The sequence below is a fragment of the Allorhizobium pseudoryzae genome, from assembly GCF_011046245.1.
GTDB classification, from domain to species: Bacteria; Pseudomonadota; Alphaproteobacteria; order Rhizobiales; family Rhizobiaceae; genus Neorhizobium; species Neorhizobium pseudoryzae.
Map to the genome: position 1 here is coordinate 114753 of NZ_CP049244.1, position 57671 is coordinate 172423.

Consider the following 57671-nt stretch of genomic DNA (forward strand, 5'->3'; position numbering starts at 1 on the left):
GAGACCTTCGGCGGTGAGCGGCTTCCCGACCAAGGCCTGCTCCACCGCCCTTGCCCGCCACGGCTTGGTGGCGACACCGCCGACCGCCACGCGAACATCCTTCATCGTGCGGCCGTCCGGTTCGAATTCCAGGCCGACGGCGGCACTCGCCGCCGCAAATTCATAGGACTGGCGGTCACGGACCTTGAGATAGAGCGAGTTCTTTGCGGCAGGAGAAGCCGGGACGGCGATGCCCGTAATCATCTCGCCTTGCTCCAGAACCGTCTCCCGGTCCGGTCGGTCCTCCGGCAGGAGGAAGAACGTGTCGATCGGGATGGTACGCCGATCCGTCTCGACCACCGCGTCGAAGGCGACGAGGGCAACGGCCAGATCGCCGTGATAGGTTGCGATGCAGTGCTCGCTCGTTCCGAGAACCGCATGGTTGCGCGTCACGCCGCCGATCGCGGCACAGCCTGATCCCGGATTGCGCTTGTTGCAGTTCGGGAAGGTCACGGGATCACGGAAATACGGACAGCGCGTCCGCTGCAGAAGGTTTCCGCCAATGGTTGCCATATTGCGCAACTGGGCGGAGGCGGCGAGCGCCAATGACTGCGATAGTGCCGGACAGAGCGCCGAGAGGCCGGCATGATCCGCAACCGCGCTCATTTTTGCAAGCGTCCCGATGCGGGCGCCCGAAGCATCAACGCTGATGGTGTCCAGGCCTTGCAGACTGAGGATATCGACGACGGTCTGCGGCGTTTCCACGCCGCATTTTGCCAGGTCGAGCAGCGTCGTGCCGCCTGCCAGGATGCGTCCACCCTCGGCAGCGGCCTGCTGGCTGGCGTCGGCCAGGGAGGTGGCGCGTGAATAGGAGAAATCAAGCATCGGCCATCTCCGCGGCTTGCCGCACGGCGGCGACGATGTTGTTGTAGGCCCCGCAGCGACAGAGGTTGCCGGACATGTATTCGCGGATCTCTTCGTCTGAGCCTGCATGTCCTTCGCGAATGCAGGCCACCGCGGACATGATCTGGCCCGGCGTGCAGTAACCGCACTGGAAGGCATCGTTTTCCATGAAGGCAGCCTGAACCGGATGCAGCTCGCCGGCCTCCGGCGCAAGCCCTTCGATCGTGGTGATGACGTGGCCTTCCGCCTGAGCCGCCAGCATCAGGCAGGACAGCACACGTTTGCCATCGACATGGCAGGTGCAGGCCCCGCATTGGCCCTGATCGCACCCCTTCTTGGTGCCCGTCAGGCCGACATGGTCGCGTAGCGCATCCAGCAGTGTGACGCGAGGCTCGACCTCGACGTCATATCGTCGATCGTTGATGTCCAGCGACAGTGTTATGGTCCGTGTCATGATAAGCTCCTGCTTGTCGTCACGAATGCAATAATCTTTGGGGCGGGTGGGCTGGCCGGAACGCGGCCAGCGCCTAGGTGAAGATGAGCAAGGGCAACCGTCCAATTCGGCATGACATCCGGCCCCCTCATGGCTTAAGGAGTGTGAGGTGCCCCACATAAGCGGAGGCGCCTCCGTTTAACCTAATGGCTTGTGCATGTTCGTCAAGCCCTTGTGTGCTGGAGCGTTGGAATTGGCCTCACCCGAGCCGGAAAAAGCACCGCGTCTGCGGGCCGATGCGCGGCGCAACCGCGACCGGCTGATCCAGGCGGCGGCGGAGGCCTTCGCAGAACGCGGCGCCGGAGCATCTCTGGAAGACATTGCCAAACGTGCCGGCGTCGGCATCGGCACGCTCTACCGGCATTTTCCGACACGCGAACATTTGGTCGAGGTGGTCTATCGGCGCGAACTGGAACTGCTTGCCGAAGCAGCCGAGCACTTGGCCGCGGAAAAGGCACCGGACGAGGCCCTGGAAGACTGGATGTACCGTTTCGTCAATTACATGGCGACGAAACGCGGCATGGCGAACAGCCTGAAATTGCTGATCGTCTCCAATGCGGCACTCTTTTCGGATGGGTCCGCGCTGCTGCGAGGCGCCTTCGCCGCCCTGATCGCCAAGGCGATCAAGGCCGGCACGATCCGTTCCGACGTCGAGACGGAAGATGTTCTGCACGCGCTCTCCAGCATCTATTCCATTCCGGACACACCACAATGGCGCGAACGCGCCAACCGGCTGATCGGGCTTCTCATGGACGGTCTGCGTCACCGACGCCCACCATCGGCCTAATCCTCCACCCTCTACAGGATCTGCTCGAAGGCGATCACGTTCAGCATGGCCTCCTGCGCCTCGTCCTCGTGCGCCCGTTCGATGGCTACGACCAGATCGCGGTGCAGGGACAGGAAGGGCAGAAGGTCGGCATCCTGCGGCTGGTTGACCGGTTTCAGGTAGGCAAAGGCATGCGACAGTTCGATCACGCCGTTCAAGCCGCGGATGAACGGGTTTCGCGACGCCTCGGCAATGATGCGGTGAAGCTCGAAATCCGCAACGCAGAAATTGCTCGCCTGATCGAGCGACATCTCCATCTGCTGGATCCAGTAGCGCATCAGGCGCACCTGCTCGGGGCTGCGGCGGCTCGCGGCATGGGCGGCACCCAGCGGTTCCAATGAGCGGCGCACCTCGCCGAGCCCCGTCAGGAATTCCCGGTCCGGCGGCGCCGTTAGATGCCAGGCAAGCACCTGCGGATCATAAAGGTTCCAGCGGCTTTTCTTGGCCACCTTGGTGCCAACCTTCGGGCGTGCTTCCAGAAGCCCCTTGGCCTCCAGCGTCTTCAGCGCCTCCCTCAAAACGGTCCGCGAAACTCCGAACTCATCCATCAGCGCGGCATCGTTGGGAAGCGTACTGCCAATCGGAAAATGGCCGGAGATAACCCCGGCCCCGATTTCATGGATGACACGCGACTGGAAATTGCGTGCCACCGTTCGCTCGGTCAGGGAGCGAAGAAGGCTCCCCGGCTCGATCATGCAGGGGCTCGCTTCATCCGTTTCCCGCGTCCTTGGGCAGAAAACACGAGCTTCTGCAGCAGGATGAACATGAACAGCAGGAGGCCGATCGCAATCTTGGTCCACCAGCTCGACAGGGTTCCGTCAAACACGATGTAGGTCTGGACCAATCCTTGCAACATCACGCCGATGAGTGTCCCGAAAATAAAGCCATAACCGCCGGTCAGCAGCGTCCCGCCGATCACCACCGCGGCGATCGCATCAAGCTCCATGCCGACCGCCGCCAGCGGATAACCGGAGGAGGTGTAGAGCGAATAAACGATGCCTGCAAGGCCGCCCAGGAAGGACGCGAGCGCATAGATGCCGATCGTTGTCCGCGCCACGGGAACCCCCATGAGAGCCGCCGACGTGGGGTTGCCGCCGAGTGCATACACGTAGGATCCGAAGCGGGTCTTGTGGGCGATGATGCCGCCGATAAGGAAGACGAAGAGCATCAGAAGCCCGATCGCGCTCAGTCGCCCGCCGCCCGGAAGCCGGTAATAGAGCCCGGAGATGGCGCGGTAGACATCATGGTCGATCGGGATCGAATCCTGCGTCAGGATCGAGGCGAGGCCACGCGCCATGAACATGCCGGCCAGCGTCACGATGAAGGGCGGCACGCGCAGGAAGTGGATCGCCGCCCCCATGCAGGCCCCGAAGGCGGCCGAGATGGTGAGCACAATCACGAAGGCCGCCATCGGGTGGATGCCCAGTTTGGAGACAAGCACTGCCACCAGAACGCCTGCCAGGCCGACAACCGCGCCGACCGAGAGATCGATGCCGCCCGAGATGATGACGAAGGTGGCGCCCACGGCGGCAATGCCGAGAAAGGCATTGTCTGTCAGGAAATTGCCGAGCACACGGGTGGACCACATGCTGGGATACTGGCTGATGCAGATGGCGTAGGCGATGATGAAGATGATCGTGGTGGCGGCGAGAGGTCTGTAGCGCGGGTTCATCTTACTTGCCCCTCGATGTCATGCGGCCAAAGCGGCGCGATACCACCTCGGCAACCCTGTCGGACTGCATGACGAGGATCAGGATGATGACGCTGGCCTTGACGATCAGGTTGAATTCCGGGGGAAGCCCCGAGACGAGGATGCCGGTGTTCATGGCCTGGATGATGACGGCTCCCAGCACCGACATGGGGATCGAGAAGCGTCCGCCCATCAGCGAAGTGCCACCGATGACGACGGCCAGGATCGCGTCCAGCTCCAGCCACAGGCCGGCATTGTTGGCATCCGCGCCACGAATATCGGCAGCCGCAATGACACCGGCGACCGCAGCACAGCAGCCGCCGAAGGCATAGAGGCCCAGAATGACCGTGCGGGAGCGAAGGCCGGTATAGTTGGCGGCGGACAGATTGGTGCCGATCGCCTCGACGAAGAGGCCGATGGCGGTGCGCCGCATCACCAGATGGGCGGCGATCATCAGGACCAGCGCAATCACGGCGGGCATCGGCAGGCCGAGCACCGAACCCGTACCGACGAAGATGAGGGCGGGATCGGAAAAGGTGACGATCGAGCCTTCGGTGATCAACTGCGCCACGCCACGCCCGGCCACCATGAGCACCAGAGTCGCGACGAAGGGCTGAATGCCGAGGAAGGCGACGAGCGAACCGTTCCACAGGCCGCAGGCGAGCCCGACCAGAAGCGCCGCGACCAGCGTGACGATCAGCGGCTGACCGGCGACGGCAGACGTGGCGGCGACCGCACCGGCAACCGCCATGACGGCGCCGACGGAGAGATCAACGCCGCGCGTGGCGATGATGGCCGTCATGCCGATCGCAAGGATCGCGACCGGCGCGCCGCGATTGATGACATCGATCAGGCTGCCGAACAGCCGCCCGTCCTGCCAGGTAACATTGAAGAAGCCCGGAAAAACCATCCAGTTCAGTGCCAGGATGAAGGCCAGCGCCAAAAGCTGTGGCTTGGCGAAGTCGCTGAGGTTCAGGCGTTTCATGCGTGCACCTCCGCCACCGGCTCGCCCGCCTGTCCGGCGATGCTCTGGACAATCTTCGACGGCGTGATATCGGCGCCCTCCAATTCGGCGACCAGCGCCCGGTCGCGCATCACCACGACGCGCGAGGAATAGCTGACGATCTCGTCCAGTTCAGAGGAAATGACGACGAGGGCAAGCCCGTCCTCGCGCAGGCGGCTGATCATGCGGACGATTTCCGCATGGGCGCCGACATCGATACCGCGTGTCGGCTCGTCGAGGATGAGGAAGCGCGGATCGGTCGCCAGCCAGCGGGCGAGGATCACCTTCTGCTGGTTACCGCCTGACAGAAGCTTGACGGGCAGATCGGCCGAGGCTGTGCGGATGTCGAGCGCCTCGATGAAGTTGCCGGCAATTTCCATCTGTTCGTCGCGGTTGAGCGCCTTGAACCAGCCGAGCCGTGCCTGCATGGCAATGACGATGTTTTCGCGCACGGAAAGCTCGCCAAAAATGCCGTCGGCCTTGCGATCCTCGGGGCAGAAGCCGAAACCGAGATCCACCGCCTCGCGGGCGGAGCGCACCACCCGCTCTTCGCCATCGATATGCAGCGCGCCGCTATCGGCGATGTCGATGCCGAACATCAGGCGCGCCATCTCCGTGCGGCCCGATCCGAGGAGGCCGGCGACGCCGACGACTTCGCCCTTTCGGATTTCGAGGTCGATCGGCTGCACCTTGCCGGTCAGCCCCAGTTGGCGCACCGTCATCAGGGTCTCGCCGCCTTCGGCCTGCCCTTCCACCGGTGTATGGTGATGCTGAACCAGATCCTTGCCCAGCATCATGCGCACAAGGCTCGTCCGATCCAGGCTGTCGATGGTTTCCGTGCCAATCAGGGAGCCGTTGCGCAGGACCGTGACGCGATCCGAAAGCTCGAAGACCTGATCGAGGAAATGGGTGATGAAGACGATGGCAAGGCCGCGCGCCTTCAGGGATCGTATGATCTGAAAGAGTTTGTCCACCTCGTGGCGGTCGAGGCTGGCGGTCGGCTCGTCGAGGATCAGCACCTTGCCGGACAGTTCGACGGCACGAGCAATGGCAACGATCTGCTGAACGGCGACGGAATAGGTCGAAAGCTCGGCGTGGACATCGATATCGAGGCCGTAGCGGGACAGAACCTCGCGTGCCATCTCGGCGGTCGCCCGGCTATTGACAAGGCCGGCGGTCGTCGGCTGGCGCCCGATGAACAGATTGTCGCTCACCGTCATGTTCGGCAGGAGGTTGACCTCCTGATACACCGTCCCGATGCCAAGCGACTGGGCCTGCTGCGGCGTTGTGAAGGAAACAGGCTGCCCCTCGAGGTGTATCGTGCCACCATCCGGGATATAGGCACCGGTGACGATCTTGATGAGGGTTGATTTGCCGGCGCCGTTCTCGCCCAGAAGCGCATGCACTTCCCCGCGCCGGAAACTGATGTCGACACCCTTCAGCGCCGCATGATTGCCGAACGTCTTGATGATGCCCCTGGCTTCGAGCACCACCTCATTGTCTGTTGTCATTGTTTTTCACGCCCACCCGTCATGCATCTTCAGGTTTGCCAAAGGCCAACCGAAATTGGAAGACGGGACCGCCCGAGCGGTCCCGTCCGATGCCGTGGCTCAGTAGCCGAGGCCCTTGCGGCGCTCGTATTCACCCTTCGGATCGTCCTTGGGGGTGTAGAGCTTCGACTCGGTGACGATGAACTTTTCCGGCTGCTTGCCGCTCTTCAGGTAGGCGTCCAGCGCGTCGAAGGCCGGGCCTGCCATGTTGGGGGTCAGCTCGACGGTGGCGTTGGCCTCACCCTTCATCATCGCGGCAAAGATATCCGGAACCGCGTCGATGGAGACGACGAGGATATCCGTGCCCGGCTTCAGGCCGGCATCCTTGATCGCCTGGATGGCGCCGACAGCCATGTCATCATTGTGGGCATACATGGCGCAGATGTTCTTGCCGCCATTTTCCGCCTTCAGGAAGCCTTCCATGACTTCCTTGCCCTTCGAGCGGGTGAAGTCACCGGTCTGGCTGCGCACGATGCTGATGTTCTTGCTGGAGGCGATCGCTTCCTCAAAGCCCTTCTTGCGGTTGATCGCCGGCGTGGAGCCAACGGTCCCCTGAAGTTCGACCACGCGGCAATCCTTGGAGCCGACGGTCTTGGCCAGCCATTCGCCGGCAACGCGGCCTTCCTTCACCTGATCGGATGCAACCGATGTGAGGTAAAGGTCCTGGGGCGCGTCAACACCGCGGTCGAGCAGCACGACCGGGATCTTGGCTTCCTTGGCTTCCTTCAGCACCTCTTCCCAGCCGGTCGCAACCACCGGAGCGACGAGGATGGCATCAACGCCCTGGGCGATGAAACCGCGCAGTGCCTTGATCTGGTTTTCCTGCTTCTGCTGCGCATCGGCAAACTTCAGCGTCACGCCGCGCTTTTCAGCTTCCTGCTTGGTGACCGAGGTTTCGGCGGCGCGCCAACCGGATTCCGAGCCGATCTGCGAAAAGCCGACCGTCAGATTGGCAGCGGATGCTGCAGTGCAGCACAATGCGATCATGCTTGCGCTCAGCGCAAGCTTGCGTACGATATTCATGATGTCCTCCCTGAAAAGACGCCGCCTCCACGGCGTCTGCGAATAGTACTACTATTGCGTCAGGCGGTTGTAAAGTCAAAAAGTACGATTATATTTTGTGCATTGCAGCATAAAGGAATGACACAAATGGAGGACGCAGGCGCCCGGAACGGCCCGCGCCCTTCCGCAAAAGCTTAGCGGATAACGCCGCAGGCCAGACGCTGTCCGGCATCTCCCGACGGCTGGCTCTTGTAGTCATCCCGCTTCGCATGCACCATCAGCGCGCGACCGATGACACCCGTCTCGTTCTTGTCCAGCGAGATCATCGGATTGTGGATTTCCGTCCGCAGGACGCCATCCGTCCCGACATACTGATTCGGCATATCGCCCGCATGCGGACCATCGGCCGACTGATAGCCATGTGCCTTCGAACCAGGGTTGAAATGACCACCCGCCGATTCATGCTGGGTCGAGGCATCGCATTCGCCGGTTTCATGCACGTGGACAGCCACCCATTGCTCGGCCGGCAAGCCGCTGATCTCCATCCGGATGAGCACGCCGCCAGCCGCAGCCGCGGTCAGTTCCGCCGTGCCGGCCTGCTCGCCCTTCGCATCGACGAACTTCGCCGAGGACGGAGCGGTGTCCTGTCCCAAGGCAGTACCTCCCGACATCAGAGCGAACATGGCCGCCGCCGTTATGATTTTGCTTTTCATCGATCGTCTCCTCTCTTGACGAGAGGGGAACTTCAGCCGGCAGGCACTGTTCCAGGCACACGCAGAAGGATCGATCACAACATGTCGCGATCGATTGAAGACGCGGCTCGCGAAAAGAGCCCCGGCGAAGCCGGAGCCCTATTCCATCCTCAATCTGTCGTCCGAGCATATCGCTTCAGTTTGCCTGATCCTTCGGCTCCGCCATGCGGCGGTGGGCCGCCGCCAGGACGCCGGATGGCGTGACATTGGCGAGCGTCGATTGCAGCTTGTTTTTCCAGCCGGTCACCACGTCGCCTTCGCCATCCATCATCGCCTCATAGCCGAGACGTGCCACCATGGCCGGATCATCCTTCTTCATCTGGCCGATCGAGGTGTTTTCCAGGTCCGCCCGATCGAAGAACTCAGTATCGGTCGGACCGGGCATGAGACAGGTGACCGTCACACCGGTCCCCTTGAGCTCGTCCCGAATGGCCAGCGAGAAGCTGTTGATGAACGCCTTGGTGGCGTTGTAGACCGCCTGGAAGCTTCCCGGCATAAAACCTGCGATGGAGCCGGTCAGCAGGATCTTCCCCTCACCGCGGTTGCGCATCTGGTTGCCGATCGCATGAACCAGCATGATCGTGCCAGAGACATTGGTATCCACCACACGCTGCGCCCGTTGCAGATCCTCGTCCAGAAATGCCTCGCCCAGACCCCGACCGGTATTGGCCATCAGCAGATCGACCGGCCTCTGGAGGGATTGTATGGCCGCTACGAGACGCCGCACGCCCTCCGGCGTCGCGAGATCGACTTCGATCGGGTGCACCGCGCAACCGAACTCCTTCAACTGTGCGGCTGCCCGTTGAATGTCGTTTTCGTCGGCGGCGATGACGAGGTCATAACCATCCTGTGCGGCACGTTTGGCGAGTTCGTAACCGATTCCTGTCGAGGCCCCCGTCACGACAGCAAGCCCCTTGCCTGTCTGCGTGTCCATTGGTGTTTCTCCTGATCAGGGTTTCAGCACGACCTTGATGCAACCGTCCTGTTTGTCCCGAAAGGTCTTGTAGAGGGCCGGACCATCTTCCAGCGTACCGCGATGGGTGATGACGAAGGACGGGTCGATATCCCCGTTGACGATGCGATCCATCAGGAGCGGCAGGTATCGCTGCACCGGCGTCTGGGCCATCCGGAAGGTCAGCCCGCGATTGACGGCGGAACCCATCGGCATCTTGTCGAGGAAACCACCATAGACGCCGACGATCGAGACGGTTCCGAAATTGCGGCAGCAGTGGATCGCTTGGCGCAGCACGTGCGGCCGGTCAGTGCCGAGATAGGCGGCGACCTTGATGCGGTCCCAGCGCGAATCCCAGCTGGCGGATGCATCCGCTTCGGTGCCGACCGCGTCGATGCAGGCATCGGCGCCGCGCCCGCCGGTCAGCTCCATGATCTCCTCGTAGATATCGTCTTCGAGGAAATCGAGCGTCAGCGCGCCGGAGGCCTCCGCCAGGCGCAGACGCTCCGGAACCGCATCGATTGCAATCACCCGTTCCGCGCCAAGCATGAATGCGGATTTGATCGCCATCTGGCCGACCGGACCGCATCCCCAGATCGCGATCGTATCGCCCGGCTGGATGTTGCAGAAGTCAGCGGCCATATAGCCGGTCGGAAAGATGTCCGAGAGGAACAGGACCTGTTCGTCCGTCAGACCTTCCGGAACCTTGATCGGCCCCACATTCGCATAGGGAACGCGCAGATATTCAGCTTGGCCGCCGGCATAGCCGCCCAGCAGGTGCGAATAACCGAACAGGCCGGCGGGCGAGTTGCCCCACATCTTCGATACCTTGGCCGCATCGGGATTGGAGCGCTCGCAGCCGGAGAAGAAACCGCGCTGGCAGAAGAAACACTCGCCGCAGGAGATGGTGAAGGGCACAACGACGCGGTCCCCCACTTTGAGCTTGGAGTTCTCCCGTCCGACCTCCACCACTTCGCCCATGGTTTCATGGCCCATCACGTCGCACTTGTGCATGTCCGGCATTACGCCGTCATACAGGTGGAGATCGGAGCCACAGATGGCGCAGGCGGTGACACGAATGATGGCGTCACGGCCGTCTTCTATCTTCGGCTCGGGCACGCTTTCACAGCGGATATCGTGCTTTCCATGCCAGGTCAGTGCTTTCACGCGCTCTCTCCATCGTTTCAAGACTGGAGACAGCCGAACAGGTCACGCCCCGTAATGTTCCGGTGGGGCGTTGAATGCTAAGAGCCTGTCACAAAGCGAAGCCCGAGTTCCGTCAAGGTCCGGCGTGCGACCTCGCAGTCGAACCGCGCGCCGTCATCCAGCACCAGGACCAAGGCATCCGGAACGGAATGCGCGTTCTCGATCGTGACGCGGGCGCCTGTCTTGGACATGTCGCGGACGACGACATTGATCGTGCTGTGGCCATTGTTGAAGACGATCCTGGCCCCCTTCAGCATGCGCCGCCGCGGAGCGGGTGAAGAGATTTCGTCCATGGTAATCCTCATGCGTACACTTCCGCAGCGAGCACTTGATGCTGCACCGCACTGCAGCCTAGGTATTCACAGCTTCGTGATCTATGGATCAGAGGCTGCATCGGGAGATGCCCTCCCTTCTCGCGCGATATTTCGGCCTATTCGCAGCGGTTGGCTCTTGAAACCTGAAGCATCTGCTGCACATAGCCCGAAAATCTAAAGATCTAAGGTGAGCAGAGAGACCGTTTCGCGTGGATTTGCAGAGCATATCGAGGAAGCCCGCGGTTCTCGTCCTGGAAGACGACATGCTGCTGGCGATGGACATGGAAGACCATCTCACCGACCTTGGATACCATGTCGAAGGACCGTTTAGCCGCGTGGACCAGACCCTCCACGCCATTCCCTCTCTCAACATCATTGGCGCCGTGGTCGATCTCAACCTCAACGGGGAGTTCTCGTTCCCCGTGATCGAGGCGCTGCACCTTCGCCAGATCCCGGTGATCGTGTGCAGCGGCTATGCTGAACTGCCCGGCCTCAAGGCAAGGCTATCGGGCATCCCGCTGATCGCCAAGCCATGGAACCCCGACAAACTGGCACAGCTAGTGTCGGACGTTTTCGAGCCGGTCCGGCGCAAAGTTGGCTGAGTGATTTTGGTCGTCAGCATCATCGGCCACGTGAAGTGGAAAGACGATCTCGCACGTCAGCCCATCCCGCCCGTAGGCGAGCTTTGCTTCGCCTAAAAGCTCATAGCCGATCATGCGCTGAATGAGCGTCGTACCGAAACCGGTGGTTTCAGGCTCATGAACCGGTGGGCCACCGGCCTCTCTCCAGATCAGCCTCACGGTCTCGTTCTCACCGGTCGACTTGCTCCATGACACGCAAACCTTGCCGTCGTCGCAACTGAGCGAACCATACTTGATCGCGTTGGTCGCCAACTCGTTGATGACCATGCTGATGGCGAGCGCCGCCTTCGGGTCGAGATCGATGCGGGGACCTGGCTTGATCTCAATACGCTCGACGCGCCGGACATAGGCCGCGACCGTGCGCTGGATGACATCCTCGAGCCTCGCTTCCCGCCAGTTGGTCTCAAACAGCAGGGCATGCGCATCGGCCATGGCCCGAAGACGCCCCATCAGGTTTTCGACATACTCGTCCACGGTGGCGCTGTTCTTTGCCGTGCGGCGCACGATCGACATCACCATCGCCATCGTGTTCTTCACCCGGTGGCTGAGTTCGCGCACCAGAAGTTCTCTGTGCTGATCTGACCGGCGTCGTTCTGCCTTTTCAAAGGCTTCCGCCAAAGCCCGCTCCACGGCAGCCGGCAGGCGGATGAGCCGCTGCTTCAGAATGTAATCGGTCGCACCACGGCGGAAGCTTTCGATGGCCGCCTCCTCACCCAGCACGCCGGAGACGAAGATGAAGGGCGTCTGGGGCAGCTTTTCCCGCGCCATGTCGAGCGCGGTCATGCCGTCGAAATCGGGCAAGGAGAAATCCGCCAGGATGACGTCGAACTCGCCGTCCGACAGCGCGGTCACGTAATCGGCTTTGTTGACGGCGCGCCGGATATCCGGCTGAGGCTGCAACTGCTCGAGATGTTCGCGGATCAGTTCAGCGTCGAGGCTGCTATCTTCCAGAAGGAGGATACGCGGCGAGACTGGGCGGCGTTGATTAGTTTTTGGCATTGCTGGAAATTCCCGGAGGCGGCTCGTTCAACAGGGCCCAGAACACGCCCAGATCTTGTATCGCCTGAAAAAAGGCGCTGAATTCGACCGGCTTCACGACAAACGCGTTGACACCCAGCTCATAGCTGCGAACGAGATCCTGCTCCTCTCGCGACGAGGTCAACATCACGATCGGGATATGCTTGAGCGAGTCGTCCTTTTTCACCCGTTCCAGCACTTCCAGCCCGTCCACCTTCGGCAGCTTCAGGTCAAGGAGTACGACGGCCGGATCGCGCTGCGGCCTGTTGTGGAAGGCCCCGGAACTGGTGAGATAATCCAGTGCTTCCGCCCCATCCCGCGCCACCACGATCTCGTTGGCGAGTTGACATTTCTCTAGGGCAGCAAGCGTGAGTTCCAGATCGCGAGGGCTGTCCTCCACGAGCAGGATTGGTCTCAAGTCAGGCAAGCGCGCGCTCCTTTCTCTCCGGTCCCGGCAAGGCAAAGGTGAACGATGCGCCGCTATCGATCTCGCCCACCGCCTTGATGCTCCCATTGTGACGCTCAATGATGCGCCGTGCCAGTGCCAGTCCGATGCCGGTTCCATCGAAGTCCTCCGCCCTTTGCAGGCGCTGGAAAACCCCGAACAATTTTCCGACATAGGCCATATCGAAGCCGACGCCGTTGTCACGCACGTTATAGATGAAGATGTCGTCCATGACATGGCCATCAATGGTGATCTTTGCCGGATTGCGGGGCCGGGTATATTTCACCGCATTGTCGATCAGGTTGAACCAGACCTGGCGGATGAGCGTCGCATCGCCCCAGGCGTCCGGCAGCTTGGCAATCGACCATTCGATATTCCGGTCCAGCGCGGACAGGCGGACCGACTTGACCACCTCCGCCACCAGCTTGTTCATATCGACCGGCTTTTTGGTCACCGATGCCCGGCCAAGCTGGGAGAAGTTCAACAGATCATCGACCAGCTTGCCCGCCGAGAGCGCGGCCTCGGAGATCGTCTGCAGATAGTGCTGTGATTTCGGATCAAGCTCCGTTTCCCTTTCCCGCAGCAACTGGGCAAAGCCGACGATATGACGGAAGGGGGCCCGCAGGTCGTGCGAGACGGAATAGGAAAAGGCTTCGAGCTCCTTGTTGGAGCGCTGCAGTTCGGTGGAAAGCTGCGCCAGCTCTTCCGCCTTGCGCAGGACGATGCCGACGATTGCCGCCCGGAGATCCTGTGCTGCGACCTCTTCGGTTGCAAGCCAGGGCGCCGCCTGCCGGCGAACCAGTTCCTTCCAGGCGTCGAACGACTGTCGGGGATGAATGCGCCCGCTTTCCCGGATCACCTTGTGCGGGTTGCCGCCCCAGGTGACGGTCCTGACCAGTTCGGGTCGGAACCAGATCAGCCAGCTGTTGTGAACCTTCGAGATGCTGACCGCGAGAACACCGCTGGCAACGCCTGCAATGTCGTCCACCCCATCCATCTCGCTGCTGAGCGATTCCGTCGCGAAATGGCTTTCACCCTCCCGTTTTGACAGCCACTCAACGATGTTCATGACGGAATGCTCATCGGGCACCGACCCGATGCAGCGAACCCGCCCATCGATCACCACGGCAGCACCCGCCGCATGCACCTGAGCCAGAAGCGCCTCCGATGCGCCGAGCAGCCCGTCCACCCAGTCGGGCGTCGACGTCATCGCCGCCAGAAGATGGCTTGTGTTCACGGCCAACGCCGCACGGGTTGCAGCGTCTTCGGCTCGCACAAGCGCGGAAATCCGCATCGCCAGCGACTGGGCGACAAAATCGCAGATTTCGCGCGTCGCATGCGAGATCAGATGCGGCTCGGCGCTATGGCAGGCGATCAGGCCCCAAAACGCTCCATCGACGATGATGGAGACCGACATGGACGCGAACGTCCCCATATTGCGCATGTATTCGAGATGCACCGGTGACACGCTGCGCAATTGCGACAGGCTGAGATCGAGCGGCGCCGAATCCGGTTCGTCCACGGACAGGATCGGGACCGGCACATAGGTCGCATTCGGGATGATCCGCAGTCGGTTGACGGAATAAAGCGCCCTGGCCTGAGCCGGGATGTCGCCGCTCGGAAAGCGAAGATCGAGATAGACAGGCAGACGTCCGCCATTCGATTCCGCCACCACATGGCCGTTCCAATCGGGATCGAAGCGATAGACGAGAACGCGGTCGAACTGAGTCAACTGCCGGACGAACTCGGCTGCCGCAGCCAGCGACTTTGGAATATCGGCCTGTGTACCCAGACGATGCGTGAAGCTCCGAAGCGTGCCAAACACTTCATCGACCGGACGGATCTCGGTCCGCTCGACCTCCACGACGACCCGCTCTCCACGCCGATGGGCGACCAGGCTGAGCTGCTCGGACGTGAGGACGGCCTGGTAGAACGGTTCATCGGTGACGAACCATTGGGACATCGGCTCCAGATGGGCGGCGACCTCACCTGAAGGGACCCGACCAAGTTCGACGGTCTCTCCGAGGTAGTCCGCCACATTCTGGCTTGCCTGAACGACCACGCCATCCGTTGACCTGATCACAAAGAGCGCCCCATGCGGCTGGATCGCACCGGGAATGTGAATGGGTTCCCGAGCGCAGAGGTCAAGATCCTGATTGTTCGGCTGCAATAATCGTCTCCGCTGGCAAGACGAGCGCTTCTTACGAAAAAAAACTCTTGGAAAACCGTGCCTTAGTCGTCCAAGCGTTGATAGTCGGAGGGGAAAATAGGTGCGAGAGCCAAAATGTAAACCGGCGCGCACAAAATCCTGGTCACAAAAGCGCGAAACCGGGACGAAGCCCGGTTTCGGGTGCGCAGGATCAAAAGTCGTCCCACCTCGCGGACTGGGCGGCAAGGGCGGCGTTGCCGCGGATAGGCAGCGGGGCATGCCGTCTCGTGCCGGCGGCTATGCCTGTTGGCCCGGCCCGGCCTGACCTTCCGACGTTTCGTGGAGCAGTGCCCGCCGCCGTCGCACCCAAGTTGAACGCAGAGACAAGCGCGATCAACTGCGAGGCTTCCTGAGCCAGCGAATGGCTCGCCGCATTGCTCTCCTCGACCATGGCCGCGTTGCGCTGGGTGCCTTGGTCTATCGTGTTGACCGCCTGGTTGATCTCGTTGATGCTCATGGATTGCTCACGCGAGGCTTCGACGATTGCCGCCACGTTGTTGCTGATGTCCTGAACCTGGGCAACGATCTCCTGCAGCGATCCGCCCGTCTCGCCGACCAGGCTTACACCCTGCTTCACCTGTGTAGCAGAGGTCGTGATCAGACTTTCGATTTCCTTGGCAGCTTTTGCCGAGCGCTGGGCAAGCTCACGCACCTCCTGCGCAACCACGGCAAAGCCCTTGCCAGCCTCTCCGGCGCGCGCAGCCTCGACACCGGCATTCAGCGCCAGAAGATTGGTTTGGAAGGCAATTTCGTCGATCACGCCGATGATCGATGAAATCTCGTTGGACGACGGATCAATTGCGCTCATGGCAATGATGGCCTCGCGCACAATCTCGCCGGAGCGTTCAGCATTGGCGCGAGTTCGCCGGACGAGGTCGCCCGCATCGGTAGCTCGGCGGCTGGAATCGGACACCGTCGTCGTAATCTGCTCAAGAGCCGCCGCCGTTTCTTCAACGGAAGCCGCCTGTTGCTCCGTCCTCTTCGACAGGTCGTCGGCTGCCGCCCTCACTTGGCTCGCCTCCGCAGCAATCAGATCCGCACTGCTGGCGACCGATCCGAGCGCCGATCTCAACTTTTCGGCCGCGTGATTGAAGTCATCTCGCAGCGTATCCAGTGCAGGGATGAACTTCTCCTTGATTTCGCCCGTCAGATCGCCCGCCGCCATCTTCTTCAGGTTATCGCCAAGTGTGTTGACGTTCCGGACACGATCGGTCACGTCCGTTGCGAATTTGACGATCTTGAACACATTGCCGTTCAGGTCGAGGATCGGATTATAGGAGGCCTGTATGAAGATGGGCCTTCCGCCCTGCCCAAACCGCTGAAATTCGCCTGCGGCAAACTCGCCGGACCGAAGCCTGTCCCAGAGATCCTTATAATCGGCGGTTTGCACATACGCCGGGTCACAAAAGATGGAATGGTGGCGTCCGACAATGTCCTCCAGCCGATACCCCATGGCATCCAGAAAGTTTGCGTTTGCTGTCAGAATCTCGCCGCTCGGCTTGAACTCGATGATGGCCTGGGCACGAGAGAGCGCGTGGATCTTGCCCGCATAATCCGCTGCTTCCAGACGGATGGCGGTGATATCGGTTGCTAACTTGACAACCTTATAGACGCGTCCGTTCCTGATGATGGGATTATATGAGGCCTCGATCCAGATCTCGCGGCCGCCCTTGGCGATGCGTTTATATTGCCGCCTGTCGAATTCGCCACGCATAAGCTTCGCCCAGAAAAGCTTGTAATCCTCGCTCATCGCCTCTTCCGGCGGAACGAACATACGGTGATGCTGCCCAATGATTTCTTCGCGGCGGTAGCCGAGCGTCGAACAGAAATTTTCATTGGCCGTCAGGACGCGCCCGGAGGGGTCGAACTCGATGGTCGCAAAGGAGCGGTTCATCGCGTCGAGAATGCGATCTGCATCCGATGTGAAGAGAAACGAACGTGATATGAGGCTATCCCATTTGCTGATCACTCCACGCGCCTACTGCGATCGACCATTGACGCGCTGACACAGATGGAAAGACCCGATCTGCTTGCCACTGCGCTCACTCTCATGGTGAGCGACATGCGGCATGCTCCTATACGAGTTTTAGGACTGCTTCATTAGCAATTCGTGAATTGCATTTCCCGCCTTTTAAGGAGCTGCATAATTTTTGTTCGAATGCGCACAGATTGGCCATTCCTCAACGAATCGTGGCTTCCTTTCATCCGAATTCGCCTCAAGCCCGATCTGTAGCCGAGACGGCGTACAGATCTAGCATCAATCGATCAACTGACGGCGGATGGCTTCGGCAATGGCCTGCGTGCGATTGGCTGCCCCCACCTTGCGGGTGGCATTCTTGATATAGGTGTTGACGGTATCGACCTGATATCCGCTCTCCTGCGCGATCTGCTCGCTGGTGAGGCCTTTGGAGGCCAGTTTCAGACACACCATTTCACCGGATGACAGGCGCAGCGCCGAAGCCGCGAAACGCTCCATCAGCGGTCGTGTCACGGCCGTGTGTGTCGATTGCGCGATGGCACCGAGAAAATCGATCTCATCTCTCTCAAATGGCACGGATCGGGTAAAGCCGACGCAGCCATACATGTCCTCACCCCGACGAATCGGAAACAGGAGACGGTTCTTGACGTTAAACGTATCGAGCAGGTAGGCGAGTCGCGGGGCAAGCTTGACACCCTGCAACACCTCGCTTTCGATCACGACACCTTCGGACAGTTTGGCACGCTCGATGAAGGGATCGGTGAGATGGAACTTCTCGTCGTAGTACGATTCGATGAAGGCTGGCGGGAAATCGGTGTCGATGGAATGCCCGGTTCCAAAGCGGAAATTGTCGATGTCCAGGCCGCTCACCATCACGTAATCGAACGCAACCGCCTTGCGCAGCCTTGCGGTGAAGGGGTGATTGTGTATGAACCGATGCCGGGGCACGGATGCTAGATCGACATACTGATCCAGATCGTCTGCACGACGGAAAATCGGGCTGGTCACCATGATACACCTAATCAAATCAAGGATGTCTGTCCTGGGCACGTCTTAAAGGGCGCAAGAGGGACAAATGGTTACGGAATCAAGCGGCTCCAAACCTGAACCACAATCGCATCGGATATAGCGCGCAGGCAACGTCTCAACAATAAGTTAGCGTTAATGAATCCCTTCTAATGTATCTCAACTGCGCGCTGCCGCCTCATCCTGGAGTTGACGATGACTACCCCCGAGACGTTGAAGGACCTGAACGAACGCCTGGATTTTGCCGGCCTGAATGAACCGGCGCGTCGTGTGCTTTCGGAGATGCAGCCACTGATCCGCCAGGCGATCGGACCTGCGCTGGATGACTTCTACGACAAGGCCAAGAAGCATCCGCACACAGCCTCCTTCTTCTCCTCTGCGGGGCACATTGCGCATGCAAAGGCACGACAGGAGCAGCATTGGGCAGCAATCGCGTCCGGGAAATACGACGCGAGCTATGTCGATGCCGTCTCAACGGTCGGCCGCACCCATGCGAGGCTCGGATTGGAGCCTCGCTGGTATATCGGCGGCTATACGCTGATCCTCGAAGGGATCATCAAAGCTGTTGTCGCGTCGGAACTCAAAGGCTTCCTGCACGCCAAAAAGGCAAAGACGGTTGAAGAGAAGATCTCCGCCGTCGTCAAGGCCGCCCTGATCGACATGGATTATGCCATTTCCGTCTATCTCGACGAACTGGCCGCCGCCCGCAAGAAGATAGAGGATGAACGTCAGAAAGCGGCCCTTGAACAGGAAACGGCGCTTGCTGCCCTCGACAGGGCTCTGCGCAATCTGTCCGACCGCAATCTCAATTTCCGTATGACGGAGCAACTCTCGGACGGCTTCTCCCGGATCAAGTCGAACTACAATGAATCGATCACCGAGTTGAACGGTGCGATGCTGGAAATTCGCGGCGCCGTGGCCCAGGTGCTGGCGGAAATCGGAAGCATCTCTGGTGCCACCGACGACATGGCCAAACGCACGGAGCAGCAGGCCTCCGCGCTGGAGCAGACCGCAGCCGCGATCGAGGAGATCACGACGATTTCCGCGTCCGCCGCTCAGCGCACGGCCGAAGTTCAGACGGTTGTGCGCGAATCCGCCGAGGAAGCGGTGCGTTCCGGCAAGGTCGTTGAAGAAGCGATCAGCGCCATGGGACAGATCGAAGGGTCGTCACAGAAGATGACCCAGATCATCGGCGCGATCGACGAAATTGCGTTCCAGACGAACCTCCTGGCCTTGAATGCCGGCGTCGAGGCGGCGCGTGCCGGCGAGCAGGGCAAGGGCTTTGCCGTCGTTGCTCAGGAGGTTCGCGAACTTGCCCAGCGTTCGGCTGCCGCGGCGAAGGAAATCAAGGAGCTGATCGATCAGTCCGCCGCAGACGTCAATCGCGGCGTCGACCTCGTCAACCGCACAGGCAAGGCCCTGGTGACGATCGGCGACCGGGTCAACACCATCAGCGAACACATCAGCTGGATCGCCCAGTCGGCGCGGGAACAGTCCTCCGGTATCGACGAGATCAATGCGGCGATCCGCAGCATCGACCAGATCACGCAGCGCAATGCCGCCCTGACGGAAGAAACCAACGCCTCGACGCAGAACCTTGCGGGGATCAGTTCCGGCCTCTCCGAACTGCTGTCCCGCTTCAAGACGTCGTCGTCACACGAGCAGGCCCGCCACGAGGATCGCGAGCGGCGGAGTGCCTGACGGCGCTTGCCAGCGTTTTAGATAGGCGCGCCCTCGGGCGCGCTGGCATTTGCGAGGTCCGAAAAAGCCCTTAATTCTTTCGGTCAGCGGTTGTCATAGTAGATCTTGGCCATAGTTACCGGGTGAGAAGACCGGTTCCCAACACGCCAAATCGAAAGGATCCTTCCGATGAAGAGGCTGTTTCGCAACGCGATCGCCGCTGCCGCCCTGACGCTGACCGCACCGTTGGCTCAGGCTCAAACGCCCCCGAACGTGCTGATCGTCGGGCAGATTGCCGAGCCGCAATCGCTCGATCCGCATGTCGCAACCGCGACCAATGACTTTCGTATTCTCGTCAACATCTATGACGGGCTGGTGCGCTTCAAAAGCGGCACCCTGCAGGTGGAACCGGCGCTTGCCGAAAGCTGGACCGTGTCCGACGATGGCAAGACCTACACCTTCAAGCTTCGGCAGGGCGTCAAGTTCCATGATGGAAGCAATTTTGACGCCGAAGCGGTGAAGTTCAACTTCGACCGCATGCTGGACGAGAACCATCCATTCTACAACACAGGGCCCTTCCCGCTCTCGTTCAACTTCGCAGCGGTGGATCAGGTCAATGTCGTTGATCCGCAGACCGTCGAGTTCAAGCTGAAGGAAGCGTTCGCGCCCTTCCTGTCCAACCTCGCCTATCCGACCGGTCTCATCGTCTCGCCCGCCGCCGTGCAGCAATACGGTAAGGATTTTGGCCGCCATCCGTCCGGAACGGGTCCGTTCAAATTCGTGGAATGGCAGTCGAACCAGCGCGTCGTGGCGGAGCGGAATGGCGACTACTGGAATGAGGCGCCGGCACTTGAGGCCGTTGTTTTCCGACCGATCACCGATTCCAACACCCGCGTCGCCGAAATGATGGCCGGTGGCATCGACGTGATGGTGGAGGTTCCGCCGGACAATATTGCGACTTTCCAGAACGATCCGAATTTTGCCGTCAGCGAACAGGTCGGGCCGCATGTCTGGTTCAGCATTCTCAACACCAAGGAAGGCCCGTTCAAGGACAAGGCCGTCCGCCAGGCGGCAAACTATGCCGTCAACAAGAAGGGCCTCGTCGATAACGTGCTTCAGGGAACGGCGACGGTGTCCGCCGGGCCGATCGCACCGGCTTTCGACTGGGTGAAGTCTTCGGTCGAACCCTATCCGTATGATCCGGAGAAGGCAAAACAGCTGCTGGCGGATGCCAAGGTCGAGGATCCCAGCCTGACTTTCTACATCACCGAAGGCGGCTCCGGCATGCTGGATCCGGTGACCATGGGCGCCGCCATCCAGGCGGATCTCGAAGCGGTGGGCTTCAAGGTCAAGATCGAGACCTATGAGTGGAACAGCTTTCTCTCCCGCGTCAATACGGGTCTGGAAGGCAAGGCCGACATGGCCGAAATGGCCTGGATGACCAATGATCCGGACACCCTGCCCTATCTGGCGCTGCGCACCGCCGCCATGCCGGACAAGGGCGGCTTCAATTCGGGCTACTATTCCAACCCGGAGCTCGACACGATCCTGGAGAAGGCACGCACCTCGACCGATCAGGCAGAACGCGCCGCGTTGTACGGGCAAGTGCAGCAGATCGTCCATGACGATGCACCCTGGCTCTTCGTTGCCAACTGGAAGCAGAACGCGGTGACGCGCGCCAATGTGCAAGGCTTCACGCTAGAATCCTCCTTCCTGCTGAATCTCCGACAGGTCAGCAAGTAAGTGAAGATTGTCCGGAGGTAGTTCATCGCAGAGCCACCTCCGGCAGATCCCGCTGGAGTGCCATGACACGTTATATCGCCAAGCGCCTGCTCTCGGTCATCCCGGTCCTGTTCGGTCTGTCCATCATTGTTTTCCTGGTGATGGCGCTGATCCCGGGCGATCCCGCCACCGCCATTCTTGGCTCCTATGCGACGCCGGAAAATGTCGAGCGGATCAACCGTGATCTCGGTCTCGACAAGCCGCTGGTGCAGCAATACCTGATCTGGATCGGCAATGTGCTGCAGGGCGATCTCGGACGGTCCTACATTCTCAACCGACCGGTGCTTGCGGAGGTGAGTGAACGGTTCGGCGCAACACTGATTCTGGCGGGCACCTCGCTTGTGCTGTGCTCCATCATCGGGCTTCTCGCTGGCGTCGTCTCCGCTGTGCGCCAGTATGGCTGGGCCGATCGGATCATCACCTTTGTCGTGCTGGCCGGCATTTCGATGCCCTCCTTCTGGCTTGGCCTTCTGCTGATCCTCGGTTTTGCCGTGAACTGGCGGCTTCTGCCACCCAGCGGCATGTATGCCGTCTATGGCGGCGGCGACCTGCCGGATCTGCTGCGTCATCTCATTCTTCCGGCGCTGACCCTTTCCGTCGTTGCCGCCGGTGTCATTGCACGTCTCACCCGCGGCGCCATGCTGGAAGTGCTGCGGCAGGATTTCATCCGCACGGCGCGCGCCAAGGGCCTTTCCGAACGCAAGGTGGTCTACGGCCATGCCTTCCGGGCGGCCATCGTCGGCGTCATTCCGGTGATCGGCATCCAGGCCGGCTTCGTGCTGGGCGGCGCGGTCTATATCGAGACGGTTTTCCAGTGGCCGGGCATCGGCGCCATGCTGGTCAAGGCGATTTCGACCCGCGATATCCTGCTGGTCCAGGGCGGCGTTCTGGTGGTTGCCGCAAGCTATGTCCTCTTCAATCTCGCCGCCGATGTGGTGCAGACCCTGCTCGACCCGAGGATCCGCGCATGACGGACAGCTTTGTCGACCTTTCCACGCCCCCACAAGCAAGCCGCATGTCGCCGCTCAGGCTTCTCGTTCAGAGCCGGCTTGCCGCAGCGGGTCTTGTTCTGCTGATCCTGATCGGCCTCGTCATTCTCTTCGCGCCTCTCCTGCCGCTTGCAGATCCCAATGCCACGGCGCCTGCTCAACGTCTGCTCAGACCCTTCAGCGAGGGCCACCTTCTCGGCACAGACCAGCTGGGCCGCGACATCCTGAGCCGGCTGATCTGGGGCAGCCGCGTCTCGATTGCCGTCGGCTTTGCGGCGACACTGTTTGCCGCCATCATCGGATCGGCGATCGGCCTCGTCTCCGGCTATGCGGGCGGGCGTACCGACAATGTCCTGATGCGCGGCATCGACATGCTGATGGCCTTTCCCTACATCCTGCTGGCGCTTGCCATCGTGGCAGCCCTCGGCCCTGGCCTGATGAACGCGCTCTATGCCATCGCGATCGTCAACATCCCCTTCTTTGCGAGAAACGTACGGGGTGTGACCCTTGGTCTTGCCCATCGTGAATTCGTCGATGCCGCCCGTCTCTCCGGCAAGAGCCCTCTCTCAATCCTCGCGACAGAAATCCTGCCAAACGTTCTGCCGGTCATCGTCATCACCATGTCCACCACCGCGGGATGGATGATCCTGGAAACTGCGGGCCTCAGCTTCCTCGGCCTTGGCGCGCAGCCGCCGCAGGCGGATCTCGGCTCCATGCTGGGAGAGGGTCGCGCGCAGCTCTTCACCGCGCCGCATGTCTCGATCGTGCCGGGCGTGATGATCTTCCTCATCGTGATCAGCCTGAACCTCGTTGGCGACGGCGTGCGCGATGCGCTCGATCCGCGGCTGAAATCCGGCGCGCTCGGCCGCCCCGGTCCGGTCACGGCCATTGCCAGGCACCGCAAGACGCATGAAAGGCGTGAACAAGGTTCCGTCCTGTCGATCGACGGCCTGGATACCGGTTTCCAGAGGGGGGCGCACTATGTGCCGGCCGTACGCAATGTCTCCCTGTCCGTCTTGCCGGGCGAGTGCCTCGGCCTGATCGGCGAAAGCGGTTCGGGAAAAAGCGTGACGGCGCTGTCGGTGATGGGGCTCGTCGCCTCGCCGCCCGGCCTGATCCGCAACGGCTCCATTCATCTGGGTGATGAGGATGTGCTCTCCATGCCGGAGAACCGGCTGATTGCCTGCCGCGGCGCAAGGGTTGCCTATATCTTCCAGGACCCGCTGACGACACTGCACCCCACCTACACCATCGGCCAGCAGGTGGCCGAAGCCATTGCCGCGCATCAGTCGCTCGGACGCACCGAGCTGAGGGAGCGCGCCATTGCGCTTCTGGAAAAGGTGCAGATCCCCGATGCCCGTGCACGAGCCGACCACTATCCGCACCAGCTCTCCGGCGGCCAGCGCCAGCGGGTCGGCATCGCCATGGCGCTCGCCAATGACCCGGACGTGATCATCGCCGACGAACCGACAACGGCGCTCGATGTCACCGTGCAGGCCGATATCCTGAAACTTCTCAAGGACCTGCAGCGCGAGCGGCAGATGGCTCTTCTCTTCATCACCCATGATTTCGGCGTGGTCTCCGAGATCTGCGACCGGGTGGCGGTAATGAAGGATGGTGAGATCGTCGAGACGGGCGAAACAAAAACCGTTCTGAACCGGCCGCAGCACGCCTACACGAAACGGCTGATCGCCTGCGTGCCGGAAATCGGCGAGGGCCGCCGGTTTCTGCGCCGCGTCGCAAGCCTGTTCGACGGATCTTCGGCAAAGGATGGCGCAGCATGAGCGAAACTGCCATTCAGGTCCGCGACCTGACAAAGACATTCGGTGGAAAATCGCGGCTGTTTGGCGGCGCCTCGCATGAGGTGAAGGCGCTGACCAAGATCTCGATCGATCTGAAGAAGGGCGAAACGCTCGCCGTCGTCGGCGAAAGCGGTTCGGGAAAAAGCACGCTCGCCCGCATTCTCGTCGGGCTGGACACACCGACCTCCGGCATGATCGAGATCGCTGGCCAGACGGCGGAGGCGTTGCGCAAGGAAGGGCCGAAAGCCTTTGGCAAAACCGTGCAATACGTGTTTCAGGATCCGGTTGCTTCGCTCAATCCGCGCAAGACGATCGCGCAGATCCTCGACACACCGCTTGCCCTGCTTGCCGGTTACGCGAGCGCGGAGCGGAAACGGCGCATGCGCGAACTGATGCACGCCGTGGACATGCCCGAGGAGGCGCTCGAGCGCTATCCGCATGAAATGTCCGGCGGTCAGGCGCAGCGCATGGCGATTGCCAGAGCGCTCGCGGCAGAGCCGGAGATTCTCGTGCTGGACGAACCGGTGAGCGCGCTCGACGTGTCGGTCCAGGCGCAGGTCCTGCTTCTCTTGCAAAAGCTGAAGGACGACCTCGGCCTCAGCTACCTGTTCATCAGCCATGACCTTGCCGTCGTCGAGGCGATTGCCGATCGGGTAGCGGTGATGCATTTCGGCGAGATCGTCGAACTGGAAGAGGCAGGGCGGCTGTTTCGCGAGCCCGTGCACCCCTATACCCAGAAGCTCATTCGCAGTGCCCCGCGGATTGCCCGCTGATCCTCAGAGAAATTCGAGCGTGATCAGGGTGAGCACGAGGTAGCGGCTCATCTTCGAGATCGTGATGAGGATGACGAACGTCACCAGCGGCACGCGCAGGACGCCGGCCATGATGGTCAGCGCATCGCCAATCACCGGCAGCCAGGCGGCCAGCAGCGACCACTTGCCATAACGATTGTACCAGGCTTCGGCCTTGACCAGCTTGTCTTCCGAGACCGGAAACCAGCGCTTGTGGCGAAAGCGGTCAATGCCGCGGCCGAGCCCCCAGTTGACCACCGAGCCGCTGACATTGCCGATGCCGGCGGCGAGCAGCAGCGCCCACACGGGATAGTGCCCGCTCAGGATCAGCCCGACCAGCACGGCCTCGGATTGCGCCGGAAAAATGGTGGCCGCCACGAAGGCGATGCCACACAGACCGAGATAGACGAGGATATCGGGAGGCAAGGTGAGACAGGATCCGCCTTTGGAGACTGCGGGCCCATGCCCGCTTGCGACCTCCATAGCGCCAGTCGGCGGGCGTTCACAAGCCGCCGACCATCACGATACGATCAATGCTGATCGATTTTCGCCTCCCGCACCGACCGTGCGGCGCGCTCCAGTTCAGCCCAATCCGCTTTCTGTGGTGCAAAGCGCGCCCGGAGATAGGCGGTCAGTTCCGCGACCTGACGATCCGAAAGACTGTCGGCAAAAGCCGGCATCGACATCACCTCCGCATCCGCCGTGTGACGGGCGGCAAGGCTTGCCGGTGCATCGGCGCCGCGGAAGATGGCATTCAGCACATTCGTTGGCTTATCGCTGTGCAGATTGCTGTTGAGGGCGAGGTTCACCAGCGGCGTCCCGCCCGCATGGCAAGATACACAGGCTCCCTCGAAGATCCGCGCGCCTTCTGGATAGGCCAGCCGGGCTGCATCGGCAGCGGCATCTGAATCCAGAATTGCGGTTTGGCGCTGAGACGCGGCGGTCTCCGAAGAGACGGACGGCGAGAGGTCTGCAAGATAGGTCGCCATGGCGGCGATATCCGCATCCGGCAGCGCCGAGAGCGAGCGGACGACCTCCGCCATCGGGCCCACCGCACTCCCGTGATCGGCGGCATGGCCATGCCGGAGATAGTCGAAGAAGGCGCTTTGCGTCCAGGCAACCGGCCCAGCCCGCGCAGCGTTCAGCGCCGGCGCCTCATACCCATCGGCAAAGCCACCGGCGAGGTGTGCGGCTCCCTGCCGTTCGGCGCCGAGCGCATTGCGGTCACTATGGCAGGCGGAACAGTGGCCGAGGCTCTCGACCAGATAGGCGCCACGGTTCCAGACCTCGCCCTTCACCGGATCGAAGGGGACCTTCGCCGCATCAAGATAAAGCCCGTTCCAGCCCGCCATCAACGGCCGGATGTTGAACGGCGCCTTGAGCTGCGTTTCCGGCGCCGCGGAGGCAGCGGCGGGCGATGCCATCAGATAGGCATAGAGATCCTGCAGGTCACCGTCACTCGCATGCCGAAAGGCCGTGTAGGGATGCACCGGGTAGAGATGCGAGCCATCTTGGGAAATCCCCTCCCGCATCGCCCGCTCGAAGGCCGCATAGGACCAGGAGCCGATGCCGTGGCTGGCGTCCGGCGAGATGTTGGCCGCATAAACCGTGCCGAAGGGTGTCTCGAACGCACGCCCGCCGCCGAGCGCTGCAGAGTTTACATCGGTGTGACAGGTATTGCAGCCGCCAACCGCGGCAACCAGCCGACCCCGCTCGATGCTGGCGGCACTGAAGAGGGCCGGGTCCGGTCGCTGGATGGCGGCGATCGTCGGCCGCCAGGGGGAAAAGGTCGCCAGGCCCCCGAGGGCGATCCCGGCAATCCCCGCAAACCCGAGACCGAAGCGGAACAGTCGCTTGCCGCTCTCCTTCCGCCGCTCGCGTTTTACCTGCCGCTCCTGTCCATTCAGCCCCGCCAGCACCCGGTCGGGCGTCAGCGGCAATTCGCGAAACCGGACACCCGTCGCATCATAGATCGCGTTGACGATCGCGGCGGCACTGGGGACCGAGGCCGATTCCCCGACGCCGAGCGGCGGCTCGTCCGGCCGCGGGATCATCAGCACGTCGATATCCGGCACCTCCTCGAAGGTGAGGATCGGGTAGCCGCCCCATTCCACGCTCTCGACCGCCGTCTGCGTGAAGCGGACCTTCTCTTTCAGCACCCGGCTGACGGACTGGATGACATTGCCGTGGATCTGGTGGCGCACGCCCTCCGGGTTGATCATCAGCCCGGAATCCTGGCCGACCGTCACCTTGGTCACGGCCACTTCGCCGGTACGGCGGTTGACGGCCACATCCGCCACCCAGGCAGACCAGGCCGCCGGCACGCCGGGGAACTTGCCGTGAATATAGACCGCATAGGCAAAACCGCGGCCATAGAGGAGATCGCCCTCGCCGCCTTCACTGCCAAAGCGGGTGCGGGGCTGCCAATCCGCCTTGTCCGCCACGGCGCGGACGAGATCGGACGCTCTCGGATCGGTTAGGTAACGCAGGCGGTATTCGACGGGATCGACGCCGGCGGCAGCCGCCAGTTCATCGAAGAAGCACTCATGCGCAAAGGTGTTCGGCATCGCCGAGACGCCGCGAAACCACGAGGCCCGCGCGATCGGCGGCATGTCATGCACGGCAATGCGCATATTGCTGACCGCATAGGGCGGAATGGCGGTGCGATCCCCCATCTCCACCGTCTCGTTTCCGGAAACCTTGCCCGTCAGCACCAGCGCCAGCGTCGGCGAGAGGTTGGACGGATAGCGCGTCTCGAAATCATAGGCGATCGGCCCGCCCTCGAGATCGAGCCCACCGCGCACATCGACCACCTGGGCGGCCCCTTTCGGCTCCCAGCCGTGTTCCTGTTCGCGGGTCAGCTGCACACGCACCGGTCGGCCGACAGCGCGCGACAGGAGGGCGGCATCCGCCGTTACGTCGTCGGCGCAATTGCGGCCGTAACAGCCGGCCGCTTCATAGCGTTCGACAACGATCCTCTCCTCCGGCATCTCCAGGAGGAGTGCCAGATCGCGGCGCATGAAATGCGGGTTCTGCGTGCCGGACCAGACAACAAGTTGGTCTTCGCGCCAGTCGGCCACCGCACAGGACGGGCCGATCGACCCGTGCATCTGGTAGGGCCAGACATAGCTACGCTCCATGCGCGGCGAAGCCGAGGACAGCGCCCGCTCGATATCGCCCTCATTGCGCAGGATGCGGGTCTTGGCCGGATTGGCGCGCAGCGCCTCCTCGAATTCGTTCAGGTCTGGTCGGGCTGGGGGTTCACGCCACACCACCTTCAGACGCCGTGCCGCGAGCGCCGCCTGTTCCTCGCGGGTGGCAACCACGCCGATGAAATCGCCGATGGCAATGACGCCGACCAGTCCGTCGATCTCGGCAACCGACGCTTCATCGATGGCGATCAGGCTGTTGCCGACCCCCTCTCCGTGATCGTAGCCGACATAGGGCGGGCGGATGACCCGACCGTGCAGCATGCCCGGAACCCGCACGTCATGCACATAGGTCCAGTCGCCACGCGCCTTGGCGGCGATGTCGTTGCGCGGTTGCGACTGGCCCACCAGCCGATAGGCCTCGACGGGCTTGGCCGGCGCGGACGGATCGATATCGATGCGAACATGCTCGCCGCGGATCAGTTCGCCATAGCTCACCGCAAAACCATTCGCACGGATGATGCCATCCTCGACCGACAGACCATCCGTCGCAAGGCCCGACCGTTCGGCTGCCAGTGCAAGCAGATAGGTCCTGGCCGAAGCGGCGGCGAGACGCAGTGGCTTTGCCGCGATCTGGATGGTTTCGCTGGCAATCGTCGGCCCCTGGTCCGGCACGGCGCTCGTTGTGCCCAGCACCATCTCCACCCGATCGAAGGCGATATCCAGTTCTTCGGCCACGATCTGCGCCAGCGCGGTTCGGATACCGGTTCCGAGATCCACATGGCCGTTGAAGGCGATCACAGCGCCATCCGCCTTCAGCGCCAGATAGATCTCCGGATCATTGCTGCTGCCAGGCCTAGTGACGAGCAGGATGTCCGAAGCCGTCAAAAACGCGTCACGCGTGACTTCGCGCAATCCAGTCATGGGGTGGCCGCCCTCTCCTGCTCCTGATGCGACGACAGGCGTTCAGCCGCCAAAAGATCGCGTGCACGCCGCACCGCCGCCAGAATTTCCATGTGGGTGCCGCAGCGACAGAGATGGCCGCGCAGGGCGGCGCGGATCTCGGCCTCGCATGGCGTCGGGTTCTTGCGCAGCAGCGCCACCGTCGCGATGATCATGCCGTTCAGGCAGTAGCCGCACTGGGCCGCCTGCATCTCGGTAAAGGCCCGCTGCACCGGATGCGGCTCGCCGCCGGAAGACAAGCCCTCAAGCGTCGTCACGGCACGCCCGTCGAGCGCGCCGATCTTTGTCGCGCAGGACCGCACGCAGCGATCATCCACGAGCACGGAACAGGCGCCGCACTCGCCCAGCCCGCAACCGAATTTCGGTCCGTTGAGCGCGCAGTCGTTGCGGAGGATGAAGAGCAGCGGCGTCTCAGGCGCCACTGCGAAATCGTGTGTTTCGCCGTTGATGGTGAGGGTTACCGGGCCGCGTGCCATTGCTCGCCAGCCTCGTCGGCGGGACATCGCGCGCACCTCTGCCCTTGGGTCCCTTGCGGGAGGAAGGTCAGGATTGCGTCGTTCCCCTTTTGGTTTTTGTCGGTCGCATCCATAACGAGAATGCTAACAGGAAATCATTCGCACGCAAATGATTTCTTCCGCCGCACGAGACGCGGATATCTCAGCAGATCTTGCGGATCAGGAGGGCCAGTTGCTCGCGCTCTTCCGGCGTCAGGGGCGCCATGGTTTCATCCGTCACAGTCCTTGCCGCCTCGAGGTTCCGCGCGATCGCAGACTCACCATCTGCCGTCAGGGAGAGGATCAGGCGCCGCCCATCTTCCGGGTCAGGCGCCGTCGCCACATAACCGCGCGCCACCAGCCGATCGACAACGCCCTTGATGGTCGCGGCATCCATCGCCGTTTCGCGCCCGAGCAAATTCTGCGAGGTCGGCTGGATTTCCTGCAGCTTTGTCAGCGCCGACCACTGGGTGGTCGTCAGCCTGTCGCCCATCAGGCTGGCAAACAGTGCGACATGGCGCTGGTTTGCCTGCCGGAGCAGAAAACCGATCTGCTGATCGACCCGGTAAGCCTTCGCCTGCTTCGGCCGCCGTGTGTTCTTGGCGCCTGTCTGATCGTCCGCCATTCCGCATCCCTTTCGCGCCGCGCGTCCTAGCGGTTTACGTCTCACCCGCCATTTGTCAACGGATCGGCAAGCGGCGTTACGGAAGGAATTTCCTCGATAACCCCCGCTTGACAGCCATCGGAAGCAGGATCACTATTCGTTTGCATACAAATAAAATGCGTCTTCCCCGCGGGATCGGCAGCCTTGCTTGCCACGATCTTGGCCGAGGATGACCCGAAGGGGACATGCGATGGTGAAGCAGCAGGTGGAAAGCGCTGTGAACGGCAAGATCCGTTGCGATGCCTGTCCCGTGATGTGCTACATTTCCGATGGCAAATCCGGCGCCTGCGACCGCTATGCGAACATAGGTGGCGATCTCGTCCGCGTCGATCCGCTGACCATTTTGGAAAACAGTCTGAGCGATGGCGGCAAGGTGGTTGCCTTCCTGCCCGAAGGCGGCAAGCCGGACTGGGATGGCGACATCGTCCACGCCAACGCGACCTTCGTGACCGCCGTCGGCGCCGGGACCACGTATCCGGATTACAAGCCCGCCCCCTTCATCGTCTCGCAGAAACAGAACGGCATCGACATGGTGACGGTCGTCACCGAGGGCATCTTCTCCTATTGCGGTGCCAAGGTGAAGATCGACACCGACCGCTTCATCGGCCCCGAAACGGCGGCGGTGCGGGTGGATGGCGAGCCGGTCGGCCATGTCACCACCGGCGAATACGGCTCGCAGATGCTCTCGCTCGGCGGCGTTCACCATCTGACCGGCGGCTCGAAAAAGGAGGGCCGCGTCACCTGCGATACGCTGATGCGCCTGTGTAACCGCGAGCGCGTCGAGATGGTCGTCGATGGCGGCGCCACGCTTCTGCTGCAGGCAGGCTGTCCCCCCGTCATCAATGGCGTCGAGGAAAGCCGGATGCGCGTCGGCTGCGGTTCGGCGACGATCGGAATGTTCGCCAAGCAGTGGAAGAACATGGTGGACGAGGTGGTGGTGGTCGACGACCACATCACCGGCGTGCTGTCCGAGCACCAGGCGGGCAAGCTGCTCGATGTCCAGCCGACCGGCATCAAGATCAAGGGCCGGCGCTCGACGCCCGGCCGCTATTTCCAGGTGGCCGAGCCCGGAACCGGCTGGGGCGGCACGAACATTTCCGATCCGCTCGCCATTCTGGGGGATTTCGACGCCAAGGTTGCCTATCCGGGGCTGCGGCTGCTGATGGTCTCCACCACCGGCGACCAGTACGGCTATTACATCCTCGACGAAAACCTGCAGCCGGTGCTGCAGACCATCCTGCCCGCCGCCATTCAGGAAACGGTCGATGTGGTGGCCGAAAACTGCGAACCGGCCATGGTCTCGGTCCTCTTCATGGGCGGTGCGGGCGGCAGCCTGCGCGCCGGCGTCACCACCAATCCGGTGCGGTTGACGCGCTCTGTCCGCGATGCCCTCGCCTACGTCTCCTGCGGCGGGGCGCCCGCCTATGTCTGGCCGGGCGGCGGCATCACTGTCATGGCGGACGTCATGCAGATGCCGAGCAACAGTTTTGGCTACGTGCCGACGCCGGCGCTTGTTGCGCCGATCGAATTCACCATGCGGCTTGAGGATTACCGGACGCTCGGCGGTCACATGGAGGCCGTCATCCCGATCGAGGAGGCGGTGGAACTCGCCGAACGGCGGATTGCCCCGCTGGTGCCAGGCGCCTGGCCGATGGCGGAGCGCAATTTCAAATGGGGCACGGGCGGCTGAGGGCGCGGCGATGAACGGACCGGTAGCGTGCTATCTGGACGGATCCGAGACGGGACGGCTGCACCTGCAGCACGGCCCGATCGATCTCATCATCGGCGTCGATGGTCCACGCGCCACGCCTCAGCAGATCCGCCATGCCCAGCAATGCGCCTGGAGCCGCTTCCAGACCATTTTGCCGGAACTGGTGGATGAACTGCGGCTGCTGAAAGCACCCACAACGCCGGACGGACCGAACGCCCGGGGCAGGACAGCCCGCCGCATGCTGGAGGCTGTCCGCCCCTTTGCCGCCAACCACTTCATCACGCCGATGGCGGCGGTGGCCGGTGCGGTGGCGGACGAGGTGCTTGCCGCCATCCGCTTTGGGTTTTCCCCGGACGACTGTCCCGAGCGGATCTTCGTCAACAATGGCGGGGATATTGCCTTCCACCTTTCGGGAGAGGCGGAATTTTCCGTCGGCATCGCCCAGGAAGATGGAACAGGCCTCGGTCGCTTCAGGATCACCGCCAACGAGCCGGTGCGTGGTATAGCAACGTCCGGGCGCGGCGGGCGGTCGCTCTCTCTCGGCATTGCCGATAGCGTGACCGTTCTGGCAAACGATGCCGCAAGTGCCGATGCGGCCGCCACCATCATTGCCAATGCCGTCGATCTGCCGGGCCATCCCGCCATCCGCCGGGCGCCGGCTTCCTCGGTCAAGGATGACAGCGACCTTGGCGACCTTGCCGTTGTCATTGAGGTTGCTCCCCTCCCCGCCGACGAGATTGCAAGGGCGCTGGAGAGCGGACAAGAGATGGCCGAGCATCTGATCCACCGCGGCCTTATTACCCGTGCCGCTCTTTTTCTGCAGGGGGCGCACCGGATCGCGGCCCCTCCTCCCGCCCAATTTCCCATGACAGCCCGACTGGAGTTGAGACCTCATGCCTGAACCGATTGTCCGCAAGATCGTCACCATCGTTGAAGACATCCTGCACGAGGGTGGGCCGAAGGTGGAGCGTCCGCTGAAGCGCGGCGCCATCCTGGCCGTCATTCACAATCCGTTTGCCGGCGCCTATCACGAGGAGATCGCCGGCTTCATGAAGGATCTGGAGCCGCTCGGCCTTGAGATGGCGAAGAAACTGATCGACGCCCTGGGCGGCGAGCCGGCCTCCATCGAAGGGTATGGCAAGGGTGCCATTGTCGGCCAGGCCGGCGAGTTGGAACACGGGGCACTCTGGCACGTGCCAGGCGGCTATGCGATGCGCGGCGCGCTGGGCGAAGCCAAGGCCATCGTTCCCTCCACCAAGAAGGTCGGCGGCCCGGGAACACGGCTTGACGTTCCCGTTACCCACATCAACGCGTCTTATGTCCGCAGTCATTTCGATGCGATGGAAGTGGGCGTGTCTGACGCACCGCGGGCGAATGAGATCGTGCTGGCACTGGTCATGACCACGGGCGCCCGCATTCATGCGCGTGTCGGCGGCCTGAAAGCCGAGGAGATCAAGGGCGAGGATGGCTTGAGATGAAGGCCGAGATCCGCAAGATCGCCGTCTTTGTCGAGGAGATCCATCGCGAGATGGACCGTCCCGTCACGCCTGCGACCCGCAAGGCGTCGGCCGTCGCCGTCATCCGCAACCCGTTTGCCGGTCGTTATGTTGAGGACCTTCAGGATCTGATGGAGATCGGCGCCGAACTCGGCGGGCTGCTGGGGCAGCTTTGTGTGCAGGCGCTCGGCATCCGACCGGATCAGGCGGAGAGCTACGGCAAGGCCGCGATGGTGGGGGAAAACGGCGAACTGGAACATGCCGCCGCAATCCTGCACCCCTCACTCGGCAAGCCGCTGCGCGAGGCGGTGGAAAAGGGGGCGGCGGTCGTTCCCTCCAGCAAGAAGCGCGGTGGGCCGGGCCAGGTTCTCGATATTCCGCTGGGCCATAAGGACGCCGCCTATGTGCGTTCGCATTTCGACGGAATGGAGGTTTGGCTGAACGATAGTCCGCGTGCCGACGAAATCATGGTGGCCGTCGCCGTGACCGACAGCGGCAGGCCCCTGCCCCGTGTCGGCGGCCTGCAGGCAACCGAGATCGAAGGAAAGGATGGGCTTCGCTAGAGCCCACCTGATGCTTGACAGCTGTCAAGACGACTGACACATTCGTTTGCATACAAATAAAAAGGGAACAGCCGTGTTACATCAGCGCGTCATCGCGAACGACACCCGGACTCCGTCTCCACGCCAGTCGATCGTCGCCGGCATCGATGTGGGCGGCACCTTTACCGACCTCGTTCTCTTCGATGCCACGAGCGGCCGGGTCCGCCTTGCCAAAACCCCGACCACGCTCGACAACCAGGCTTTCGGCGTCGTCAACGCGCTGGAAGCGGCAGAGGCCGACATTGCGGCGCTCGATCTCATCGTGCACGGCACGACGACCACCACGAATGCGGTGCTGGAGCGCAACCTGTGCAGGACCGGCCTTATCACCACCATGGGCTTCCGGGACGTGCTGGAACTCGGGCGCCGCACCCGCCCGAACGCCTACGGCATGAAGGGCGAGTTCCGGCCGATCATCCCCCGCGACCTGCGCCTGGAAGTGCCCGAGCGGCTGGACACGCGCGGCAACGTCATCACCCCGCTCGACGAGGAAGCTCTCCGCGCCGCTGTCCGGCAGCTTGTCGATCTCGGCTGCGAGGCGCTCGTGATCCATTTCCTGCATGCCTATGCCAACCCGGCGCATGAACTGAGGGCCGGCGAGATTGCCGCGGGGATTTGGCCGAACGGCAATATCACGCTTGGCCATGCGCTTCTCTCCGAAAGCCGGGAATACGAACGCGGCGTAACCGCGGCGGTGAACGCATCCGTGCAGCCTCTGTTGCGCCGATACGTGGAGCGACTGGCCGATACGCTGGCGGCGCGCGGTTACCGCCACGACGTGCTGGTGATGAACGGCAATGGCGGCATGGTCTCGGCCCGGCATGTGGCGAAGGAAGCGGCAAAGACGGTGATGTCCGGCCCGGCCTCCGGCGTCATGGCGGCTGCCTTCACCGGTCGGCGGGCCGGCATGCCGAACCTCATCACCTACGACATGGGCGGCACCTCGACGGATGTCGCCCTGATCCGCGATGCGGAGCCGACCGTGTCGAACGAGATCGAGGTGGAATATGCCATGCCGATCCATGTGCCGATGGTCGATGTGCGAACCGTCGGCGCCGGTGGCGGATCGATCGCCAGGATCACGGCGGCGGGTCTCCTGCAGGTTGGGCCGGAAAGCGCCGGCGCCAAACCCGGCCCCATCTGTTATGGCCGCGGCGGAACGAAACCGACCATCTCGGACGCCAACCTCCTGCTCGGTCGCCTGAACCCAAGCCGCCTGAACAGCGTTCCGGGCGGCATGACGCTCGATCAGATCAAGGCGATCTTCCAGGCAGAGCTCGGCGACCGGCTGGGTATCGACGCGATCGCAGCAGCAGATGCCGTCATTCGGGTGGCCAATGCCCGGATGTCGGATGCGGTGCGGATGGTCTCGGTCAGCCTCGGCGAAGATCCGCGCGATTTTGCTCTCTTTGCCTTCGGTGGCGCCGGCCCTTTGCATGCAGCCGCCATTGCCCGCGAACTCGGGATTCCCAAGGTGCTGGCACCGTCACGCCCCGGCATCACCAATGCGCTCGGCTGCATCGTCGCCGATCTACGCCATGATTTCGTCCAGACCGTCAACCGGCCGCTGGCGAGCGCCGACATGCAGGCCGTGCACGCGATCTTCGCGCGCCAGAGCGCCGATGGCCGCGAGTTGATCGGCAAGGAGGCTGTGACGATCCGCGAAATCCGCGAAATCCGCACCGTTGATATGCAGTTCATCGGCCAGACGCATCTGCTGCGGGTGGCTGTACCGGACGCGACGCCGACGCGCGAGGATCTGCAGCGGCGGTTCGAAGAGGCCTATTTCGCCCGCTTCCATGTCGAACTGCCGGAAATTCGCGCCAATCTCGTCAACGTCAACACCTCCGTCATCGGCCGGCGCGAGGAGATCGACCTGTCGGCCCTGATCGACGCCAGCGGACGCAAGGCCACGCTTGAAGACGCCCGCACCGGCTGCCGGCCCGTCTGGTTCGGCCGCTTTATCGACACGCCCGTCTACTGGCGCGATTACCTGCCGCAGGCAGCCACCATCGCCGGCCCCGCCATCATCGAACAGATGGACACGACCATCCTGATCGAGCCGGGCGATGTCGCGCATCAGGACCACGACGGCAACATCATCATCACGATCGGGGGCGCCGCATGAGCATCGATCCGATTACGCTCTCCGTCATCCAGTCCGGTCTGCAGCAGGTCTGTGACGAGATGGACCTGTCCTTCTCCCGCGCCGCCTTTTCCCCGGTGATCGCGGAAGCCAACGACCGGTCGGACGGCATCTATTCCGCCGTCGATGGCTCACTGATTGCGCAAGGGTCGAGCGGCCTGCCGGTCTTCGTTGGCGTGATGCAGTATTCGACGCGCGTGCTGATCGAGATGATTGCCGCCGGCAAGGCGGCCGCGCCGCAGCCGGGCGACATCTACATCGTCAACGACCCCTATCTCGGCGGCACGCACCTGATGGACGTGCGCTTCGCCATGCCGGTCTATCGCAACGGACACATCTTCTGCTGGCTCTCCAACACCGGCCACTGGCCGGATACCGGCGGCGCGGTGCCGGGCGGCTTTTCCGCCTCAGCAACCTCGGTCGAGCAGGAAGGGCTTCGGCTTCCGCCCGTGCGACTCTTCAAGCAGGGTGTGCTCGATCCGGAAATCTACGCGATCATCTGTTCCAACATCCGCGTTGCCGACCAGCGGATTGGTGACGTGAAGGCACAGGCGGCCGCCCTGCTTGTCGGCGAGAAGCGTCTGGTCCGACTGCTCGACCGGTATGGTGACGATACCGTCACCGAGGCCATCGCGGAACTGCGCGTGCGGGCAAGCCAGCAGATGCGCACCAACATCCGCCTCATCCCCGACGGCACCTACACCTCCGTCGCCTATGTGGACAGCGATGGCGTCGTCAACGAACCGCTCGAAATCCGGCTGGCGATTACGGCGCGTGATGGCGAACTCAGCTTTGATTTCTCCGACTCCTCGAAACCCTGCCGCGGCCCGATGAATTCGGTGCTCGCCACCACGCTCTCCTCCGTCTACCTCGCCATGCGCCACATCTTTCCGGACGTGCCGATTTCGGCCGGAGCCTTCGAGCCGCTGACGGTCATCCGTCCGGAAGGCACGTTTCTCGATGCCCAATATCCGAGACCGGTCTCCGGCTGTGCGGCGGAGGTCAGCCAGCGGATTGCAGAAGCCGTCTTCTCCGCCCTCGTGGAGGCTCTGCCGGACCGGGTCACGGCCTCACCCGCCGGCAGTTCCGGCAATTTCGCCCTCGGGGGCTTCGACCCGGACCGCGGCCAGAATTTTGTGATGTACCAGATTTCCGGCGGTGGCTACGGCGGCAATGCCGATCATGACGGTCTGGCAAACGGGTGTTCGACCATCGGAATCTCCAAGGCGCCGCCGGTGGAGATCATGGAACAGCAATATCCCGTACTCTACCACCGCTATGCGCTCCGGGAAGGTTCGGGCGGCGCCGGAAAACATCGCGGCGGCTTCGGACTCGATTACGAGATTGAATTGCGCCGTGGCGAGGCGACGGCGAGTTTCGTGATGGATCACGGACGTTTCGGCCCGCCGGGGGCACTGGGCGGTGCAGATGGTGCGCCGAACACGGTTACCCTGACGCGCAACGGCACCCGCATGACGCCGGACCACCTGTCGAAGGCGCAGGATATTCCCCTGAAACCCGGCGACCGGGTGCGCGTGCAGACGCCGGGCGGCGGTGGATATGGAGACCCGTTTACCCGGTTGCCGGAGGCGGTGGCCGAGGACGTCCGCCTGTCGCGCTACAGCATCAGCGACGCAAAGACGATGTTTGGCGTCGCATTAAAGCCAGACGGTTCTGTTGACGCAGACGGGACGAAGGCATTACGAGCGGAGGCAGAAGCGGCCTGAGGACAGGCCTTGCGGAGGCAGCCGCCCATGCGCGCAAGCGCGACCATGGCCAGAGCTTTTCGCAGCGGAGACGTGATGCGCTTCGCGAAGATTTCGTGCGCCAAGCTTATATATAGCGAATCCACTATAAATTCCACTCCTGCATCGATCCGAACTACCGGATTGCTGAACATGACGATGCATTTCCGCGACAAAAGCAGCAGAATTTGCACGATTAATAGGCCGAAATTTAGCTTGCATCTGTTTTGGGCCTTGATAATCTCGCACCCATACAGTGCATACACTAGAAAACGCGCAAAGCTCCCGCAGAGAAGGGGCGCGCAGACAGCAGATGAATTCATCTCGACCACGCAAGGGGAACGGCCATGCACTCGAAATACAATCCTCTCACTTTATCCATGCAGCGCCGTACCGCGCTGAAGACCTTGGGCGGGGCAGCGCTTGCGCTCACCAGCCCCGCCGTGTTGCGTCCGGGCTTTGCCCAGGATGGCACGATCAAGCTCGGCGCACCGATGCACCGCACCGGGATCGGCGCCTCCTATGGGCGTTGGTATGAACGCACCGCCACAGCTGCCGTGAAGGTCGTCAACGAGATGGGCGGCATCAATGGCCGCAAGGTCGAGATGATCGTGGAGGACGACGGAACCGATCCGAAGCGCGGCACGGAAGTCGTCGAAAAATTCGCCACCCAGTACAAGGTGGATGCGATCTTCGGTCACCTGTTCTCGAACGTCGTGGCCGCCGCCGCACCGCGCGCCGGCGAGTTGAAAGTTCCTTATTTCATCTGTTCCGAAGCAAGCCTGCTCGGCGCCGGCAAGCTCAACCGCTACACCTTCCAGCCGGGCATCACGGATGTGCGCGCCCAGGTGCAGGCCATGGCGCCGTGGATCGGCAGCACCATCGGCAAGAAGGTCACGATGATCTTCCCCGATTACAATTTCGGCCATGACCACCGCGATTTCTTCACCGCCGCCATCAAGGCGCAAGGCGGCGAAGTGGTAGCCAAAATCGCCGTGCCGCCGACGGAAACCTCGTTTACCCGCTATTTCCCGCAGATCCCGCCCTCGACCGAGGTCATTTACCACGTCATGGTCGGCCCCGCCGTCCTGACCTTCGTCAAGGAACTCGGCGATTACCTCGGCAGCAAGCGCCCGGAAATCTTCGGCTTTATTGACTCGCTGGAAGCGGTGAACTTCAACACGCCGCAGCTTGGCTTCCTGGAAGGAACCTATTTCTGGGAAGCCTATCCGCGCTACGCCCAGGCGAACCAGACGGAATTCGACAAGTTCTTCCGCGAGAAGGTCGGCGTGGATGCCAATGGCGCAAGCGTGGCCGACCCGAAGGACATCTCCACCTATTCGCACATGTTCTCCTGCTGGGAGACGCTCTTCGTCATCAAGCAGGCGATGGAGATGGCAAACTACAAGGGCCCTGAACAGAAGAAGGATCTGGTCGTCGCGATGGAATCGATGACCAGCTTTGCCGAAGGCAAGGAACATCCGCAGGGCGCCAAGCAGTTCAACGGCAAGACCCACCAGGTCTTCGGTTCGCAGAACATTTCCAAGGTCGAAGGCGGCAAGCTCAAGGTCGTGCACCGCACCAAGATCGAGGATGGCCTGTACGAAAGCGCCACCGACTATACCAAGATGGATCTCTGATCCTGCCGCAAGGCAATGCGATCACACTCCGCCGGCGAAAGCTGGCGGAGCACGGTGTCCTGTGGCCTGAACGTGCGGGCCGCTGATTGCAGGCAATGGAAAGGCAGGCCACATGGGATTGGGTCCCTATCTTCTTCTCGCCACGCTGGAAGGTCTGGTTCAGGCCGCCGTGCTCTGCATCACCGCAGCCGGCCTGTCGCTGGTCTTCGGCGTGATGCGCGTGGTCAATGTGGCGCATGGCGAGTTCGTGATGCTGGGGGCGGTCATCGCCTGGTATGCGGCAAGCCTGTTGACCGGTCATCCGGCGCTGGGTTTCGTGGTCGCGCTGATCATCAGCCCACTGATCGTCGGCGCCATCGCGGCGCTGAGCGAACGGCTGATCCTCAAGCGGCTGGACTATAATCCGGAAGCGACCATCGTCGCCACGATCGGCCTGCTCTACATCATCCAGCAGAGCGTGCTGATCCTGTACGGGCCGGATGCGCGGCCCGTCGATCCGCCGTTCTACTATACCATCCGCCTGCCGTGGTTCGGCTATTCCGCCTACAAGCTCTTCGTCATCGGCGCCGCCATCCTTATCATGGGGCTGATCTGGTTCGTGCTGCAGAAGACGCGCGCCGGCCTGATCATGCGCGCCACGCAGTTCGACCGCGAAACCGCCCAGGCCTTCGGCATTCCGGTGGACAAGGTTTCGGCCTATGTCTTTGCGCTCGGTGCGGGCCTTGCCGCCATCGCCGGCATTCTTGTCGTGCCGATCCAGCAGGCGCATTACCTGATGGGCACCGATCCGCTGCTGCTCTCCTTCATCGTCGTCATCATCGGCGGGCTCGGCAGCATGTCCGGCACGGTGGTCGCGGCGATCCTGATCGGCCTGTCGGACGGCATCCTGTCGATGATGTTCTCGCCGACGCTCGCCAAGATGGTTTCGACCCTGCTGGTGGCGCTGGTGCTGGTCTTCCGCCCGAACGGCCTGTTTGGAAAGGCCGCGCGATGACCGCTTCCGCCTTCCAAAAGAACCTCGCCTTGACGCTTCTGGTGCTGGCCGCGCTGCTTCTGCTGCAATTCGTGCTGCCGGAATACCATGTGCTGATGGCGACGCGGATGATGGTGCTTGCCGTCTTCGCCGTCGGCTTCAACGCGCTGCTCGGCTATATCGGCCTGCTCAGCCTCGGACATGCGATGTTCTTTGCCTGCGGCCTCTATGCCGCAGGGCTTTCGGTCTATCATTTCGGCTTCAGCCTCCCGGCGGCTTTCGGGGTGTCGCTGATTGCTTCGGCAGTTCTCTCGCTCGTCATCGGCGCCATCACGCTGCGCACCATCCGCGTCTCCTTCATGATCGTGACGCTGATGTTCGCGCAGGTGGGTTACCTCGCGGTGCTCTATTTCGCCGAATGGACGAACGGCCAGGAAGGGCTATCGCTGCCCGCCGCGGCCCGCCAAATGGCACTTGGCCCCTGGACGCTCAACATTGCCGATGCGGTAACGCGCTACAACATCGCGCTCGCGCTTCTCGCGGCAAGCCTCGGGATCCTGCTCCTTTATCTCAAAGGAACGCGTGGTCGTGTGGCGACCGCCATCCGCGACAATGAAGGCCGCACCGAAATGCTGGGCTTCAACGTCTTTGCCGCAAAGCTCGAAATGTTCGTGGTGTCCGGCACGCTCTCTGGGGCCGCAGGCGCCGCCTACGGCCTGCTTTTCGGCTATATCGGCGCCACCTTCGCCTCCTTCCAGTATTCGATCGAGGCACTTCTCTTCACGCTGCTCGGCGGTGCCGGCACGCTGCTTGGACCCCTCATCGGCGTGGTGCTGATGGTGGCGATGATCGACAAGCTGAGCGAACTCACCTCCGCCTATTTCCTCGTGATCGGTGTCGTGCTGATCGCCCTCATCCTCTGGTTTCCCAAGGGCATTCTCGGAACCATTCGCGAAAGGTGGGCGCCATGGCTTCTCTGACCCCTCTCCTCTCGACGCAGAATGTCAAGCGTCACTTCGGCGGATTGAAAGCCGTGGATGGCATTGATTTCACGCTGTACGAAGGCGAGATACGAGCCATCATCGGCCCGAATGGTGCCGGCAAGACGACCTTCGTCAGCCTGCTCTCCGGACGCACAGAGGTATCGGACGGCAAGATCACCTTTGCCGGCGAAGATGTGACGCGTCTGCCTGCCTATAAACGCGTGCAGCGCGGCATCGCCTACACGTTCCAGATCACCAATATCTACCCGACCAAGACGGTGGCGGACAATGTGCGGATCGCGGTGGAAAGCCGCGCATCGCGCATGCGCGACGCGCGTTTCGACAGGACGGCTGCGACCCGCGAAGCGCTTTCGGCCGTCGGTCTCGCCGACCGGGAAGAGACGCTCGCCGGTGAACTCGCCTACGGGCACCAGCGCCTGCTGGAGGTTGCCATGGGGCTTGCGCTCCAGCCGAAGCTTTTGATCCTGGACGAACCGACGCAAGGCCTCTCCGACCCCGAAATCGAGAATTTTCTGGCACTGGTCCGGCAGATCGCCAAAAGCGCGACGGTTTTGCTGATCGAGCACAACATGCATGTGGTGATGTCACTGGCCGATCGCATCAGCGTGCTCACCCGCGGCACGCTTCTGGCGGAAGGAACGCCGCAGGAGATCCGCGACAATCCTGACGTCCAGGCAGCCTATCTGGGGGCGTGATGCTGAAGATCGAAGACTTTCACTCCTATTACGGCCAGAGCCAGGCGCTCCGCGGCTTCTCGATCAGCGTGTCGCCGGGCGAGGTGCTGTGCCTGCTTGGCCGCAACGGCGCGGGCAAGACGACCGCGCTCAAATCGATCATGGGCATCGTGCCGCCGAAGCGCGGCCGGATCTCGCTCAACGGCGTGGACCTGACCGCGCTGCCGCCGAACCGCATTCCGATGCACGGTATCGGCTACGTGCCACAGGGCCGCCGGCTTTTTTCCGAACTGACCGTGCGCGAGAATCTGGAAATCGGACTGATGACGCGCCAGACCGGGCCGGAGGCGATGGAGCGGGCACTATCCTATTTCCCGGCGCTCCGCGAGCGCTTTCACCAAAGGTCCGGAACACTCTCTGGCGGCGAGCAGAGCATGCTGGCGATGGCCCGCGCTCTCTGTATCGAACCGACCATCCTGATGCTCGACGAACCGACGGAAGGCCTGATGCCGAGCATGATTGCCGCGATCCGCGATGTGGTGGTGAAACTGCGTGAAGAGGGCGTCGGCATTCTCCTGGTAGAACAAAGGATCGATGCGGTCCTGCCCGTCGCGGATCGTATCGCCTTCATGGACCACGGCGAGATCAAGGTGGAAATGGGGATCGAGGCCGTGCGGGCGGATACCTCGATCCTGAAGAAATATCTGGGCGTCGGCCACTGAAACGGAGATAGGATGCGCCAAGCCTCTTGGATCTTGCCGCTGGCGACCGGATTGATCGTGGGCGTGACGCCATGGCCAGCGCTGGCACATGGATCGGAAGGTGGCCTCGTACTGCTGCTTCCCACAGGCTATTACATTCTGGGCGCTGCCTTTACGGTTCTCGTCACCTTTCTGCTGATCTCCCTGCTGCCGGACAGCGTGACCCGCGCAATGTACCGCGGCGAGCACCCACTCCTCACTGTGCCGGCGCCCTCTGTCGCCCTCATCAGTTCTCTATCCTTCCTGCTTCTGCTGATCATGGTGCTGGCCGGGCTGTTCGGCGCACGCGATCCGCTGACGAACCCGCTGCCCGCCTTTGTCTGGACGGTGTTCTGGGTCTGCCTCACCATCCTGCATGGCCTGCTCGGGCCACTCTGGCAGGCGCTCAATCCGTGGACTGGACCGCTTGTACTTCTTCGTCGCCTGACAGGCACCAGGCTTGGCGAAGACTCTACGATCCGCCTCCCCCAGACGATCGGTTACGCGATCGCCATCCTACAGTTCTTTGGCTTTGCCTGGTTCGAACTCGTCGATCTCGCCCCCAGTGACCCGACCCGGCTTGCCATCGCCGTCTCGGTCTATTGGTTTGCGAACTTCACAGCGATGATGCTGTTTAGCGAACGGGACTGGTGCGCACGCGCCGAACCCTTCTCCATCTTCTTCTCGCTTGTCGGGCGGTGCGCACCGATCGGCTGGGAGACGAATGAAAAGGGCCGGCTTCAGATGAAGATCGGGTGGCCGGGACGTTTCCTGTTCGGCCTGCCGCCGCTTTCTGCAGGCGGCGTCCTCTTCGTGCTGCTGACATTGGGGACCGTCTCCTTCGATGGCCTGTCACGCACCTTTGTCTGGCTCGCCGCCATCGGCGTCAACCCGCTCGATTTTCCCGGGCGCAGCGCCATCTTCGCCCCCTCCACCGCCGGCCTCGTCGGCACCTGGGCGGCGCTATCCGCCCTCTTCTTCGCGAGCATCGGTCTGGGCGTTCTGCTCTCCGGAGAACGACGGCTCGGTCTCCTGGCCGGTCGTCTCGTCTACAGCATCATCCCGATCTCGATTTCATTCCAGATCGCCCATTACCTGACGCTGGTGCTTGTGGAGATCCAGAACTTCATGAAGGCGCTCGCTGATCCCTTTTCGCTTGGTTGGGACCTGACGGGTACCCGCGACCTGCATGTGACGACCTCCTTCCTCAACGTCTATGAGACCGTCATCTCAATCTTCAACACCCAGACCATTGCGATTGCGCTCGGCCATGTCGTCGCGGTCATCCTGGCCCATGCGCTGCTGCTGGATCTGACCGACGGCAAGCGACGCGTTTTTCTGATGGAATTGCCGTTGGCTGCTCTGATGGTCTTTTACACCGCCTTCGGCCTCTGGCTGCTCTCCACTCCGAGGATCTAACCATGTCGAACGAGACCGAGCTGCCTTATGTCGTGACCGAGCAGGTCGGCCATCTGCTGCGCCGGGCCTACCAGCGGCATCTCGCGATTTTCCAGCGGCATGCGGAGGAGCATAACCTCACCTCCGTGCAGTTCGTCACGCTCTGCGCGCTGCGGGACATTGGCCCATGCTCGCAGAAGGACCTGGTGGAAGCGACGGCTGTCGACCAGGCGACCATCCGTGGTATCATCGACCGCCTGCAGACACGCGAACTGATCACCGTGTCGCGGGACGAGACGGATGGGCGCAAGGTCGTGATGGCGCTGACGCAAGCTGGGACGGAACTGGTGGCTGCCATGGTGCCGAGAGGGCACATGATCACGGAAAAGACGCTGCTGCCGCTCAATCCGGCGGAACGCATCGCGCTGCTGTTCCTGTTGCGCAAGATTTCGATCGAGGCGGGCGATCTGGACGATCGGGCAGAGCCATGAGTCTCCGCCATCTCGTCGCAGGATGTCTGTTTGTCCTCGCCGGCAGCAGTGCGGCTGCGCATGACTATACGCCACCAGCCGATCAATCCGGTTATGCCATCCCCTCCATCGATCACGGCGCGATGCGGGTGATCGCCGATTTCCGGAGCGAGATCATCGACCTTGCCCGCCAGGTGACGGTCGCCGACCCGGAACTACAGGCCCTGCTGCTGCACAACCAGATGCAGGCGGCCAACTGCCTCTGGCTTCTTGTTCCAGGCAGCGTGACTGACGAGGAAAGCCCGCTGAACGAATGTGCACATGCCGATCTCGCGGGGCTGAAAGGTATTCTCGATCGCCTGCGGCTGATCCCGCAGACGCAGCCGGCTGCCGATGCACTCGTCTCGACGATCGATCACGCGATGGTGCTGGCCGGCACTTCGTTCATCAAGTGCGAATACAGCGCGGAGAGTTTCAACACCGCGTCGCAGGTGCGTCCGAACTGGGTGGATGTGGCCGGCTATGTGTCCAGCCGCCATGCGCTCAGCATGGGCTTTGTTTTTGCCCTGCTTGTCCTCGGATTTTTCCTGTGTCACGAGGCAATTCGTGCCATCCAGAAACGGCCAAAGCGCTCGGGCAATCTCGCCGATCATTAACGGACAAAGGCCCGCATCGCTTGACAATTGCGCTCATTATTGTTTGTATACAAACAATAATGAGCGAGAGGAACCGACCATGGATGCCGCCGCAACTCCTGCCTTCACAAAGCCCCCCGCTTACACGATTCCGGACAATGTTTTCGCGGAAACGGTGGTGAGCGTGCGGCACTATACGGACCGCCTGTTCTCTTTCCGCATCACCCGCCCGGCTAGCTTCCGCTTCCGCTCCGGCGAGTTTGTCATGATCGGCCTCCCCAACGCCGAAAAGCCGGTGTTTCGCGCCTATTCGATCGCCAGCCCCGCCTGGGATGAAGAGGTGGAATTCTTCTCGATCAAGGTGGAGAACGGGCCACTGACCCAGCACCTGCAGAAGATCAAGCCGGGCGATACGGTGCTGATGCGCAAGAAGCCGACCGGAACGCTGGTGCTCGATGCGCTGCTGCCCGGCAAGCGGCTCTATCTTCTGTCGACCGGCACGGGTGTCGCACCCTTCGCCAGCCTCATCCGCGATCCTGAAACCTATGAGAAGTTCGAGGAGGTCATCCTCGTCCAGACCTGCCGGGAGGTGGCGGAACTGACCTATATTACCGAGATGGTCGAGGCCCTGAAGGCGGACCCGCTGGTCGGCGAGATGGTGGAGGGCCGGCTTCGCCTCTATACCACGACGACCCGCGAGAGTTTTGAGCGCATGGGCCGGGTGACGGACCTGATGCGCAGCGGCACGCTCTTTGCCGATCTCGGCCTTCCGCCGATGAAGCCTGAAACGGATCGCGGCATGATCTGCGGATCGATGGCCATGCTGAACGAGACGAAGCAGGTGCTGGAGAGCTTCGGCCTGCACGAGGGCGCCAACAACGCGCCCGGCGAGTTCGTCGTCGAGCGCGCCTTCGTCGGCTGAGGCGCCATCCGTCCATCAGCGCGGCGCCTTCTCCTTCGCCCAGCGTACGGCCTGTTCGATACCGCCGAGCGGGAACAGGTGGACCTGCGCCATCAGGCTGTCCGGATGCGCGCTCTTGTGCGCCTGAAGGGCCTCTAAGAGGTCAGAGGGTTCGTAGGGCACCATCAGTTTGGTGAGGTCGAGGGCCCGTCTCTGCAAGATCTTCAGGGAAGGCCCGATGCCGCAGGTCACGGCGTATTTGAGAAGCGTCTGCAGCTTTGCCGGTCCGGCGATGCCGACATGGATGGGCAAGGTGACGCCGAGCGCGGCGATCCGCTCAGACCAGGCAATGATGCTCTGCGGATCGAAGGCAAACTGGGTAGTGATGGCAAGTGCGGCATCCGTCCGGTCCGCATAGGCCTGCTTCGTCAGAAGCGCGGCATCGGCAGCGCGGCTCGATCCGTCACGATCGATGTCGCGGTTGCCTTCCGGGTGCCCGGCGATGTGGAGATGCGTAAAGCCCATCCGGTCGAACAGGCCGGTTTCGATCAGGTCCAGCGAGCTTGACAGGCTTCCCCGCGGCGATACCCTGCCACCCGCAAGCAGAAGCGCCTGCCGCACATCCGCTTCCCCACGATAACGCGCCAGCAGATCCGCAAGCTGGGCCACATCGTCCAGCGATCGGGCCGGAATATGCGGCACGACCGGAAAGCCGTCGCGCGCCAGCCGTGCGGCGGTCGCCACCATGTCATTGAGCGGCGTGCCATCGACGTGCGCGATGTAGACACGCGTGCCTGCCGGAAGCAGAGCCGTGAAATCCGCAATCTTGGCCGCGGTGCGCGGCAGCACCTCGATCGACCATGTCTGCAGCAAGGACACCGCAAAGGCTGGGTTCTGGTGCGTTGCGTCTATAGCGCCCGGCTGTGTTGCGTGCATGATCTGTCCTGAGCCGTCCGCTCTGCGTGAAGGCGACGGCGTGACGTGCGCGCTGCCGTGCTCCATTTAAGCGGTCCGGCCGGAAAAGGCAGGCCCCAGACACGCAATTTCCGTGCCCAGAGGCGACACGAATGGGTGGCGGGGCTCGGCACTAGGCCTTCCACGGCATCTGCTTGAACCAGCGCACCCCATAGGCGATGCCGATCAGCACCGCGAAGCCCGAGAGGTTGCCAAGCGCTTCGACCAGCAGGCCGCGGCCGGCACGATCAAGCCCGATCCCGATCACCTGGGCCAGCACCATACTGGTAATGAACACCGCAAGCGATTGCTGTCCGACGACCCGCATGACGCGCACCACCGGTCCCTTCAGCCGTGCCCCGCCCTCGCCTACAAGATGGACGACGATATAGCTGAGCGCCAGAAAATGGATGAAACGGAGAAGACCGAACGTCGTCTTGTCGGTGAGGAAAGCGATGTCCTGCGCTGCCTGATGGAAGAACGGGTGCATTTCGTGGAATCGCACCCAGGCGAACGGGACGGAGGCGAGCACGATCAGGACGGCCAGCGTCATCAACGGGCGGTTGACGCCGGGGGCTGGAAACGTGCCGCGCATCAGAAAGAAACCGGTGAAGAACAGCAATTGCCAGCCAAAGGGATCGAAGAACCAGGTTCGATCCGACCAGGGTTCTGCGGGCAGGTTCAGGAGCCCGAACTGTGCCGGAAGCCATAGTGCCAGCATCAACACGATCGGCAGGGCGCGGTGCAGACGCTCGGCGATCAGCATGACCGGCAGGAGCGCCAGCACCACCACATACATCGGCAGGATGTCAAAATAGTTCGGCACGTATTGCAGGGTCAGCAGCGCACCCAGCAGACGACCGGGATCCTCGATGAAGGGAATGAGGTTGAGGCTGTCGAGATAGGTCACGCCATCCGGCCGCGTGCCGGCGACCGTCATCAGGGCGACGACCGTGATGAAGAGCGCGATATGCGCCCAGTAGATCTGCCAGATCCGCTGGGCCACCCGTGCCGACAGCGCCAGCGTACCGTTGCGGTCAAAAGTGCCGCCAAAGGCGATCGCGGACGCCATGCCCGACTGGAAGACGAACATCTCGGTCGCGTCGGAAAAGCCGAAACGCGCCGGTATCCACAAGGCCCAGCGATCGTAAGGAATATGGGCGAGCAGGATGATGAACATGCCGACGCCGCGAAAGAAATCGAGGCGAGGATCCCTCTCCCGCTTTGCCGGCGCTGCCTTCGTCATTCTGCCGACAGCGCTAGAAGGCGCCGTTATAGGCCGAGGCGTCGAAGCGGCAGCAGATGAGGCTGAAGGTCTGGCGCTCTCGCGCGGCCGCAAGTTCGTGACGGAGGTCATCGGTGGTCTCCACATTGACGCCAAAGCCGCCGAAACCACGGGCGACAGCGGCGAAATCGGTTTGTCCCAGAGAAACGCCGAGAGGCGGCAATCCGGCGGAGGCCTGTTTCAGCGCGATCAGCGCCAGGCTTTCATCCTGGAAAAGGACGATGGTAACCGGCAGGCCGAGATCGCGCAGCGTTGCCAGCTCTCCGATGCCCATTTCCAGTCCGCCATCGCCCATCACGGCGAACACCGGCGTCTCGGGCCGGGCAAGCTTCGCCCCGATCGCCAGCGGCAAAGCCGCCGCCATGGTGCAGAACCCAGCCGATTGCAGAAGTGTGAGCGGTTTCCGGCAAATCCATTGCTGCGAGAGCAAAATGCGGTGCGCGCCGCTGTCGACGGTAACGACAGCGTCCGGCTCCACCGCATCTTGGAGAACGTCCACGATGGCCCGTGGCCCCCATCGGTCGCCGCCGGAAAACATCTGCCTCAGTTGTTGTCGCACCGCGTGGAATTCCTGCTCAGGCCAGGAGTTCTTACGCGGCAGATGGGAGGTCAGCGTCCTCAAGATTGCGGACGGTGCAACGGGAATACGAAGACCGGCATGATGCATGGCGTGGTCGGCAGGGAGCGCGGTGACGTCGATCCAGGTCGATGGATCATCCACGATATCCATCCAGCCGATCCGCATTTCGATGGGGTCATAACCAAAGGCAAGAACCAGATCCGCCTGGCGGATCAGCGGCAGGAGCAGGCGATCCGCTTTCGGCGACAGACCGGCGCCTCCCAAGGCCAGAGGATGGTCCTCCGGCACCAGACCCTTGCCCTTGTAGGTGGTGATCACCGGTGCGCCTATCGTCTCCGCCAGCAACAACAGGTCTGTCGGACAGCCGCTGCGTGCGGCTTCAAAGCCGGCGATGACGAGAGGTCGCTCGGCCTGTTCAATCCGTTCGATCAGATGTGCGATCAGCGGGTCACGCTCGCTCACCTCCGGCAGCAGAACCGTTGCCGGAACCATGCTTTTGGCGTCGAGCGCAGGGGCGGCGGCGACCGATGGCGAAAGGTCGAGATGCACCGGTCCCTTGGGCTCCGTCAGGGCCAGTCGGATGGCGCGCGTCACCGTTGCGGCGGCGCTTTCCGGCTCGATCTTGAAGGAGGCCTTGACCAGCGGCCGCAGCAGGGCGGCATGATCGATCACCTGGTGCGTGTAGCGTGCGCGTGTCTCCCGATCGACGATGCCGGACAACACGATCAGCGGCATACGCTCCTGAGCGGCATCGGCAATGCCGTTGACGGCATTGGCAAGTCCGGGACCGACCGTCGTGACCAGCACCTGTGGCTGATCCAGGAGAACGGAGGCACCGGCGGCCATGATGGCCGCCGCCGTTTCATGGCGGGACAGGCAAAAACCGATCCCGGCCCGCTGCAACCCGTCGATCAAAGTCACCACCTCGCCACCCGGCATGCCGAATGCATGCCGCACGCCGTGGGCGAACAGCGTTTCCGCAACCCGATCCGCCACGCGGACCGGGGGAACCGGCATCTTGCCCATCATGGCGCCACTCCTGCGTTCGTTGCGGGCATCACCGTTCGAGCGCCCGCACCACATAGGCCACCACGATGCCGAACAGCATGTGGCCGATCAGCGAGGCCCAGGTCAGCGTTATGAAGCCGAGGAAGGGCGGCAGGCCGGCAATCAGATGCGCCATGATGTAAAGCGCGAAGATCCAGAGCCCGACCCCGAAACCGGCGCCCGTCAGCACCAGCGGCAATTGCGGCACGATCAACCTTTGCAGCGGCCGGGCGATGAAAAGATAGCCGATCGGATAGAAGACAATGCCGACAACGGCATGCAGCAGTTCCGCCAGCAACACGTTCTGGAATCCGAAAACGGACTGGATGAGGCCGGCGGGCTCCAGCGGGCCGCCGACCCAGAACGGCGTGATGACGCGCGCCCAGATCTCCCAGGTCACATCCGCGGCAAGCCCCGCCAGCACGATCACCCGGATGAGACCGGCATCGATCTGCGGAAAAAGGTTTGGTCTCTGTGTGTCGATCATCGTCATGGTCATTCCCCCTTGTGGTCAAGCCAGCAGGCCCATGCCTGCCGAATGCTGGATTCTGCGAAACAGGCGATCGTCCGCCTTCAGATGGCCGCGCACATGGCGGACCCGCGAGACGCCCGCGGTATCGCCGCTGCGTCCGAGCGCGCTGGCGAGCGCCAGCACGAAAAAATCCCGCTGGGCATTGCTGCCACCGATCTTCGGCAGGTTCAGCATCATCCGATCAAGCATCTGCCGATCAGCGGGCGCGTCGAATCCCGCCAGCATGCGGGCCAGCGGAACCCCCACTTCGGCCGCGACCTTTGCCTGATCGCCCGTGCCCATCGCCTTCGTCTCTATGTGCGAGACAAGTGTGTGGACGGCACCCCAGTCACCCACGGCGACAAGAGCCGCCAGATTGTGGAGGGCAGCGAAAATCAATGTCGTATCGTTCTGCCGGGTGCGGGCGAGCGCCGCCAACTCCTCCCAGCGAGTGCCGACATGCACGCCCATCCTGTTCAGCCGCCACAACAGGGAAACGGCGTTTGCCATGTCGCGGAAATCATCGGTCGGCTGCGGGCGCACCTCATCGTCATAGAGCGCCAGCACACGATCATGATCGCCGCGCTCCAGGTGCAGCAGCGCCAGGTGCCAAGCCATGTGGAAGGAGAAGTTGTTGCAGCGGGACCAGGCCGACCGGCTACCCTCCAGCCAATCGATGCCCTCGCCCGCTTCGCCGCGCATTTCGAAGACATGCGAGACCGCATGCAGCCCCCAGGAATCCTGCGGCTGCAACCGCACGGCCGCACGACCCATGCGCATCGCCCGATCATAGTCTCCGGCTTCCTCGAGGCAGAAGGCGTAACATCCGTAGATGAAACCGGCGGCAGGCACATCCTGCGAGACGACCGCCGCGGCCCGTTTCGACTGTGCCAGCATGCCGGCCCGGTCACCGGCCATAAAACGCAGGGCGTGTGAAATCTTGAACGGCAGGAAGACCTGCGGCCGCTCGGCAAAACCGGCATCGAGGCGATCGGCAGCCCTCAGGAACGATCCATCGACGGCATCGGCCAGCGCATCGACCAGGACCCTCTCGTCCAGGCTGCCGCCAGCCTTTGCGCCAAGGGCGCGACGCGCCTGCGAAAGAGCATCCTGAGCCGGCACAGTCAATTCGGAGCGCGCCAGGATGAGGTTTGCGAACCCCTTGAGCGCATGCCCCGCCACATGATCGGGATCCGCCCGCAAGGTGGCCTGCAGCGCCACGCCCGTGCTGGGTCGATGGGTGGCCAGCCCATGAACGGCCTCTTCAAAAGCCCGGCCGGCTTCGGCGCTGTCGCTGCTGGTCAAAAGGTCGAATGCGTCGCGGATCATCTGAGGCTCCATGGTGGTCATCGGGCAGACCGGGCATCGGCGTGGATGCCGATACCTGCGATACGGAGCGGTGCGGAGTTTCGTTACAGAGATGAAACCGGAATTCCGCGTGGATGGCGGCAGTCGCCGTATCAGGCGGCAATCGATGGCTGAAAAATTGAACCGAAGCCTGCCTCGTGCGTAAAAGGACGTGTGACGCGTGTCATGGGCCGCCTATTTGCCGGCGCAGCATCAATCTCTGGAGATCAGCCATGGGCCGTGACATCCGCATTGGCAGACGCCGTTTTGTGATCCTGGCGGGTTCGGGACTTGTCTCCCTTGCCATCCCCCGTCCCTCCGATGCAGCTGAGCAGTCCTGGCAGGCCATGCGCTCCGGCAAGGCCATTGTCCTGATGCGGCATGCCCAGGCGCCGGGCACGGGCGATCCGGAAGGTTTCAGGCTTGGCGACTGCCGCACGCAGCGGAACCTCTCGGAGGCTGGCCGCTCGGATGCCCGTGCAGTTGGTGCCCTGTTTCGCCAGAGCGGCATCTCCGCCGCCCGCGTGTATTCCAGCCAATGGTGCCGTTGCCTGGATACTGCGCGACTGCTGGGACTGGGACCGGTGACCGAGCAGCCGCTGCTCAATTCGTTCTTCGACAGTCGAGGGGATGGAGATCGCCAGACGCGGGGTCTCCAAAACTGGATTTCGGAGCAGACCGGTTCAGCCCCAATAGTCCTGGTCACGCATCAGGTGAACATCACGTCATTGACCGGCATCTTCCCCGCGAGCGGTGAGCTCATTGTGATCACCAAGCCAAACGGCGGGCCGATCACGGTTCTGGACCGGATATCTCTCACCAGCGCCGGTTAATGCGTGTTCGGACGGAGACGTGCGACGGATCATAGGCCAAACACGGCGAGCACCGCATCAATCACTGTCGCTCCCCCAATCGGTGCGATCGTCAGCACGAGGATATTGAAGCAGATGATCCAGATCATGACCTTTTCGCCGCGCGGCGTCAGCTTCGGACGCGAGGGCTTTGGCGGCAATGGCTCCGGGCGAGGCCCGTAACTCTTGAGATCGAGAAACATCGGCGTCTCCGCTGACCATGATCGCAGATAACCACTGAAACACAGGCCTTATTGCTGCACCAGCGCCAATCGCGGACGCGCGCCAAAACGACGCGCTTTCCCGGATGAACCGCAGCGGGGTGATCCACGACAAAACCGGCTTCGCGAAGACCTAGATCAGGATCCGCTGCGCAATCAAAGCCAACTCGTCAATCAACCGGTCGTCGTCTTCGGCAACCTGGATGATCCGTTTCAGAAAATCACGCGACGATATGATCGAACTGATCAAGGAGGTTGCCGCAACTATTTCTAAACTCGCATCTGATTTTCTTTCTTCGGAACCTTCACGAATTTCCAGGATGTATCTCAGCAAGACATCGTGAACGGGTCGCGCGATTTTATCCTCGATGATCTTCCTTCGCTCGGTGTCGGAACTCGTCATGATTTCGCTGATGAAGAGCTGAGAGAACAAAGGCCTGCGATTGATGATACTGACGAGGTCAATGCAAAGACGGTGAATTTTCACCTGTGGTGGGAAATCCATTGAGGCTTCACGACAACTCTTCAACTGACGCATCGCGTCATCGGCGACGGCATCAACCACGGCAGTCCACAGGCCGAGCTTCGATCCGTAGTGATAGGAGATCAGGGCGACGTCGACGCCGGCGCGATCTGCAATCGCCCTTAAGGAACACTTGTCGAAGCCGAACTCGGCAAAACAGGCGACGGCGGCCTCAAATATCTGATCCGTCTGGAGTTCTTTTCCCTTTTTGGGACGTCCGCGCCTGCGGCCCGCCGTGCTTTCAGCTGTCATTGCACCCCTCCAGTTTTGACCCTTGACAAGGCCAGTATCTGCCAATCATAGATATTCAACGGTTGATGAATAAAATCAAGGCGCCTGTTTCAACGTCCGGATGATAGCCATGGGCATACACACCAACACGCCGAGCGAAAGCGTGCAGAAGAGAAAAAGATCCCGCGTTTTGCCGCTTGCCGCGATGGCGCTGCTGGCTGCGCTTGCCTCGTGCGAGGCAGAAAGGAAACCGCTGACGCCGGATATCCTTCCTGTTCGCGTGGAGCCTGCCAAACTTGCGGCAGATGATCTGCATGCCTCCGGGACCGGCGAGGTCAAAGCGCGCGTGGCCAGCGACCTGTCGTTCAAGGTCGGTGGGAAGGTCGTCTCCCGGTCGGTTGGCGTCGGCGATCATGTCAAGGCAGGCCAGGTGCTGGCCACGCTCGATCCGGTGGAGCAGTTGGCCGATATCGATTCCGCCAAGGCCTCCGTCGCGTCCCAGGAAGCGACATTGCGCATGGCAGCCTCGGTTCTGAGCCGACGCAAGGCTCTGACACAGACCGGCGCGCTGTCGCAGCAGGAACTGGACAGCGCGCAACAGGAGTTTCAATCTGCACAGAACGACCTGGATGCCGCCCGCGCCAAGCTCGAGAGCGCCAATGAAGCGTTGATCCAGACGGAACTTCATGCGGATGCCGACGGCACGATCACCGCCCGCAATGTCGAAGTCGGTCAGGTGGTGCAGGCGTCCACAACTGTCTTCACTCTCGCGCATGACGGTGCCCGGGACGCGGTCTTCAATGTCCAGGAGTCCGCCTTGTCGGGGGACGAACGGCCCAAATCCATCACGGTCGCGCTCGTGTCCAAGCCCGATGTCAAAGCGGCGGCAACAGTTCGGGAAATCAGCCCGACGCTTGACCGGTCGCTCGGGACCGTCAGCGTCAAGCTCTCCATCGACAACCCACCGGCGGAGATGACCCTGGGCTCGGCCATCATCGCTAACGTCGTGTTCGGCAGAGAGCAGCGCATCTCCGTGCCCTGGCAGTCGCTGTTCTCCAAGGCGGGAGAACCGGCCGTGTGGGTGGTGGATGCCGGCACCTCCAGCGTCACGCTGAAACCGATCACCATCGAACGGTACGATGCCGCAAAGGTCATCGTCGAATCAGGACTTGAACCCGGAGAGCTTGTGGTTGTCGACGGCGGACAGTTCCTTCGCGATCAACAGAAAGTCTCGATCTCGCAAGAGGCGACCCAATGAAATCTCCCATCGCCATTTCCTTCGTGTTGATCGCGGCAGGCCTCAGCGCGTGCTCCGATGACAAAAAAGATCCCGCGCCTCCGGTGCGTCCTATCCTCTCCATGCTGGCGGAGCCCCGGGAAAGCATTGCGACCGGCTTCGCCGGCACTGTCGAAGCGCAGTTTTCCACAGATCTGGGCTTCCAGGTGCTGGGACGCATCACCGCCCGTCACGTCAGCGTCGGGGATCTCGTCAAGAAGGGCCAGATCCTCGCCAGCATCGATGCCACCGCATTGCAACTGGCTGTCACGCAGGCCGAAGCTGATCTTGCGTCCGCCGTTGCCAAGCTGGATCTCGCCAAGCTCAACGAGCAGCGGCAGAAGACGCTTGTTGCGTCAGCGGCCAGCACGAAGGAGCAACTGGAAACGGCGGTGCAGAGCCGCGAGGCTGCCGAAGCCACCGTTCAGCAGCTCCAGGCGAGCCTGACCAAGGCGAAGGAACAGCTCACCTATGCTGACCTCACCGCAGACACGGACGGTGTCGTTTCGGCCGTATCGGCTGAAGTCGGCCAGGTGGTTTCCGCCGGCCAAACCGTGCTGACGATCGCGAGACTGGAAGCGCGCAACGCCGTCGTCGATATTCCGGACAGTTTTGATCAGTTGACCAAGATCGGCACGCCCTTCGAGGTAACGCTCCAGGCAAACCCCGTCATCAAGGTGAGCGGCACGGTTCGCGAAACGACCCCCCAATCGGACGCAGCGACCCGCACGCGCCGCACCAAGATCGCACTGAACGCGCCGCCGGCCTCCTTCCGGCTCGGCAGCACGATCACCGCAACGCCTGAAGCCCCGAGCGACGGCCATATCTGGCTTCCTGAGAGCGCGGTGGGGATCGCCGATGGCAAGACATTCGTTTGGGTCGTCAACACCGACACCAAGACGGTGTCCCGCAAGACCGTCGAGACGAGACCGTCGGCCGGAGGCGGACTGGATGTTCTCAGCGGTCTTGAACCGGGCCAGCGTGTCGCATCAGCCGGCGTCTATTCGCTCGCCGACAATCAAACCGTCAGAATTCCAGATGAGATGCCCCAATGACCATGAAATTCAATCTCTCCGAGTGGGCGCTAAAGCACAAGTCGCTCGTCTGGTACTTCATGATCCTGGCCACGGTTGCCGGCGTCATGTCCTACGTCAATCTGGGACGGGAAGAGGATCCTGACTTCAGCATCAAGACCATGCTGATCCAGGCTTCCTGGCCGGGCGCATCCGTCGATGAAATGACAAGCCAGGTCACGGACCGCATCGAAAAGAAACTTCAGGAGCTTGAATCGCTCGACTACACGAAGAGCATCAACTCTCCCGGACAGACGACAATCTACGTCAACCTGCTCGAAACCACCAAGGCCAAGGACGTGAAGCCGACCTGGGTCAAGGTGCGCAACATGATAAACGACATCTCCTCCTCCCTGCCATCCGGCGTTCAGGGGCCGACCTTCATCGACAGCTTCGGCGACGTCTACGGCAATATTTACGCCTTCACGGCCGATGGCCTCACACAGCGCCAGCTGCGCGATTACTTGGAGGCCGCCCGCCAACAACTCCTCTCCGTTCCGAACGTCGGCAAGGTGGATCTGGTCGGCGCTCAGGACGAGGTGGTGTACCTGGAGTTTTCGACCAGGCAGATGGCTGCGCTGGGCATTACCCAGCAGCAAATCCTGGAGACGCTGCAAAACCAGAACGCCGTGACGGCCTCCGGCACGCTGCGGACGGGAGCGGAAAGCATCAACATCCGCGTTTCGGGACAGTTCGCGACACAGGACGCACTGCGCGACATCAATCTGCGCGTCAACGATCGCTTCTTCCGGTTAAGTGACGTCGCCAAGATCACCCGAGGCTACTCGGATCCCCAACAGCCCCTGTTCCGCGTGAACGGCCAGCCCGCCATCGGGCTTGCCATCGGCATGAAGCCGGGATCGAACCTTCTGCACTTCGGGGAGGCCCTCAAGGCCACCATGGACAAGGTCATTGCCGATCTGCCGGTTGGCATCGGTGTCCATCACGTCGCCGATCAGGCCGTCGTCGTGGAGGAAGCCGTTGGCGGCTTCACCAAGGCCCTGTTCGAGGCCATTGCCATTGTTCTTGTCGTGAGCTTCCTCAGCCTCGGCATGCGTGCCGGTCTGGTGGTCGCGTGTTCGATCCCGCTCGTTCTCGCCATCACTTTCATCTTCATGGAATATCTCGGCATCTCGCTGCAGCGCATCTCTCTCGGTGCACTCATCATCGCGCTCGGCCTGCTCGTGGATGACGCGATGATCGCCATCGAGATGATGGTCTCGAGACTGGAGGCGGGGGACCCGCTGCCGAAGGCGGCCACCGCCGTGTGGACGTCAACGGCTTTCCCGATGCTGACCGGCACCCTGGTCACCGTCGCGAGCTTCATTCCCGTCGGC

53 protein-coding genes (2 of these 53 cut by a window edge) are annotated in these 57671 nt (G+C 62.2%); 26 read left to right on the forward strand and 27 right to left on the reverse strand.

Annotation, left to right across the window (positions count from 1 at the left end; genetic code table 11):
• Positions 1–864: the 5' portion of an FAD binding domain-containing protein gene (locus G6N78_RS19555; protein WP_165222788.1), read on the reverse strand. 156 nt of this gene lie to the left of the window's left edge; 864 of the gene's 1020 nt are visible here — the first part of the coding sequence; the start codon lies at positions 862–864; its stop codon lies off the left edge, out of view.
• Positions 857–1336, reverse strand: coding sequence for a (2Fe-2S)-binding protein (locus tag G6N78_RS19560; RefSeq protein WP_165222791.1), 480 nt, complete (start codon positions 1334–1336; stop codon positions 857–859). Before G6N78_RS19560 ends, G6N78_RS19555 begins: the two co-directional genes overlap by 8 nt.
• 196 nt (positions 1337–1532) lie before the next feature.
• On the opposite strand from G6N78_RS19560, the gene G6N78_RS19565 reads away from it, so the two are divergent.
• Complete coding sequence (locus tag G6N78_RS19565) at positions 1533–2162, forward strand: TetR/AcrR family transcriptional regulator (protein WP_165222794.1); 630 nt, start codon at positions 1533–1535, stop codon at positions 2160–2162.
• 11 nt (positions 2163–2173) lie between these two features.
• Here the strand turns inward: G6N78_RS19565 and G6N78_RS19570 are convergent, their stop codons facing one another.
• From G6N78_RS19570 to G6N78_RS19610, 9 genes are all read right to left on the reverse strand, one after another.
• The gene (locus G6N78_RS19570; protein ID WP_165222797.1) at positions 2174–2896 is read right to left on the reverse strand and encodes a FadR/GntR family transcriptional regulator; all 723 of its coding nucleotides are present in this window, start codon (positions 2894–2896) and stop codon (positions 2174–2176) included.
• Positions 2893–3873, reverse strand: coding sequence for a galactofuranose ABC transporter, permease protein YjfF (gene yjfF / locus G6N78_RS19575; protein WP_165222800.1), 981 nt, complete (start codon positions 3871–3873; stop codon positions 2893–2895). Before yjfF ends, G6N78_RS19570 begins: the two co-directional genes overlap by 4 nt.
• 1 nt (position 3874) lies before the next feature.
• Entirely contained in the window at positions 3875–4876 is a 1002-nt protein-coding gene (locus G6N78_RS19580) for an ABC transporter permease (RefSeq protein ID WP_165222803.1), read from the reverse strand.
• On the reverse strand, positions 4873–6405 hold the full coding sequence (locus G6N78_RS19585) for a sugar ABC transporter ATP-binding protein (RefSeq protein ID WP_165222805.1): 1533 nt from the start codon (positions 6403–6405) through the stop codon (positions 4873–4875). The genes G6N78_RS19580 and G6N78_RS19585 overlap by 4 nt, the downstream gene beginning before the upstream one ends.
• A gap of 99 nt (positions 6406–6504) precedes the next feature.
• The gene (ytfQ, locus tag G6N78_RS19590; RefSeq protein ID WP_370691553.1) at positions 6505–7431 is read right to left on the reverse strand and encodes a galactofuranose ABC transporter, galactofuranose-binding protein YtfQ; all 927 of its coding nucleotides are present in this window, start codon (positions 7429–7431) and stop codon (positions 6505–6507) included.
• Between the two features lie 209 nt (positions 7432–7640).
• A complete protein-coding gene (locus G6N78_RS19595; protein WP_165222811.1) occupies positions 7641–8159 on the reverse strand; it encodes a superoxide dismutase family protein in 519 nt (172 codons plus the stop codon).
• A gap of 175 nt (positions 8160–8334) precedes the next feature.
• On the reverse strand, positions 8335–9132 hold the full coding sequence (locus G6N78_RS19600) for an SDR family NAD(P)-dependent oxidoreductase (protein ID WP_165222814.1): 798 nt from the start codon (positions 9130–9132) through the stop codon (positions 8335–8337).
• A 15-nt stretch (positions 9133–9147) separates the two neighbouring features.
• Positions 9148–10317 (reverse strand): zinc-dependent alcohol dehydrogenase, encoded by a 1170-nt coding sequence (locus G6N78_RS19605; protein ID WP_165222817.1) that lies wholly within the window; start codon positions 10315–10317, stop codon positions 9148–9150.
• A 77-nt stretch (positions 10318–10394) separates the two neighbouring features.
• Complete coding sequence (locus tag G6N78_RS19610; protein ID WP_165222820.1) at positions 10395–10661, reverse strand: PilZ domain-containing protein; 267 nt, start codon at positions 10659–10661, stop codon at positions 10395–10397.
• 272 nt (positions 10662–10933) lie between these two features.
• Here G6N78_RS19610 and G6N78_RS19615 point away from each other — a divergent pair, with 272 nt between their 5' ends.
• Positions 10934–11272, forward strand: a complete 339-nt coding sequence (locus G6N78_RS19615) for a response regulator (protein ID WP_165222823.1) — start codon at positions 10934–10936, stop codon at positions 11270–11272.
• Here G6N78_RS19615 and G6N78_RS19620 read toward each other — a convergent pair.
• From G6N78_RS19620 to G6N78_RS19640, 5 genes are all read right to left on the reverse strand, one after another.
• Positions 11228–12310, reverse strand: coding sequence for a sensor histidine kinase (locus G6N78_RS19620; protein ID WP_165222825.1), 1083 nt, complete (start codon positions 12308–12310; stop codon positions 11228–11230). The genes G6N78_RS19615 and G6N78_RS19620 overlap by 45 nt on opposite strands.
• Positions 12297–12755 (reverse strand): response regulator, encoded by a 459-nt coding sequence (locus tag G6N78_RS19625; RefSeq protein ID WP_206531677.1) that lies wholly within the window; start codon positions 12753–12755, stop codon positions 12297–12299. The genes G6N78_RS19620 and G6N78_RS19625 overlap by 14 nt, the downstream gene beginning before the upstream one ends.
• Positions 12748–14943 (reverse strand): ATP-binding protein, encoded by a 2196-nt coding sequence (locus tag G6N78_RS19630; protein WP_234906049.1) that lies wholly within the window; start codon positions 14941–14943, stop codon positions 12748–12750. Before G6N78_RS19630 ends, G6N78_RS19625 begins: the two co-directional genes overlap by 8 nt.
• Before the next feature lie 190 nt (positions 14944–15133).
• Positions 15134–16876 (reverse strand): methyl-accepting chemotaxis protein, encoded by a 1743-nt coding sequence (locus G6N78_RS19635; RefSeq protein WP_165225247.1) that lies wholly within the window; start codon positions 16874–16876, stop codon positions 15134–15136.
• A 363-nt stretch (positions 16877–17239) separates the two neighbouring features.
• Positions 17240–17968: a helix-turn-helix transcriptional regulator gene (locus G6N78_RS19640; RefSeq protein ID WP_234906050.1), complete on the reverse strand. Its 729-nt coding sequence runs from the start codon at positions 17966–17968 to the stop codon at positions 17240–17242.
• 213 nt (positions 17969–18181) lie between these two features.
• On the opposite strand from G6N78_RS19640, the gene G6N78_RS19645 reads away from it, so the two are divergent.
• The 5 genes from G6N78_RS19645 to G6N78_RS19665 all read left to right on the forward strand — a co-directional run bounded on the left by G6N78_RS19645 (position 18182) and on the right by G6N78_RS19665 (position 25012).
• Positions 18182–19687, forward strand: a complete 1506-nt coding sequence (locus G6N78_RS19645; RefSeq protein ID WP_165222836.1) for a globin-coupled sensor protein — start codon at positions 18182–18184, stop codon at positions 19685–19687.
• A gap of 168 nt (positions 19688–19855) precedes the next feature.
• Positions 19856–21409 (forward strand): ABC transporter substrate-binding protein, encoded by a 1554-nt coding sequence (locus G6N78_RS19650; RefSeq protein WP_165222839.1) that lies wholly within the window; start codon positions 19856–19858, stop codon positions 21407–21409.
• A 62-nt stretch (positions 21410–21471) separates the two neighbouring features.
• On the forward strand, positions 21472–22419 hold the full coding sequence (locus tag G6N78_RS19655; RefSeq protein WP_165222842.1) for an ABC transporter permease: 948 nt from the start codon (positions 21472–21474) through the stop codon (positions 22417–22419).
• 44 nt (positions 22420–22463) lie between these two features.
• Positions 22464–24221, forward strand: coding sequence for a dipeptide/oligopeptide/nickel ABC transporter permease/ATP-binding protein (locus tag G6N78_RS19660; RefSeq protein WP_370691554.1), 1758 nt, complete (start codon positions 22464–22466; stop codon positions 24219–24221).
• Positions 24218–25012: an ATP-binding cassette domain-containing protein gene (locus G6N78_RS19665; RefSeq protein WP_165222848.1), complete on the forward strand. Its 795-nt coding sequence runs from the start codon at positions 24218–24220 to the stop codon at positions 25010–25012. The genes G6N78_RS19660 and G6N78_RS19665 overlap by 4 nt, the downstream gene beginning before the upstream one ends.
• 3 nt (positions 25013–25015) lie before the next feature.
• Here G6N78_RS19665 and G6N78_RS19670 read toward each other — a convergent pair whose 3' ends face one another.
• From G6N78_RS19670 to G6N78_RS19685, 4 genes are all read right to left on the reverse strand, one after another.
• Positions 25016–25456, reverse strand: coding sequence for a YqaA family protein (locus G6N78_RS19670; protein ID WP_234906051.1), 441 nt, complete (start codon positions 25454–25456; stop codon positions 25016–25018).
• A gap of 104 nt (positions 25457–25560) precedes the next feature.
• Positions 25561–29103 (reverse strand): molybdopterin cofactor-binding domain-containing protein, encoded by a 3543-nt coding sequence (locus tag G6N78_RS19675; RefSeq protein WP_165222854.1) that lies wholly within the window; start codon positions 29101–29103, stop codon positions 25561–25563.
• Entirely contained in the window at positions 29100–29645 is a 546-nt protein-coding gene (locus G6N78_RS19680; RefSeq protein WP_370691539.1) for a (2Fe-2S)-binding protein, read from the reverse strand. Before G6N78_RS19680 ends, G6N78_RS19675 begins: the two co-directional genes overlap by 4 nt.
• A gap of 154 nt (positions 29646–29799) precedes the next feature.
• Positions 29800–30261 carry a MarR family winged helix-turn-helix transcriptional regulator gene (locus G6N78_RS19685; protein WP_165222857.1) on the reverse strand — a complete coding sequence of 154 codons (462 nt, stop codon included), beginning with the start codon at positions 30259–30261 and terminating at the stop codon, positions 29800–29802.
• Positions 30262–30490: 229 nt separating this feature from the next.
• On the opposite strand from G6N78_RS19685, the gene G6N78_RS19690 reads away from it, so the two are divergent.
• From G6N78_RS19690 to G6N78_RS19760, 15 genes are all read left to right on the forward strand, one after another.
• The gene (locus tag G6N78_RS19690; RefSeq protein WP_165222860.1) at positions 30491–31990 is read left to right on the forward strand and encodes a 6-hydroxynicotinate reductase; all 1500 of its coding nucleotides are present in this window, start codon (positions 30491–30493) and stop codon (positions 31988–31990) included.
• Between the two features lie 10 nt (positions 31991–32000).
• Positions 32001–32912 carry a UPF0280 family protein gene (locus tag G6N78_RS19695; RefSeq protein ID WP_165222863.1) on the forward strand — a complete coding sequence of 304 codons (912 nt, stop codon included), beginning with the start codon at positions 32001–32003 and terminating at the stop codon, positions 32910–32912.
• A complete protein-coding gene (locus G6N78_RS19700) occupies positions 32905–33489 on the forward strand; it encodes an amino acid synthesis family protein (RefSeq protein WP_165222866.1) in 585 nt (194 codons plus the stop codon). Before G6N78_RS19695 ends, G6N78_RS19700 begins: the two co-directional genes overlap by 8 nt.
• Complete coding sequence (locus G6N78_RS19705; RefSeq protein WP_165222868.1) at positions 33486–34070, forward strand: amino acid synthesis family protein; 585 nt, start codon at positions 33486–33488, stop codon at positions 34068–34070. Before G6N78_RS19700 ends, G6N78_RS19705 begins: the two co-directional genes overlap by 4 nt.
• Positions 34071–34161: 91 nt before the next feature.
• On the forward strand, positions 34162–36237 hold the full coding sequence (locus tag G6N78_RS19710; protein ID WP_165225253.1) for a hydantoinase/oxoprolinase family protein: 2076 nt from the start codon (positions 34162–34164) through the stop codon (positions 36235–36237).
• Positions 36234–37982, forward strand: a complete 1749-nt coding sequence (locus G6N78_RS19715; RefSeq protein WP_165222871.1) for a hydantoinase B/oxoprolinase family protein — start codon at positions 36234–36236, stop codon at positions 37980–37982. The genes G6N78_RS19710 and G6N78_RS19715 overlap by 4 nt, the downstream gene beginning before the upstream one ends.
• Before the next feature lie 365 nt (positions 37983–38347).
• Positions 38348–39640, forward strand: a complete 1293-nt coding sequence (locus G6N78_RS19720; RefSeq protein WP_165222873.1) for an ABC transporter substrate-binding protein — start codon at positions 38348–38350, stop codon at positions 39638–39640.
• Positions 39641–39752: 112 nt separating this feature from the next.
• A complete protein-coding gene (locus G6N78_RS19725) occupies positions 39753–40634 on the forward strand; it encodes a branched-chain amino acid ABC transporter permease (protein WP_165222875.1) in 882 nt (293 codons plus the stop codon).
• A complete protein-coding gene (locus G6N78_RS19730) occupies positions 40631–41593 on the forward strand; it encodes a branched-chain amino acid ABC transporter permease (protein ID WP_165222877.1) in 963 nt (320 codons plus the stop codon). The genes G6N78_RS19725 and G6N78_RS19730 overlap by 4 nt, the downstream gene beginning before the upstream one ends.
• A complete protein-coding gene (locus G6N78_RS19735) occupies positions 41581–42312 on the forward strand; it encodes an ABC transporter ATP-binding protein (RefSeq protein ID WP_234906052.1) in 732 nt (243 codons plus the stop codon). The genes G6N78_RS19730 and G6N78_RS19735 overlap by 13 nt, the downstream gene beginning before the upstream one ends.
• Positions 42312–43013, forward strand: coding sequence for an ABC transporter ATP-binding protein (locus G6N78_RS19740; protein WP_165222878.1), 702 nt, complete (start codon positions 42312–42314; stop codon positions 43011–43013). The genes G6N78_RS19735 and G6N78_RS19740 overlap by 1 nt, the downstream gene beginning before the upstream one ends.
• 12 nt (positions 43014–43025) lie before the next feature.
• Positions 43026–44450, forward strand: a complete 1425-nt coding sequence (locus G6N78_RS19745; protein ID WP_165222880.1) for a hypothetical protein — start codon at positions 43026–43028, stop codon at positions 44448–44450.
• Positions 44451–44452: 2 nt separating this feature from the next.
• Positions 44453–44920 (forward strand): MarR family winged helix-turn-helix transcriptional regulator, encoded by a 468-nt coding sequence (locus G6N78_RS19750; RefSeq protein ID WP_165222881.1) that lies wholly within the window; start codon positions 44453–44455, stop codon positions 44918–44920.
• Positions 44917–45555, forward strand: a complete 639-nt coding sequence (locus tag G6N78_RS19755) for a hypothetical protein (protein WP_165222883.1) — start codon at positions 44917–44919, stop codon at positions 45553–45555. Before G6N78_RS19750 ends, G6N78_RS19755 begins: the two co-directional genes overlap by 4 nt.
• Before the next feature lie 79 nt (positions 45556–45634).
• Positions 45635–46456: a ferredoxin--NADP reductase gene (locus G6N78_RS19760; protein WP_165222885.1), complete on the forward strand. Its 822-nt coding sequence runs from the start codon at positions 45635–45637 to the stop codon at positions 46454–46456.
• 15 nt (positions 46457–46471) lie between these two features.
• Here the strand turns inward: G6N78_RS19760 and G6N78_RS19765 are convergent, their stop codons facing one another.
• The 5 genes from G6N78_RS19765 to G6N78_RS19785 form a co-directional block, all read right to left on the reverse strand.
• On the reverse strand, positions 46472–47371 hold the full coding sequence (locus G6N78_RS19765) for a methylenetetrahydrofolate reductase (RefSeq protein ID WP_165222886.1): 900 nt from the start codon (positions 47369–47371) through the stop codon (positions 46472–46474).
• Positions 47372–47522: 151 nt separating this feature from the next.
• The gene (locus tag G6N78_RS19770; protein WP_234906053.1) at positions 47523–48635 is read right to left on the reverse strand and encodes an OpgC family protein; all 1113 of its coding nucleotides are present in this window, start codon (positions 48633–48635) and stop codon (positions 47523–47525) included.
• A gap of 13 nt (positions 48636–48648) precedes the next feature.
• Positions 48649–50283, reverse strand: coding sequence for a thiamine pyrophosphate-binding protein (locus tag G6N78_RS19775; protein WP_165222889.1), 1635 nt, complete (start codon positions 50281–50283; stop codon positions 48649–48651).
• Between the two features lie 28 nt (positions 50284–50311).
• Positions 50312–50788 carry a hypothetical protein gene (locus tag G6N78_RS19780; RefSeq protein WP_370691555.1) on the reverse strand — a complete coding sequence of 159 codons (477 nt, stop codon included), beginning with the start codon at positions 50786–50788 and terminating at the stop codon, positions 50312–50314.
• Positions 50789–50812: 24 nt separating this feature from the next.
• Positions 50813–52141, reverse strand: a complete 1329-nt coding sequence (locus tag G6N78_RS19785; protein WP_165222894.1) for a tetratricopeptide repeat protein — start codon at positions 52139–52141, stop codon at positions 50813–50815.
• Positions 52142–52392: 251 nt separating this feature from the next.
• Between G6N78_RS19785 and G6N78_RS19790 the strand changes: the two genes are divergently transcribed.
• The gene (locus tag G6N78_RS19790; protein ID WP_165222897.1) at positions 52393–52992 is read left to right on the forward strand and encodes a histidine phosphatase family protein; all 600 of its coding nucleotides are present in this window, start codon (positions 52393–52395) and stop codon (positions 52990–52992) included.
• Positions 52993–53021: 29 nt separating this feature from the next.
• Here G6N78_RS19790 and G6N78_RS19795 read toward each other — a convergent pair whose 3' ends face one another.
• Positions 53022–53213: a hypothetical protein gene (locus G6N78_RS19795; protein WP_165222899.1), complete on the reverse strand. Its 192-nt coding sequence runs from the start codon at positions 53211–53213 to the stop codon at positions 53022–53024.
• A 151-nt stretch (positions 53214–53364) separates the two neighbouring features.
• The gene (locus G6N78_RS19800) at positions 53365–54006 is read right to left on the reverse strand and encodes a TetR/AcrR family transcriptional regulator (RefSeq protein ID WP_165222902.1); all 642 of its coding nucleotides are present in this window, start codon (positions 54004–54006) and stop codon (positions 53365–53367) included.
• A gap of 109 nt (positions 54007–54115) precedes the next feature.
• Between G6N78_RS19800 and G6N78_RS19805 the strand changes: the two genes are divergently transcribed.
• The 3 genes in view from G6N78_RS19805 to G6N78_RS19815 are tightly spaced (each overlapping or abutting the next) and all read left to right on the forward strand, a layout consistent with a single transcriptional unit that may run on beyond the window.
• Positions 54116–55243: an efflux RND transporter periplasmic adaptor subunit gene (locus tag G6N78_RS19805; protein WP_165222905.1), complete on the forward strand. Its 1128-nt coding sequence runs from the start codon at positions 54116–54118 to the stop codon at positions 55241–55243.
• The gene (locus G6N78_RS19810) at positions 55240–56316 is read left to right on the forward strand and encodes an efflux RND transporter periplasmic adaptor subunit (protein ID WP_165222907.1); all 1077 of its coding nucleotides are present in this window, start codon (positions 55240–55242) and stop codon (positions 56314–56316) included. Before G6N78_RS19805 ends, G6N78_RS19810 begins: the two co-directional genes overlap by 4 nt.
• A protein-coding gene (locus G6N78_RS19815; RefSeq protein ID WP_206531678.1) for an efflux RND transporter permease subunit crosses the window boundary here: on the forward strand, positions 56313–57671 show its start. It continues 1713 nt past the right edge of the window; only the first 1359 of its 3072 coding nucleotides appear in the window; the start codon lies at positions 56313–56315; its stop codon lies off the right edge, out of view. The genes G6N78_RS19810 and G6N78_RS19815 overlap by 4 nt, the downstream gene beginning before the upstream one ends.

Excerpts from the sequence above, each read along its gene's own strand:
- G6N78_RS19720 (WP_165222873.1), top strand. The coding sequence starts at position 38,348 with ATGCACTCGAAATACAATCCTCTCACTTTATCCATGCAGCGCCGTACC.
- G6N78_RS19655 (WP_165222842.1), top strand. The coding sequence starts at position 21,472 with ATGACACGTTATATCGCCAAGCGCCTGCTCTCGGTCATCCCGGTCCTG.
- G6N78_RS19755 (WP_165222883.1), top strand. The coding sequence starts at position 44,917 with ATGAGTCTCCGCCATCTCGTCGCAGGATGTCTGTTTGTCCTCGCCGGC.
- G6N78_RS19645 (WP_165222836.1), top strand. The coding sequence starts at position 18,182 with ATGACTACCCCCGAGACGTTGAAGGACCTGAACGAACGCCTGGATTTT.
- yjfF (WP_165222800.1), bottom strand. The coding sequence starts at position 3,873 with ATGAACCCGCGCTACAGACCTCTCGCCGCCACCACGATCATCTTCATC.
- G6N78_RS19810 (WP_165222907.1), top strand. The coding sequence starts at position 55,240 with ATGAAATCTCCCATCGCCATTTCCTTCGTGTTGATCGCGGCAGGCCTC.
- G6N78_RS19805 (WP_165222905.1), top strand. The coding sequence starts at position 54,116 with ATGGGCATACACACCAACACGCCGAGCGAAAGCGTGCAGAAGAGAAAA.
- G6N78_RS19680 (WP_370691539.1), bottom strand. The coding sequence starts at position 29,645 with ATGTCCCGCCGACGAGGCTGGCGAGCAATGGCACGCGGCCCGGTAACC.
- G6N78_RS19685 (WP_165222857.1), bottom strand. The coding sequence starts at position 30,261 with ATGGCGGACGATCAGACAGGCGCCAAGAACACACGGCGGCCGAAGCAG.
- G6N78_RS19790 (WP_165222897.1), top strand. The coding sequence starts at position 52,393 with ATGGGCCGTGACATCCGCATTGGCAGACGCCGTTTTGTGATCCTGGCG.
- G6N78_RS19750 (WP_165222881.1), top strand. The coding sequence starts at position 44,453 with ATGTCGAACGAGACCGAGCTGCCTTATGTCGTGACCGAGCAGGTCGGC.
- G6N78_RS19570 (WP_165222797.1), bottom strand. The coding sequence starts at position 2,896 with ATGATCGAGCCGGGGAGCCTTCTTCGCTCCCTGACCGAGCGAACGGTG.
- G6N78_RS19675 (WP_165222854.1), bottom strand. The coding sequence starts at position 29,103 with ATGACTGGATTGCGCGAAGTCACGCGTGACGCGTTTTTGACGGCTTCG.
- G6N78_RS19740 (WP_165222878.1), top strand. The coding sequence starts at position 42,312 with ATGCTGAAGATCGAAGACTTTCACTCCTATTACGGCCAGAGCCAGGCG.
- G6N78_RS19650 (WP_165222839.1), top strand. The coding sequence starts at position 19,856 with ATGAAGAGGCTGTTTCGCAACGCGATCGCCGCTGCCGCCCTGACGCTG.
- G6N78_RS19700 (WP_165222866.1), top strand. The coding sequence starts at position 32,905 with ATGCCTGAACCGATTGTCCGCAAGATCGTCACCATCGTTGAAGACATC.
- G6N78_RS19745 (WP_165222880.1), top strand. The coding sequence starts at position 43,026 with ATGCGCCAAGCCTCTTGGATCTTGCCGCTGGCGACCGGATTGATCGTG.
- G6N78_RS19760 (WP_165222885.1), top strand. The coding sequence starts at position 45,635 with ATGGATGCCGCCGCAACTCCTGCCTTCACAAAGCCCCCCGCTTACACG.
- G6N78_RS19565 (WP_165222794.1), top strand. The coding sequence starts at position 1,533 with ATGTTCGTCAAGCCCTTGTGTGCTGGAGCGTTGGAATTGGCCTCACCC.
- G6N78_RS19580 (WP_165222803.1), bottom strand. The coding sequence starts at position 4,876 with ATGAAACGCCTGAACCTCAGCGACTTCGCCAAGCCACAGCTTTTGGCG.
- G6N78_RS19770 (WP_234906053.1), bottom strand. The coding sequence starts at position 48,635 with ATGACGAAGGCAGCGCCGGCAAAGCGGGAGAGGGATCCTCGCCTCGAT.
- G6N78_RS19660 (WP_370691554.1), top strand. The coding sequence starts at position 22,464 with ATGTCGCCGCTCAGGCTTCTCGTTCAGAGCCGGCTTGCCGCAGCGGGT.
- G6N78_RS19615 (WP_165222823.1), top strand. The coding sequence starts at position 10,934 with ATGCTGCTGGCGATGGACATGGAAGACCATCTCACCGACCTTGGATAC.
- G6N78_RS19600 (WP_165222814.1), bottom strand. The coding sequence starts at position 9,132 with ATGGACACGCAGACAGGCAAGGGGCTTGCTGTCGTGACGGGGGCCTCG.
- G6N78_RS19725 (WP_165222875.1), top strand. The coding sequence starts at position 39,753 with ATGGGATTGGGTCCCTATCTTCTTCTCGCCACGCTGGAAGGTCTGGTT.
- G6N78_RS19695 (WP_165222863.1), top strand. The coding sequence starts at position 32,001 with ATGAACGGACCGGTAGCGTGCTATCTGGACGGATCCGAGACGGGACGG.
- G6N78_RS19690 (WP_165222860.1), top strand. The coding sequence starts at position 30,491 with ATGGTGAAGCAGCAGGTGGAAAGCGCTGTGAACGGCAAGATCCGTTGC.
- G6N78_RS19775 (WP_165222889.1), bottom strand. The coding sequence starts at position 50,283 with ATGATGGGCAAGATGCCGGTTCCCCCGGTCCGCGTGGCGGATCGGGTT.
- G6N78_RS19780 (WP_370691555.1), bottom strand. The coding sequence starts at position 50,788 with ATGATCGACACACAGAGACCAAACCTTTTTCCGCAGATCGATGCCGGT.
- G6N78_RS19620 (WP_165222825.1), bottom strand. The coding sequence starts at position 12,310 with ATGCCAAAAACTAATCAACGCCGCCCAGTCTCGCCGCGTATCCTCCTT.
- G6N78_RS19715 (WP_165222871.1), top strand. The coding sequence starts at position 36,234 with ATGAGCATCGATCCGATTACGCTCTCCGTCATCCAGTCCGGTCTGCAG.
- G6N78_RS19585 (WP_165222805.1), bottom strand. The coding sequence starts at position 6,405 with ATGACAACAGACAATGAGGTGGTGCTCGAAGCCAGGGGCATCATCAAG.
- G6N78_RS19610 (WP_165222820.1), bottom strand. The coding sequence starts at position 10,661 with ATGAGGATTACCATGGACGAAATCTCTTCACCCGCTCCGCGGCGGCGC.
- G6N78_RS19730 (WP_165222877.1), top strand. The coding sequence starts at position 40,631 with ATGACCGCTTCCGCCTTCCAAAAGAACCTCGCCTTGACGCTTCTGGTG.
- G6N78_RS19635 (WP_165225247.1), bottom strand. The coding sequence starts at position 16,876 with ATGAACCGCTCCTTTGCGACCATCGAGTTCGACCCCTCCGGGCGCGTC.
- G6N78_RS19705 (WP_165222868.1), top strand. The coding sequence starts at position 33,486 with ATGAAGGCCGAGATCCGCAAGATCGCCGTCTTTGTCGAGGAGATCCAT.
- G6N78_RS19595 (WP_165222811.1), bottom strand. The coding sequence starts at position 8,159 with ATGAAAAGCAAAATCATAACGGCGGCGGCCATGTTCGCTCTGATGTCG.
- G6N78_RS19665 (WP_165222848.1), top strand. The coding sequence starts at position 24,218 with ATGAGCGAAACTGCCATTCAGGTCCGCGACCTGACAAAGACATTCGGT.
- G6N78_RS19560 (WP_165222791.1), bottom strand. The coding sequence starts at position 1,336 with ATGACACGGACCATAACACTGTCGCTGGACATCAACGATCGACGATAT.
- ytfQ (WP_370691553.1), bottom strand. The coding sequence starts at position 7,431 with ATGATCGCATTGTGCTGCACTGCAGCATCCGCTGCCAATCTGACGGTC.
- G6N78_RS19735 (WP_234906052.1), top strand. The coding sequence starts at position 41,581 with ATGGCTTCTCTGACCCCTCTCCTCTCGACGCAGAATGTCAAGCGTCAC.
- G6N78_RS19795 (WP_165222899.1), bottom strand. The coding sequence starts at position 53,213 with ATGTTTCTCGATCTCAAGAGTTACGGGCCTCGCCCGGAGCCATTGCCG.
- G6N78_RS19800 (WP_165222902.1), bottom strand. The coding sequence starts at position 54,006 with ATGACAGCTGAAAGCACGGCGGGCCGCAGGCGCGGACGTCCCAAAAAG.
- G6N78_RS19765 (WP_165222886.1), bottom strand. The coding sequence starts at position 47,371 with ATGCACGCAACACAGCCGGGCGCTATAGACGCAACGCACCAGAACCCA.
- G6N78_RS19785 (WP_165222894.1), bottom strand. The coding sequence starts at position 52,141 with ATGATCCGCGACGCATTCGACCTTTTGACCAGCAGCGACAGCGCCGAA.